Annotated in this window: 52 protein-coding genes and 3 tRNA genes (2 of these 55 only partly in view); 23 read left to right on the forward strand and 32 right to left on the reverse strand. The window is 65.1% G+C overall.

Going from position 1 to position 56,025, the window contains the following annotated elements; genetic code table 11:
* The 3 genes in view from rapZ to ACTIEY_RS15060 are tightly spaced (at most 10 nt apart) and all read right to left on the reverse strand, a layout consistent with a single transcriptional unit that may run on beyond the window.
* Nucleotides 1-129: the start of an RNase adapter RapZ gene (gene rapZ / locus ACTIEY_RS15050; protein WP_439519941.1), read on the reverse strand. Its footprint begins 783 nt before the window's first position; the window shows 129 of its 912 coding nt (coding positions 1-129); its start codon is at nt 127-129; its stop codon lies off the left edge, out of view.
* 10 nt (nt 130-139) lie between these two features.
* Nucleotides 140-1,783: a DNA repair protein RecN gene (gene recN / locus ACTIEY_RS15055; protein WP_439519942.1), complete on the reverse strand. Its 1,644-nt coding sequence runs from the start codon at nt 1,781-1,783 to the stop codon at nt 140-142.
* 2 nt (nt 1,784-1,785) lie between these two features.
* The gene (locus ACTIEY_RS15060; protein ID WP_439519943.1) at nt 1,786-2,703 is read right to left on the reverse strand and encodes an NAD kinase; all 918 of its coding nucleotides are present in this window, start codon (nt 2,701-2,703) and stop codon (nt 1,786-1,788) included.
* Nucleotides 2,704-2,798: 95 nt separating this feature from the next.
* Between ACTIEY_RS15060 and hrcA the strand changes: the two genes are divergently transcribed.
* The 4 genes from hrcA to greB all read left to right on the forward strand — a co-directional run bounded on the left by hrcA (nt 2,799) and on the right by greB (nt 4,657).
* Nucleotides 2,799-3,818: a heat-inducible transcriptional repressor HrcA gene (gene hrcA, locus ACTIEY_RS15065; RefSeq protein ID WP_439519944.1), complete on the forward strand. Its 1,020-nt coding sequence runs from the start codon at nt 2,799-2,801 to the stop codon at nt 3,816-3,818.
* 36 nt (nt 3,819-3,854) lie between these two features.
* Nucleotides 3,855-3,931 (forward strand) — tRNA-Ile (locus ACTIEY_RS15070).
* Nucleotides 3,932-3,958: 27 nt separating this feature from the next.
* A tRNA-Arg gene (locus ACTIEY_RS15075) sits at nt 3,959-4,035 on the forward strand.
* Between the two features lie 58 nt (nt 4,036-4,093).
* Nucleotides 4,094-4,657: a transcription elongation factor GreB gene (gene greB, locus ACTIEY_RS15080; RefSeq protein ID WP_439519945.1), complete on the forward strand. Its 564-nt coding sequence runs from the start codon at nt 4,094-4,096 to the stop codon at nt 4,655-4,657.
* 10 nt (nt 4,658-4,667) lie between these two features.
* On the opposite strand, the gene ACTIEY_RS15085 is transcribed toward greB, so the two are convergent.
* The 4 genes from ACTIEY_RS15085 to ACTIEY_RS15100 form a co-directional block, all read right to left on the reverse strand.
* Nucleotides 4,668-6,917, reverse strand: a complete 2,250-nt coding sequence (locus tag ACTIEY_RS15085) for a RelA/SpoT family protein (RefSeq protein ID WP_439519946.1) — start codon at nt 6,915-6,917, stop codon at nt 4,668-4,670.
* 104 nt (nt 6,918-7,021) lie between these two features.
* On the reverse strand, nt 7,022-7,225 hold the full coding sequence (rpoZ, locus tag ACTIEY_RS15090) for a DNA-directed RNA polymerase subunit omega (RefSeq protein ID WP_068171949.1): 204 nt from the start codon (nt 7,223-7,225) through the stop codon (nt 7,022-7,024).
* 28 nt (nt 7,226-7,253) lie between these two features.
* Nucleotides 7,254-7,874: a guanylate kinase gene (gene gmk, locus ACTIEY_RS15095; protein WP_439519947.1), complete on the reverse strand. Its 621-nt coding sequence runs from the start codon at nt 7,872-7,874 to the stop codon at nt 7,254-7,256.
* A 2-nt stretch (nt 7,875-7,876) separates the two neighbouring features.
* Nucleotides 7,877-8,809, reverse strand: coding sequence for a YicC/YloC family endoribonuclease (locus tag ACTIEY_RS15100; RefSeq protein WP_439519948.1), 933 nt, complete (start codon nt 8,807-8,809; stop codon nt 7,877-7,879).
* A gap of 61 nt (nt 8,810-8,870) precedes the next feature.
* Here ACTIEY_RS15100 and ACTIEY_RS15105 point away from each other — a divergent pair, with 61 nt between their 5' ends.
* The 5 genes from ACTIEY_RS15105 (at nt 8,871) to hemW (ending at nt 13,405) form a co-directional block, all read left to right on the forward strand.
* Nucleotides 8,871-9,878 (forward strand): serine/threonine protein kinase, encoded by a 1,008-nt coding sequence (locus tag ACTIEY_RS15105; protein ID WP_086124691.1) that lies wholly within the window; start codon nt 8,871-8,873, stop codon nt 9,876-9,878.
* The gene (locus tag ACTIEY_RS15110) at nt 9,875-10,774 is read left to right on the forward strand and encodes a PP2C family protein-serine/threonine phosphatase (RefSeq protein ID WP_439519949.1); all 900 of its coding nucleotides are present in this window, start codon (nt 9,875-9,877) and stop codon (nt 10,772-10,774) included. The genes ACTIEY_RS15105 and ACTIEY_RS15110 overlap by 4 nt, the downstream gene beginning before the upstream one ends.
* Nucleotides 10,775-10,848: 74 nt before the next feature.
* On the forward strand, nt 10,849-11,586 hold the full coding sequence (gene rph, locus ACTIEY_RS15115) for a ribonuclease PH (RefSeq protein WP_439519950.1): 738 nt from the start codon (nt 10,849-10,851) through the stop codon (nt 11,584-11,586).
* Nucleotides 11,583-12,200, forward strand: coding sequence for an RdgB/HAM1 family non-canonical purine NTP pyrophosphatase (rdgB, locus tag ACTIEY_RS15120; protein ID WP_439519951.1), 618 nt, complete (start codon nt 11,583-11,585; stop codon nt 12,198-12,200). The genes rph and rdgB overlap by 4 nt, the downstream gene beginning before the upstream one ends.
* Nucleotides 12,197-13,405, forward strand: a complete 1,209-nt coding sequence (gene hemW / locus ACTIEY_RS15125; protein ID WP_439519952.1) for a radical SAM family heme chaperone HemW — start codon at nt 12,197-12,199, stop codon at nt 13,403-13,405. Before rdgB ends, hemW begins: the two co-directional genes overlap by 4 nt.
* On the opposite strand, the gene ACTIEY_RS15130 is transcribed toward hemW, so the two are convergent.
* Both ACTIEY_RS15130 and ACTIEY_RS15135 read right to left on the reverse strand, forming a co-directional pair.
* The gene (locus tag ACTIEY_RS15130; RefSeq protein ID WP_439519953.1) at nt 13,402-14,781 is read right to left on the reverse strand and encodes a heavy metal sensor histidine kinase; all 1,380 of its coding nucleotides are present in this window, start codon (nt 14,779-14,781) and stop codon (nt 13,402-13,404) included. The genes hemW and ACTIEY_RS15130 overlap by 4 nt on opposite strands.
* On the reverse strand, nt 14,778-15,461 hold the full coding sequence (locus tag ACTIEY_RS15135) for a heavy metal response regulator transcription factor (RefSeq protein ID WP_439519954.1): 684 nt from the start codon (nt 15,459-15,461) through the stop codon (nt 14,778-14,780). Before ACTIEY_RS15135 ends, ACTIEY_RS15130 begins: the two co-directional genes overlap by 4 nt.
* Before the next feature lie 206 nt (nt 15,462-15,667).
* Here ACTIEY_RS15135 and ACTIEY_RS15140 point away from each other — a divergent pair, with 206 nt between their 5' ends.
* The 3 genes from ACTIEY_RS15140 (at nt 15,668) to ACTIEY_RS15150 (ending at nt 18,953) form a co-directional block, all read left to right on the forward strand.
* A complete protein-coding gene (locus ACTIEY_RS15140; protein WP_439519955.1) occupies nt 15,668-16,030 on the forward strand; it encodes a DUF4148 domain-containing protein in 363 nt (120 codons plus the stop codon).
* Nucleotides 16,031-16,324: 294 nt separating this feature from the next.
* Nucleotides 16,325-17,878: an MBOAT family O-acyltransferase gene (locus ACTIEY_RS15145; protein WP_439519956.1), complete on the forward strand. Its 1,554-nt coding sequence runs from the start codon at nt 16,325-16,327 to the stop codon at nt 17,876-17,878.
* The gene (locus tag ACTIEY_RS15150) at nt 17,853-18,953 is read left to right on the forward strand and encodes a hypothetical protein (protein WP_439519957.1); all 1,101 of its coding nucleotides are present in this window, start codon (nt 17,853-17,855) and stop codon (nt 18,951-18,953) included. Before ACTIEY_RS15145 ends, ACTIEY_RS15150 begins: the two co-directional genes overlap by 26 nt.
* A gap of 35 nt (nt 18,954-18,988) precedes the next feature.
* On the opposite strand, the gene ACTIEY_RS15155 is transcribed toward ACTIEY_RS15150, so the two are convergent.
* The 5 genes from ACTIEY_RS15155 to ureC all read right to left on the reverse strand — a co-directional run bounded on the left by ACTIEY_RS15155 (nt 18,989) and on the right by ureC (nt 22,788).
* A tRNA-Ser gene (locus tag ACTIEY_RS15155) sits at nt 18,989-19,076 on the reverse strand.
* Between the two features lie 39 nt (nt 19,077-19,115).
* Complete coding sequence (ureG, locus tag ACTIEY_RS15160; protein ID WP_439519958.1) at nt 19,116-19,787, reverse strand: urease accessory protein UreG; 672 nt, start codon at nt 19,785-19,787, stop codon at nt 19,116-19,118.
* Between the two features lie 19 nt (nt 19,788-19,806).
* Complete coding sequence (locus ACTIEY_RS15165; protein WP_439519959.1) at nt 19,807-20,523, reverse strand: urease accessory protein UreF; 717 nt, start codon at nt 20,521-20,523, stop codon at nt 19,807-19,809.
* The gene (gene ureE / locus ACTIEY_RS15170) at nt 20,510-21,061 is read right to left on the reverse strand and encodes an urease accessory protein UreE (protein ID WP_439519960.1); all 552 of its coding nucleotides are present in this window, start codon (nt 21,059-21,061) and stop codon (nt 20,510-20,512) included. The genes ACTIEY_RS15165 and ureE overlap by 14 nt, the downstream gene beginning before the upstream one ends.
* An 8-nt stretch (nt 21,062-21,069) precedes the next feature.
* A complete protein-coding gene (ureC, locus tag ACTIEY_RS15175; RefSeq protein WP_439519961.1) occupies nt 21,070-22,788 on the reverse strand; it encodes an urease subunit alpha in 1,719 nt (572 codons plus the stop codon).
* Between the two features lie 472 nt (nt 22,789-23,260).
* On the opposite strand from ureC, the gene ACTIEY_RS15180 reads away from it, so the two are divergent.
* Nucleotides 23,261-24,193, forward strand: coding sequence for a hypothetical protein (locus tag ACTIEY_RS15180; RefSeq protein ID WP_439519962.1), 933 nt, complete (start codon nt 23,261-23,263; stop codon nt 24,191-24,193).
* Nucleotides 24,194-24,211: 18 nt separating this feature from the next.
* Here the strand turns inward: ACTIEY_RS15180 and ACTIEY_RS15185 are convergent, their stop codons facing one another.
* The 3 genes from ACTIEY_RS15185 to ACTIEY_RS15195 are packed head-to-tail and all read right to left on the reverse strand — an operon-like array spanning nt 24,212 to nt 25,421.
* Nucleotides 24,212-24,520, reverse strand: a complete 309-nt coding sequence (locus tag ACTIEY_RS15185; protein ID WP_439519963.1) for an urease subunit beta — start codon at nt 24,518-24,520, stop codon at nt 24,212-24,214.
* 14 nt (nt 24,521-24,534) lie between these two features.
* On the reverse strand, nt 24,535-25,107 hold the full coding sequence (locus ACTIEY_RS15190) for a HupE/UreJ family protein (RefSeq protein WP_439519964.1): 573 nt from the start codon (nt 25,105-25,107) through the stop codon (nt 24,535-24,537).
* Between the two features lie 11 nt (nt 25,108-25,118).
* Complete coding sequence (locus ACTIEY_RS15195) at nt 25,119-25,421, reverse strand: urease subunit gamma (protein WP_439519965.1); 303 nt, start codon at nt 25,419-25,421, stop codon at nt 25,119-25,121.
* Between the two features lie 107 nt (nt 25,422-25,528).
* Here ACTIEY_RS15195 and ACTIEY_RS15200 point away from each other — a divergent pair, with 107 nt between their 5' ends.
* From ACTIEY_RS15200 to urtE, 7 genes are all read left to right on the forward strand, one after another.
* Nucleotides 25,529-29,011 carry a hybrid sensor histidine kinase/response regulator gene (locus tag ACTIEY_RS15200; protein WP_439519966.1) on the forward strand — a complete coding sequence of 1,161 codons (3,483 nt, stop codon included), beginning with the start codon at nt 25,529-25,531 and terminating at the stop codon, nt 29,009-29,011.
* Entirely contained in the window at nt 28,995-30,038 is a 1,044-nt protein-coding gene (locus tag ACTIEY_RS15205; protein WP_439519967.1) for a response regulator, read from the forward strand. Before ACTIEY_RS15200 ends, ACTIEY_RS15205 begins: the two co-directional genes overlap by 17 nt.
* A gap of 146 nt (nt 30,039-30,184) precedes the next feature.
* Complete coding sequence (gene urtA, locus ACTIEY_RS15210; protein ID WP_439519968.1) at nt 30,185-31,477, forward strand: urea ABC transporter substrate-binding protein; 1,293 nt, start codon at nt 30,185-30,187, stop codon at nt 31,475-31,477.
* 175 nt (nt 31,478-31,652) lie between these two features.
* Nucleotides 31,653-33,227: an urea ABC transporter permease subunit UrtB gene (urtB, locus tag ACTIEY_RS15215; RefSeq protein ID WP_439520303.1), complete on the forward strand. Its 1,575-nt coding sequence runs from the start codon at nt 31,653-31,655 to the stop codon at nt 33,225-33,227.
* A complete protein-coding gene (gene urtC / locus ACTIEY_RS15220; RefSeq protein WP_439519969.1) occupies nt 33,224-34,351 on the forward strand; it encodes an urea ABC transporter permease subunit UrtC in 1,128 nt (375 codons plus the stop codon). Before urtB ends, urtC begins: the two co-directional genes overlap by 4 nt.
* Nucleotides 34,348-35,223, forward strand: coding sequence for an urea ABC transporter ATP-binding protein UrtD (gene urtD, locus ACTIEY_RS15225; protein ID WP_439519970.1), 876 nt, complete (start codon nt 34,348-34,350; stop codon nt 35,221-35,223). Before urtC ends, urtD begins: the two co-directional genes overlap by 4 nt.
* 90 nt (nt 35,224-35,313) lie before the next feature.
* Nucleotides 35,314-36,006 (forward strand): urea ABC transporter ATP-binding subunit UrtE, encoded by a 693-nt coding sequence (gene urtE / locus ACTIEY_RS15230; protein WP_439519971.1) that lies wholly within the window; start codon nt 35,314-35,316, stop codon nt 36,004-36,006.
* Between the two features lie 18 nt (nt 36,007-36,024).
* Here urtE and ACTIEY_RS15235 read toward each other — a convergent pair whose 3' ends face one another.
* The 4 genes from ACTIEY_RS15235 to ACTIEY_RS15250 all read right to left on the reverse strand — a co-directional run bounded on the left by ACTIEY_RS15235 (nt 36,025) and on the right by ACTIEY_RS15250 (nt 40,205).
* On the reverse strand, nt 36,025-37,710 hold the full coding sequence (locus tag ACTIEY_RS15235) for a response regulator (protein ID WP_439519972.1): 1,686 nt from the start codon (nt 37,708-37,710) through the stop codon (nt 36,025-36,027).
* Nucleotides 37,711-37,825: 115 nt separating this feature from the next.
* Complete coding sequence (locus ACTIEY_RS15240; protein ID WP_439519973.1) at nt 37,826-38,656, reverse strand: urease accessory protein UreD; 831 nt, start codon at nt 38,654-38,656, stop codon at nt 37,826-37,828.
* Nucleotides 38,657-38,682: 26 nt separating this feature from the next.
* A complete protein-coding gene (locus ACTIEY_RS15245; protein ID WP_439519974.1) occupies nt 38,683-39,177 on the reverse strand; it encodes a nucleoside deaminase in 495 nt (164 codons plus the stop codon).
* Complete coding sequence (locus tag ACTIEY_RS15250) at nt 39,174-40,205, reverse strand: ABC transporter substrate-binding protein (RefSeq protein ID WP_439519975.1); 1,032 nt, start codon at nt 40,203-40,205, stop codon at nt 39,174-39,176. The genes ACTIEY_RS15245 and ACTIEY_RS15250 overlap by 4 nt, the downstream gene beginning before the upstream one ends.
* A gap of 287 nt (nt 40,206-40,492) precedes the next feature.
* On the opposite strand from ACTIEY_RS15250, the gene ACTIEY_RS15255 reads away from it, so the two are divergent.
* Nucleotides 40,493-41,512, forward strand: coding sequence for an aromatic ring-hydroxylating dioxygenase subunit alpha (locus ACTIEY_RS15255; RefSeq protein WP_439519976.1), 1,020 nt, complete (start codon nt 40,493-40,495; stop codon nt 41,510-41,512).
* A gap of 293 nt (nt 41,513-41,805) precedes the next feature.
* Here the strand turns inward: ACTIEY_RS15255 and ACTIEY_RS15260 are convergent, their stop codons facing one another.
* From ACTIEY_RS15260 to ACTIEY_RS15305, 10 genes are all read right to left on the reverse strand, one after another.
* Nucleotides 41,806-42,282 carry a nucleoside deaminase gene (locus ACTIEY_RS15260; RefSeq protein WP_439519977.1) on the reverse strand — a complete coding sequence of 159 codons (477 nt, stop codon included), beginning with the start codon at nt 42,280-42,282 and terminating at the stop codon, nt 41,806-41,808.
* On the reverse strand, nt 42,279-43,046 hold the full coding sequence (locus ACTIEY_RS15265; RefSeq protein WP_439519978.1) for an ABC transporter permease: 768 nt from the start codon (nt 43,044-43,046) through the stop codon (nt 42,279-42,281). Before ACTIEY_RS15265 ends, ACTIEY_RS15260 begins: the two co-directional genes overlap by 4 nt.
* Nucleotides 43,047-43,059: 13 nt before the next feature.
* Nucleotides 43,060-43,881, reverse strand: coding sequence for an ABC transporter ATP-binding protein (locus ACTIEY_RS15270; RefSeq protein WP_439519979.1), 822 nt, complete (start codon nt 43,879-43,881; stop codon nt 43,060-43,062).
* Nucleotides 43,882-43,952: 71 nt separating this feature from the next.
* Nucleotides 43,953-44,984 carry an ABC transporter substrate-binding protein gene (locus tag ACTIEY_RS15275; RefSeq protein WP_439519980.1) on the reverse strand — a complete coding sequence of 344 codons (1,032 nt, stop codon included), beginning with the start codon at nt 44,982-44,984 and terminating at the stop codon, nt 43,953-43,955.
* Between the two features lie 259 nt (nt 44,985-45,243).
* Nucleotides 45,244-46,725 (reverse strand): nucleobase:cation symporter-2 family protein, encoded by a 1,482-nt coding sequence (locus ACTIEY_RS15280; RefSeq protein ID WP_439519981.1) that lies wholly within the window; start codon nt 46,723-46,725, stop codon nt 45,244-45,246.
* A 271-nt stretch (nt 46,726-46,996) separates the two neighbouring features.
* A complete protein-coding gene (locus tag ACTIEY_RS15285) occupies nt 46,997-49,285 on the reverse strand; it encodes an NADP-dependent malic enzyme (protein ID WP_439519982.1) in 2,289 nt (762 codons plus the stop codon).
* Between the two features lie 37 nt (nt 49,286-49,322).
* Nucleotides 49,323-50,573: a M20 family metallopeptidase gene (locus tag ACTIEY_RS15290; protein WP_439519983.1), complete on the reverse strand. Its 1,251-nt coding sequence runs from the start codon at nt 50,571-50,573 to the stop codon at nt 49,323-49,325.
* On the reverse strand, nt 50,570-52,366 hold the full coding sequence (gene uraD / locus ACTIEY_RS15295) for a 2-oxo-4-hydroxy-4-carboxy-5-ureidoimidazoline decarboxylase (RefSeq protein WP_439519984.1): 1,797 nt from the start codon (nt 52,364-52,366) through the stop codon (nt 50,570-50,572). Before uraD ends, ACTIEY_RS15290 begins: the two co-directional genes overlap by 4 nt.
* Before the next feature lie 10 nt (nt 52,367-52,376).
* Nucleotides 52,377-53,330 (reverse strand): allantoinase PuuE, encoded by a 954-nt coding sequence (gene puuE, locus ACTIEY_RS15300; protein ID WP_439519985.1) that lies wholly within the window; start codon nt 53,328-53,330, stop codon nt 52,377-52,379.
* 119 nt (nt 53,331-53,449) lie between these two features.
* On the reverse strand, nt 53,450-54,115 hold the full coding sequence (locus ACTIEY_RS15305) for a GntR family transcriptional regulator (protein ID WP_439519986.1): 666 nt from the start codon (nt 54,113-54,115) through the stop codon (nt 53,450-53,452).
* A gap of 72 nt (nt 54,116-54,187) precedes the next feature.
* Here ACTIEY_RS15305 and uraH point away from each other — a divergent pair, with 72 nt between their 5' ends.
* Nucleotides 54,188-54,541 carry a hydroxyisourate hydrolase gene (uraH, locus tag ACTIEY_RS15310; RefSeq protein ID WP_439519987.1) on the forward strand — a complete coding sequence of 118 codons (354 nt, stop codon included), beginning with the start codon at nt 54,188-54,190 and terminating at the stop codon, nt 54,539-54,541.
* Between the two features lie 55 nt (nt 54,542-54,596).
* Here the strand turns inward: uraH and ACTIEY_RS15315 are convergent, their stop codons facing one another.
* Nucleotides 54,597-55,160 carry an energy transducer TonB gene (locus ACTIEY_RS15315; RefSeq protein WP_439519988.1) on the reverse strand — a complete coding sequence of 188 codons (564 nt, stop codon included), beginning with the start codon at nt 55,158-55,160 and terminating at the stop codon, nt 54,597-54,599.
* Nucleotides 55,161-55,336: 176 nt separating this feature from the next.
* Here ACTIEY_RS15315 and xdhC point away from each other — a divergent pair, with 176 nt between their 5' ends.
* Nucleotides 55,337-56,025 carry the 5' portion of a xanthine dehydrogenase accessory protein XdhC gene (gene xdhC, locus ACTIEY_RS15320; protein WP_439519989.1) on the forward strand. 151 nt of this gene lie beyond the right edge of the window, so only the first 689 of its 840 coding nucleotides appear in the window; the start codon lies at nt 55,337-55,339; its stop codon lies off the right edge, out of view.

The raw sequence follows: 56,025 nt of genomic DNA on the forward strand, positions 1-56,025 counted from the left end.
CGGCAGGTTGTCCACGCAATAGAAGCCCACGTCTTCCAGCGCAGTGAGTGCCACCGACTTCCCGGAGCCAGACATGCCCGTGATCAGGACCAGCTCGGTCGGTGACTCGGGTGGGAGTGGCGCATTCATCGGGCAGGTCTCAGGTGGTCAGCATCTCGCGCGCATGCGCCAACGAGATTTCCGACTGTTCGCCGCCGCCCAGCATGCGGGCGAGCTCCCGAACCCGGGCTTCGTGTTCGATCGGCGCCACCGTGCTCTGGGTCTGGCGTCCCACCGCCTGTTTGCTGACCAGCAGGTGGTGGTCGGCGCATGCGGCCACCTGCGGCAGGTGGGTCACCGCCAGCACCTGGCGATCCCTGCCGAGCTGGCGCAACAACTGGCCCACCGTGTGGGCCACAGCGCCACCAATGCCCGAATCGACCTCGTCGAAAATCAGGGTGGGCGCCTGGCCCAGGCGGCTGGTGACGACCGAGATGGCGAGCGCGATGCGCGAGAGCTCGCCGCCGGAGGCGACCTTGCCGACCGGCTTGGGCGTGGCCCCTGCATGACCCGCCACTCGAAACTCCACCTGCTCGGCGCCATGGGCCTGGGGTTCGTCCAGCGGCAGCAAGGCCACTTCGAACACCCCGCCCTGCATGCCCAGCGTCTGCATCGTCTGCGTGACCGCCTTGGACAGCCTGGGCGCCGCTTTCTGCCGATCTCGGGAGACCGATTGCAGTGCAGAGGAAAACGCCTTCCAGGCGCCTCGCTCGGCTTTCTTCAGGGCTTCGACGTCCAGTGCCTGGTCCACCTTCGCGAGTTCGTCCTTCCATTGCGCGTGAACCTCGGCCAGTTCTTCCGGCGCACGCCGGTAGCGTCGCGCCAGCGAAACCCAGAGCGACAGGCGCTCGTCCAGGGCCTCAAGGTGCGCCGGATCCTGATCGGTGTGGCGCACGTACTGGTGCAGCCCATGGACGGTGTCCTGCACCTGGGCAAGGGCACCTTCGAGCGCCTCCACGGCGCTGCCGAACTGCGGCTCGATGTGGACCTGGGCCTGCAATGCCGCCAGCGCACGATGGATCAGGCTGGCGGCGTTGGTGTCGTCGTCGTCCAGCGCGTTGAGGGTGGCCTGGGCGGCGTCCATCAAGGCTTGCGAATTCGCCAGGCGGCCGTGCTGCGCGTTGAGTTCGTTCCATTCGCCGATCTGCGGTGCGAGCTTGTCCAGTTCCGCGATCTGCCACGAAAGGCGTTCGCTTTCCTGTTGCAGCGTGGCTTGCTTCTCGATGGCGGCATCCAGCGTATTGCGGCTCTGGCGCCAGAGAGCCCAGGCGCGGGCGGCAGGTCCGGTGTCGATGCCCGCGTAGGCATCGAGCAGATCGCGCACCGAGTCGGCCCGGGTCAGGCTCTGCCACGCATGTTGGCCGTGAATGTCGACCAGTGTGTCGGCCAGCGTCTTGAGTTGCAACACGGTGGCCGCGCTGCCGTTGATCCAGGCGCGGCTGCGGCCATCGGTATCGACTGTGCGGCGCAGCAGCAAACTGTCTTCCAGGGGAAAGCCTTGCTCTTCAAGCCAGGCAGCCAGCACGGCCGGCGTATCGAATTCGGCAGCGATGTCGCACCGTGCCGCCCCTTCTCTGACCACCCCGCTCTCGGCGCGCGCGCCCAGCGCAAGCTGCAACGCGTCGATCAGGATGGACTTGCCGGCGCCGGTTTCGCCGGTCAGAACGCCGAAGCCGCCGGCCAGTTCCAGATCGAGCGATTGCACGATGACGAAGTCCCGCAGGACGATGCGTCGAAGGCTCATCGTCAGGCTCCCTCGTTCCAGTGCAGCTTCTTGCGCAAGGTGTCGAAATAGCTCCACCCCACCGGGTGCAGCAGCCGCAGCGCATGCTCGGACCTGCGCACGACGATCCGGTCGCCGTGCAGAAGGCTGGTGAGCGACTGCATGTCGAAATTGGCGCTGGCGTCTCGCCCCGAGACGATCTCGACCGCGATCTCGCAATCGGAAGGAAGCACGACCGGCCGGTTGGACAGGGTGTGGGGCGCAATCGGCACCATGACCCAGCCACCCAGGGATGGGTGCAGCATGGGACCGCCGGCCGAGAGCGCATACGCGGTGGAACCCGTGGGCGACGCAATGATCAGGCCGTCGGCGCGCTGGTTCGCCACGAAGTGCCCGTCGACCTCCACGCGCAGCTCGATCATGCTCGCCACGCCGCCTCGGTTCACCACCACGTCGTTGAGCGCGGTCGCCTCGAACACGCAGCGACCGTCGCGCCAGACCGTGGCTGCCATGAGCGCACGCGGGTCTTCCTCGAAATGGCCATGCAGGATCGGGCGCAGTTTCTCGCGGTAGCTGTCGAAAGGAATGTCGGTGATGAAGCCCAGCCGACCCTGGTTGATGCCCACGAGCGGAACACCGTAGCGCGCCAGCCGCCGCCCGATGCCCAGCATGGTGCCGTCGCCGCCGACGACCAGGGCGAGGTCGCAGTGTTCGCCCATTGCCGGCACGTCCAGTGCCGGGTACTGCAGCAAGCCCGTGTTGAGCGCGGTTTCCTGCTCCAGCGAGACGTCGCACCCCGATTCCAGCAGGAAGTTGGCGATCTCCTCGACCGCGTGGCGAGCGCCCGGCGCGTGGTATTTGCCGATCACGACAACGTGCGCAAACCGCAGGGGGCTGTCCTTGCGGGTGGGCGCGGACCGGGTCTCGGGGGGCAGGCTCATGCGGCAAATTACAACATAGCTTGTTTGTGGGAGATTGCCCGAAAACCCTCGTCTCTCGCCGGTCGCGCAGGGCAGTCCTTCCTTAAAATGAAACGATGTTGGATGACCGCGCCAAGTTGCTCCTCAAGGCCCTCGTCGAGCGATACATCGCCGACGGTCAGCCCGTGGGCTCGCGCACGCTGGCCAAGGCCGCCGGCATGGAGCTCTCCCCCGCCACCATCCGCAACGTGATGAGTGACCTGGAAGAGATGGGGCTGATTGCCAGCCCGCACACCTCGGCCGGGCGCATTCCCACTGCCAGGGGCTACCGGCTGTTCGTGGACACCATGCTGACCGTGCGGCGCGACTCGCTCGCACCTGTGAGCGAAATGACCGCGCCAGGGCTGGAGGCGGGTCAGCCGCACCGCGTCATCAGCCAGGCCGCGCAGATGCTGTCCAGTCTGTCCCAGTTCGTCGGCGTCGTCATGGCACCTCGCCGCACTTCGGTGTTTCGCCACATCGAATTCCTCAGCCTGTCGGACCGGCGGGTGCTGGTCATCCTGGTGTCGCCCGATGGTGAGGTTCAGAACCGCATCATCCACACACAGGTGAGCTTTACCCAGCCCCAGTTGCTGGAGGCGTCGAACTTTCTCAACACCCACTACGCCGGCCTCACCATGGAAGCGGTGCGCGAACGCCTGCGCACGGAGGTCGACGCCTTGCGCGGCGAGATCGCAGAGTTGATGAAGACAGCGGTGGAGATCGGGACCGAGGGGAACCAGGCGCAGGACGAGGTGGTGGTTTCAGGCGAGCGCAACCTGCTCTCGGTCAGCGAATTCTCCAGCGACATGGGCAACCTGCGCCGCATGTTCGACCTGTTCGAGCAGAAGACCCAGCTCATCCGGCTGCTCGATGTGTCGGCCCAGGCCGATGGGGTTCGGATCTACATCGGTGGCGAGAGCCAGGTGGTGCCCTATGAGGACCTCTCGGTCGTGACCGCGCCGTACGAAGTCGACGGCCAGGTGGTTGGAACGCTGGGGGTGATCGGGCCGCAGCGCATGTCCTACGAACGCATGATCCAGATCGTGGACGTGACCGCCAAGCTGGTGGGCAACGCGCTCAGCCATCACAAGTGAATCGGTCGAAGACCGCCGCCTACAATCGCCGGTCTCGGGCCGTTAGCTCAGTTGGTTAGAGCAGAGGACTCATAATCCTTTGGTCGTTGGTTCAAGTCCAACACGGCCTACCAGAAAAGCCTGCTACAATGCGAGGCTTCGCGGCTGTAGCTCAGCTGGATAGAGTACTTGGCTACGAACCAAGGGGTCGTGGGTTCGATTCCTGCCAGCCGCACCAAATAAAAACCCGCAGCCAAAAGCTGCGGGTTTTTTCTTTTCTGCGGAGATGCATCACCATGAGCAAGGCATTCACCCGCGAGTCCGATGCCGGTGACGACGAGGACGAACTTCCAGAGGCGCCGGCACCGGGCGGCAAGAACTACCTCACCCGGGTCGGGTACGACCGGCTGCGCGCCGAGTTGTTCACGCTGATCGACGAGGAGCGCCCCCGCATCGTGGACGTGGTCCACTGGGCGGCCGGCAACGGCGACCGTTCCGAGAACGGTGACTACCTGTACGGCAAGAAGCGCCTGCGCGAGATCGATCGGCGAATCCGGTTTCTCACCCGCCGCCTTGAGATCGCCGAGGTCGTGGACAGCTCACTTCACCACGGCAGCGACCAGGTGTTCTTTGGCGCCACGGTGACCTACGCGGACACTGAGGGCGCGCAGACAACGGTCACCATCCTCGGCGTGGATGAGGCTGACAGCTCCCTGGGCCAGATCAGCTGGGTGTCGCCGGTGGCCCGGGCGTTGCTCAAGGCCCGCGTGGGCGACGTGGTGCGGCTCGTGGTGCCCGGTGGGGAGCAGGAGCTCGAGATCCTCTCGGTGGAATACCCGGCTCCCGCGCTGCAGTCCTGAGCCAGGGTGGTCAGGGCTTGAAGCGCTGCGCCTTGATGACGGAAGTGGTGCGCTTGAGGCTGCGGAGCACGTCGGCCAGGTGCTGTCGGTCTCGCACGGCCACCGTGAAGCGGATGTCTGTGGCGGTCTGGGCTGGTTCTTCGCCCATGTCCACATGGGTGATGTCCGCCTCCGCCGCAGCAATCGCCGAGGCCACCCGCGCCAGAACACCCTTTCCGTTGGCCACCGTGACCACCAGCGCGGTCTCGAAGGAGCGAACCGGCTCATCGGCCCATTCCACCTCCAGGAACCGCTCGCTGTCGCGCAACAGCAGGCGTTTGCCGGTGGGACAGTCTTCGGCGTGGACCACCAGTCCTTCACCCCGGCCCAGGTAGCCCACGATGCGGTCGCCGGGAATGGGTTTGCAGCACGGCGCGTACTGCACGGACATGCCCTCGCTGCCATCGAGCGTCACGACACCTTGCGACACCGATTCGTCACGTCCGCTGGCATAGCGCTCGGTGCTGATGAGCAGCGCATCTGGTTTGAGGCCTGTTTCCGCGAGGAGGACGGCCAGCTTCTTGGCCACCATGCTAGCAATGCGCTTGCCCATGCCGATGTCGGAGAGCAGTTCGCTGCGCGATTTGCTTCCCGTGAAGCGCAACAGCTTGTCCCAGGTGGCACTGTGCGGGCCGTCCTCAGCCGGCAGGCTGGCGAGTCCCTCGGAGCGGAGTGCCTGACTGAGCATTCGCTCGCCCAGATCGTGCGACTTGTCCTGCGCGATGGTCTTGAGGTAGTGCCGGATCTTCGAACGCGCCCGCCCGGTCTTGACGAAAGACAGCCACGACGGATTGGGCTCGGCGTTGTCGGCGGTGATGATCTCCACCACATCACCGTTCGTGAGTTCGGTGCGAAGAGGACGCTGCTCGCCATTGATGCGGGCCGACACCGTGTGGTCGCCCACATCGCTGTGAATCGCATAGGCAAAGTCCATCACGGTGGCACCGCGCGGCAACGCCATGATCTTGCTCTTGGGGGTGAAGACGTAGACCGCGTCCGGGAAGAGGTCGATCTTGATGTGGTCCCAGAACTCCGAGGCGTCGCGCGTTTCCTGCTGGATGTCCAGCAGCGATTGCAGCCACTGCGTACCCAGCCGCTGGGACATGTCGCTGCCCGGTTCGCTGGCCTTGTAGAGCCAATGGGCCGCCACGCCCGATTCGGCCACCACATCCATGGCGTGCGTGCGCAGCTGGAACTCGATGTTCGTACCGAAAGGTCCGATCAATGTCGTGTGCAGCGACTGGTAGCCGTTCACCTTCGGAATGGCCACGTAGTCGCGGAACTTGCCCGGCAGGGGCTTGTACAACTGGTGCAGGACGCCGAGGCCGGTGTAGCAGTCCGTCAATTCCGGCACCACGATGCGGAAACCGTAGATGTCCGTCACCTGCGAAAACGACAGGTGCTTGGTGTCCATCTTGCGGTAGACGGAGTAGAGCGTCTTTTCCCGGCCCAGAATTCGCACCGTCATGCCGTGCTGTCCGAACTCGGTTTCCACCTCGCGCTGAACGCGCGCAATCAGGTCGCGCCGACGGTTGCGCGACTTGTTCAAGGCCTTGGATAGCACTTCGTAGCGCCACGGGTGCAGGAAGCGGAAGGCGAGGTCCTGGAGCTCGCGGTAGGTGAAGTTCAGCCCCAGGCGGTGGGCGATCGGCGCGTAGATCTCCAGCGTCTCGCTGCTGATGCGTTGCCACTTCGAGCGCGGCATGTCGCCCATGGTGCGCATGTTGTGGGTGCGGTCGGCGAGCTTGATCAGGATGACCCGCACGTCCTTGGCCATGGCCAGCAACATCTTGCGAAACGACTCTGCCTGGTTCTGCTCGCGGGTGTCGAACTCCAGTTTTTCCAGCTTGGTGAGGCCGTCCACCAGCTCAGCCACTGGCGCGCCGAAGCGCTGCACCAGCTCTTCCTTGGTCACGCCACAGTCTTCAATCGCGTCGTGCATCAGCGCCGCCATGAGCGCCTGCGCATCGAGCTTCCACTCGGCACACTGCGCTGCGACGGCGATGGGGTGCGTGATGTAAGGGTCGCCGTTCTTGCGCAGTTGGCCGAGATGGGCTTCGTCGGCAAAACGGTAGGCCTGCCGGATGCTCTCGATCTCGGCCGGCCCCAGGTAATCCAGCTTGCCCAGCAGCGCGGCAAAGCTCGCCGCGGCCGCGCTGGCGGCCGGATGCGCCTGATCAACAGGAGGAGAAAGGGTGCCGCTGTCGGCCGTGGAGATCATCCCGGTACTTTAGCGCGAGACGCCACCCCGCGCCGCAGAGGGATTCCGGGCGAAAAAAAACACCGCGAGGCGGTGTTTTTCGGGGCCGAAGGGCGCGGGACGCTTCAGAGCGGGACCTTCTTGAGCATCTCCAGACCGATCTTGCCGTCTGCAATCTCACGCAGGGCGGTCACGCCCGGCTTGTTCTTGCTTTCGATCTTGGGGGCATGGCCCTGGCTGAGCATGCGGGCCCGGTAGGTCGCGGCCAGCACGAGCTGAAAGCGGTTGGGGATCTTTTCCAGACAATCTTCGACGGTGATGCGGGCCATGGACGTGCTCCGGGAAATGGGCGGGAAATCAGAGGATGTTGAGCGCTTTGAAGGTATCGCCGCGGGCGATACGCTGGGCGGAAAACTTGAGCCGCTGGGCATGGACGATGGCCTTGAGATCAAACAAAGCCCGCTCGAACAACTCGTTGATTATAACGAAGTCGAATTCCCTGGCGTGTGCCATCTCGGTGGCGGCGTTGACAAGCCGGAGTTCGATCACGTCGGCGCTGTCCTCTGCCCGGCGTTCCAGGCGGGAGCGCAATTCTTCGAGACTGGGCGGGAGGATGAAGATCAGAACAGCGTTGGGAAAGATGCGCTTGACCTGAATGGCGCCCTGGAAATCGATCTCCAGCACCACGTCCGCGCCCTGGTTCATGCGCTGCTCGATGGCCTGCTTGGATGTGCCGTAGCGGTTCCCATGCACCATGGCCCATTCGAGGAAGGCGCCCTGGATGACCATCTGGTCGAAGGTTTCCTTGCTGACAAAGTAGTACTCGCGCCCATGCAGTTCCTGCCCGCGGGGTGGGCGTGTGGTGTGCGAAACCGAGGGCACGACCCGGGAATCGAGTTCCATGAGGGCCTTGACGAGGCTGGATTTGCCGGCCCCGCTGGGGGCCGCGACGACGAACAGGTTTCCGGGGTATTCCATGCTTACTCAATGTTCTGGACTTGCTCGCGCATCTGTTCGATCAGCACCTTCATGTCCACCGAAATGCGGGTGAGTTCCAGATTGGACGACTTCGAACCCATGGTGTTGGCCTCGCGGTGCAGTTCCTGGATGAGGAAGTCCAGCCGCTTGCCCACTTCAGCGCCCTTCTTGAGCAGCCGCTCGATCTCGACCAGATGCGAGTCGAGCCGCGTGAGTTCTTCCGCCACGTCGATCCGGATGGCGAACGCGGTGGCTTCGGTCAGTGCACGATCCTGCGCCATGTCGGAGGTGATGGCATTGCCCAGCGCGGCCGTCGCGCCAGCACCCAGGGCTTCGTTCCATCGGTCGATGAAACGCTGGCGCTGCTGCGCCACCAGTTGGGGAATCAGCGGCTGGGCGTCCCTGGCGAGCTTGCGCAACTGGCCCAGACGGTCGAGCAGCATGGCTGCCAGCCGCTTGCCCTCTCGCTCCCGCGCTTCCATGAGGCCGTCGAGTGCGGTCTGCGCCAGCCCGACCAGGCCATCGTTGAGCTCGCCGGGATTGCCCTGCTGGCGCGCGGTGAGCTGCAGCACCTCTGCCACCGAGAGCGGGGCGGCGGTGGGAAGCCAGGTGCGAATGGCGTCTTGCAAGCCCACCAGCTTCTGCAGGTCCGGCGCCCCGGGTGTGCGGGGCAACGCGTCGGCGCGGCCTTCGATCCAGGCACGCACCTCGACCTTGCCCCGTTTCAGTCGAGCCGACAGCAGGTCTCGCAAGGCGGGTTCGGTGGCGCGCAGGTCGTCGGGCAGCTTGAAAACGAGGTCCAGGAAACGGCTGTTGACCGACCGGATTTCCATGCCTAGACCGGGTCTGGAATCGCGTGCCGACTCGGCGGACCCAGGGGTCTGAGCCCCTCCGAGATGGGCCGTGGCGTAGCCGGTCATGCTGTAAACTGCCATGGAACTGTGCCCCATCGGGTTGAGTGGTCCAAAACGAGGCGTTCCGGAAACCATCCGAATTATGTCAAAGGTCAAACCCGCACCGCTGCCACCTGACACCGTCATCGGTGGCTACCGCATCGTCCGCAAGCTCGCAGCGGGTGGTTTTGGGGTGGTGTACCTGGCGGTGGACACCGAAGGGCAGCAGGTGGCGGTCAAGGAATACCTCCCATCTTCGCTCGCCTCGCGCGGTCCCGGTGAATTGCTGCCGCAGGTGCAGCCCGAAAAACTGTCGCTCTACCGCCTTGGCCTCAAGAGCTTCTTCGAAGAGGGCCGCGCGCTCGCCCAGATCTCCCACCAGTCGGTGGTGAGCGTTCTGAACTTCTTTCGCGAGAACGAAACCGTCTACATGGTCATGAACTTCCTGGAGGGCGCGTCCCTGCAGGAATTCATCATCACGGCGCGCGAACTCAAGAAACAGAAGGTGTTCCGCGAGTCGACCATTCGCTCGCTGTACGACGAAGTGCTGCGTGGCCTGCGCATCGTCCACCAGCACAAGATGCTGCACCTGGACATCAAGCCGGCCAACATCTTCGTGACGGACGACAACCGGTCGGTGCTGATCGACTTTGGGGCGGCGCGCGAAGTCCTGAGCAAGGAAGGCAACTTCATCCGCCCGATGTACACACCGGGCTTTGCCGCGCCCGAGATGTACCGCCGCGACTCTTCCATGGGTCCCTGGACGGACATCTACGCCATCGGCGCCTGCATCTACGCCAGCATGCAGGGCTACCCGCCCAACGACGCACCGCAGCGGCTGGAGAAAGACCGACTTTCCCTGGCGCTTTCCCGCCTGCGCGGCGTGTACTCCGACAACCTCATCGAAGTGGTGGAGTGGTGCATGTCGCTCGACCCCTTGTCGCGCCCGCAATCGGTGTTTGCCTTGCAGAAGGAACTCAGCCGCGAAACGGAACGCAGCTACACCAAGCTGACCGTGGCCGAAAAGATGCGCCTGCAGTTCGACAACATCGTTTCCGACAACAAGAAGGCGATGCGAAAGTCCACCGCCGCGGGTACCAAGTTTCGATGAAGTTCTCGGTCTACCAGATCAGCCGCCAGGGGGGCCGGGAGCGCAACGAAGACCGCATGGGCTATGCCTACACCCGCGAGTCCGGGTTGTTCGTGCTGGCCGATGGCATGGGTGGGCATCCCGAAGGTGCCATGGCGGCTCAATTGGCGCTACAGACCTTTTCTGCCTACTTCCAGAAGGCGGCCAACCCCACCGTCAAGGAAGTGCCGGAGTTTCTCTCCAGCGCACTCATGGCCGCGCACCACCAGATCATCCGGTACGCCGCCGAAAAAGGCATGCTCGACACACCTCGCACCACGCTGGTGGCGGGTGTGATGGAGCGCGGGCACGTGCACTGGGTGCACTGCGGTGACTCGCGCCTGTATGTGGTGCGCCATGGGCAGATGCTCACCCGCACGCGCGACCATTCCTACATGGAGCAACAGGCCCATCTCGGTCGCACCACCGACCACATCAACCGCAACATCCTGTTCACCTGCCTGGGTTCGCCCGCGAAGCCGGTGTTCGATCTCTCCGGCCCCGTGCTGCTCCAGCAGGGAGACCGCGTGCTGCTGTGTTCGGACGGGCTTTGGGGGACGGTGAGCGACGAGGAAATCACTTCCGAACTGTCCAAGCGACCGCTGGAGCAGGCGGTGCCGGAACTGGTGGAAATGGCGCTCAAGCGCGGCGGGCCGCGTTGCGACAACGTGACCGTGCTGGCCATGGAATGGGAGACGGCGGACGAGTTTCAGGCCACGCGCGTGTCCACCGAAGACATCGAGGACGGCGTTTTTGCCTCCACCATCCAGTCGGGCGTGGCCGATCCGTCCATCGAGGACATGGACGACGCGGCGATCGAACAATCGATTGCCGAGATCAATGCCGCGATCCGCCGCACGGCTGAGCGCAACACCTGAGGTTTCCCCATCAGCGCTGCGCCGGGCCGCCTCAAGCGAGCTCGCACCGCAGCGCGCTGCACGAAGGTTCAAGAATGAGCGAATTGATTCGACCCGGCCAACGGGCCGCTGATGCCTTGCGCCCTGTGCGCATCACACGCCAGTACACGATGCATGCCGAAGGGTCGGTGCTGATCGAGTTCGGCCACACGCGCGTGCTGTGCACCGCCTCGGTGGAGGAGCGCGTGCCGCCGCACAAGCGCGGCAGCGGCGAAGGCTGGGTCACGGCCGAATACGGCATGCTGCCGCGCGCCACGCACACGCGCAGCGACCGCGAGGCGGCCAAAGGCAAGCAAAGCGGACGCACGCAGGAAATCCAGCGGCTCATTGGCCGTTCCATGCGCGCGGTGTTTGATCTGAAGGCATTGGGTGAGCGCACCATTTCGCTGGACTGCGATGTGATCCAGGCTGATGGTGGCACCCGCACCGCCAGCATCACCGGCGCCTTCGTGGCCGCACACGATGCGATATCCACCTTGATGGCCAGCGGCAAGATCGCCACCTCTCCCATCAAGGACCACGTGGCGGCGATCTCCGTCGGCATCCTGCAGGGCACGCCCTTGCTCGACCTGGAGTACGTGGAAGACTCCACCTGCGATACCGACATGAACGTGGTGATGACCGGAGCCGGCCATTTTGTCGAGGTGCAGGGCACCGCCGAGGGTGTGGCTTTCACCCGCAAGGAAATGGACGCGCTGCTGGCGCTGGCGGAGAAGGGCATTGGGGAGTTGGTGCAACTGCAGCGCGACAGCCTGGGCTTGAAGGCGGCATGAAACTGGTTCTGGCGTCGAAGAACGCGGGCAAGCTCGCGGAGCTGCAGGCGCTGTTTTCTGCCTTGGGTGTGCAACTGGTGCGTCAGGCGGATCTGGACATTCCAGAGGCACCGGAGCCGCACCGCACCTTTGTGGAAAATGCGCTCGCCAAGGCCCGGCATGCTTCGCGCCTGAGCGGGCTGCCCGCGCTCGCAGACGACGCGGGTCTGTGCGTGGAAGCGTTCGGCGGCCTGCCGGGTGTGGACACGGCCTACTACGCAACGCAGTTCGGCTACCCCAAGGGCGATGATCACAACGTGCGTGCCTTGCTGGAGCAGATGTCCGACGTGTCTGATCGCCGTGCAGCCCTGGTGAGTACGCTGGTCGCGCTTCGCAGCGCGGACGACCCCGAGCCGCTGGTGGCCACGGGCCGCGCGCCGGGGCTCATCACTCGGGAACCGGTGGGCGATGGCGGTTTTGGCTTCGATCCGGTGATGTTCATCCCTGCCTTCGGCAAGACCTTCGCCCAGTTGCCCACCGAGGTGAAGAACGCCCACAGCCACCGGGGGCGCGCGGCACAACGCATGCTGGAACTGATGCGCGAACAATGGTTTGCGCCGGTCGCCAAGCCATGAACCAAGTGAACGATGTTCGCCACTGGATGCGCCCAGGCACGCTGCAACTGCAGAGCCTGCCACCGCTCTCGCTCTACATCCACTTGCCCTGGTGCCTGAAGAAGTGCCCGTATTGCGACTTCAACTCGCACGAGTGGAGCGCCACCGCCGCAGAAGGCGAGGGCATGCCGGAGCAGCGTTACCTCGACGCCTTGCGCGCCGATCTGGAAGCCTCGCTGCCGTTGATCTGGGGCCGCACGGTGCACAGCGTGTTCATTGGTGGCGGCACTCCCAGCCTGTTTTCCCCCGAGGCGATCGATCGCCTGCTGGCCGATGTGCGAGCCCGATTGCGGCTGGGCGTCGACGCGGAGATCACGCTGGAAGCCAATCCCGGCACGTTCGAGAGAGACCGTTTCCGCGCATTCCGCCAGGCCGGTGTCACGCGCCTGTCGATCGGCGTGCAGAGCTTCAACGATGCGCACCTGAAGGCACTGGGCCGTGTGCACGACCGCGCGCAGGCGTTGGCGGCGGTGGAGGAGGCGTCTTGCGCGTTCGACACCTTCAACCTCGACCTGATGTACGCGCTGCCGGGCCAGACGCTCGCCGACCTGGAGACGGACGTGCGCACCGCGCTGGCGTTTTCACCGCCACACCTCTCGGTCTACCACCTCACGCTGGAACCGAATACCTACTTTGCCAAGTACCCGCCGGCGCTGCCACCGGAGGACGAAGCCTGGGCCATGCTGGACCGCATCACCGAACTCACCGCGGAGTCCGGCCTGCAGCGCTACGAGGTGTCGGCCTACGCGCGCGAAGGACACCAGTGCGCGCACAACCTGAACTACTGGCAGTTCGGCGACTACCTGGGCATTGGCGCAGGTGCCCACGGCAAACTCAGTTTCGCCCATCGCGTGGCCCGGCCCGTGCGCGTGCGCGAGCCGCGCCTGTACATGGAGCGCGCACTGGCGGGCGATGCGGTGGCCAGTGCCGAAGAGGTCAAGCGCTCGGAGCTGCCGTTCGAGTTCATGCTCAATGCGCTGCGGCTGCGGGAAGGCTTCGAGCTGCAGCGTTTCATGGAGCGCACGGGGTTGCCGCTCTCCAGCATCGAACCCGCACTCAAGCAGGCGCTGGACAAAGGCCTGATCGAGCGCAGTGCCGGCCGCGTGAGGCCGACGGAGCGTGGCTTCGACTTCCTCAGCGACCTGCAGGCGCTGTTCCTGCCCTAGCGGGTCTGGACGCTGAAGCCCACCCGGGTAGTGCCGCCGCTCGACTCGGCGGCGGGGAATCCATCGTGCATGCGCGCGATGGCCGCGACGATGGACAGGCCCAGCCCGTGGTGTGGTTTCTCCAGTTCGCAGCGCGACGTGTCGGCGCGGAAGAAGCGGTCGAACAGGCGGGGCAGGTGCTCGGGCTCGATGGCCGGTCCCACGTTCTCCACCCACAGTCGCACTGAATCACCCGATTCCCTCACGATGAGCACGCCCAGCTTCGTGCCGTTGTCCGCGTAACGAATGGCGTTGCCCAGCAAGTTGGAGAGCGCACGCTTGACCAATGGCTCATCCAGTGAAACCTCGGCATCGCCCTGGACCGCCACGCTCAGCTGTTTTTCCTCCAGCGGGGCCTCGTGGAATTCCACCACTTGTTCCACCAGTTGCGCCAGGCTCACCGGTTTGCCCCGCCGCGCCTTGATGCCGCGGTCGGCCTGCGCGAGGAACAGCATGTCGTTCACGATGGCGGCCATGCGGTGCAGTTCTTCCAGGTTGGAATGAAGCGTTTCCTCCAGGTCGGCCGCACTGCGTTCGCGGCTGAGCGCCACTTCGGTCTGGCCGATCAGGTTGGCCAGCGGTGTGCGCAACTCGTGCGCCACGTCCGCGTTGAAGCCTTCAAGCTGCACATAGGTGCGCTCCACGCGGGTCATGAGTCCGTTGAACTGGTCGATCAGGGGCTGCAACTCTTCCACCGGCTCGGCCAGGGAAAGGCGCTGGCCCAGGCGACGCGCGTCGATGGCTTTGGTCTGCCCGGCCAGATCGAGCAAGGGCCGCAGGCTGCAGCGAACCCGCCAGAAAGTGCCCCATCCGACCAGGGCCGCGCCGGCGAGCACCGAGCCGATCAGCAGCAAGGCCATGCGCCGCGCCGTCTTGGCGTCCTGTGAGCAATCCAGCACCACCTTGCCCACCAGCGCGGTTCCGCCTGTCACCGGCACGGTGAAGTCCATGGGTCTGGAGGCCGGCGCGGTCACATCGAAGGTGGGTGCGGCGTCGCGATAGAGCTCGCTGCCATCGGCACGGTGCATCTGCACGAACGTGCCCGGCCGCCGCTCGGCCAGCCAGGCCAGCTTGGCCTTGACCTCCGCTTCACCGCCCTGCGCCTCGGCATCGCGCACCACGTCGACCAGCACGGCCGTGTAGCTGCGCAGCTCTTCCTCGTGCTTGGCCACGAACAGCATCGTGGTGGCGCCGTAGATGATGGCCAGCAACACACCCAGCCCGATCACGGTCTGAATGGCCAGCAACAGCGAAAGGCGCCGGCCGATGGAATAGGCGCACGGCGTCGGTTCGGTTGGTGTTGCGGGCACCGTGTCCAGCGTTTCCACTGCGCTCATGCCCGTTCCTCCAGCACGTAGCCCATGCCACGCACGTTGTGAAGCAGCTTGGGTTTGAAGGGGTCGTCCATCTTCGATCGCAGCCGGCGCACGGCCACCTCCACCACGTTGGTGTCGGAGTCGAAATTCATGTCCCACACCTGCTCGGCAATGGTGGTGCGCGAAAGGATCTGTCCCTTGCGACGCGCGAGCAGCGCCAGCAGCGCGAATTCCTTGGCGGTGAGATCCAGCCGCTGGCCCGAGCGCCAGGCCTTTCGGCTGAGCAGGTCCATCTCCAGATCGCTCACCGCCATCCTGGTGTTGGCGGCTGCCTCCGTGGAAGAAGGGCCCCGACGCAACAGCGCAGCGACGCGCGCGAGCAGTTCAGAGAACGCAAAAGGTTTGACGAGGTAATCGTCGGCACCCGCCTGCAGGCCCTGCACGCGGTCCTCCACCCGGTCGCGCGCTGTGAGCATCAACACCGGCGTGTTGCGCTTTTCACGCAGCGCAGCCAGGACACCGAAGCCGTCAATGCCGGGCAGCATGATGTCGAGCACCAGCAGCTGGTAATCGCCCTCCAGCGCGAGGTAGCGGCCCTCAATGCCGTCGCGCGCCACGTCCACGGTGTAGCCGGCCTCGGACAGACCGCGCTTGACGTAGTCCGCCAGCTTGGATTCGTCTTCGATGACCAGCACGCGCATGTTCGGGCCTCTGGGGAGTGGATGGATCGGTACCCGCGAGGGCGCCGCACGAGCCTGAATTGTCGGGGATGGCCCGGTTTTTCTGGATTACGAATTGGTAATTCTCCCGTTCGGAAAACGACAGACCCGGTTTCTACAGTCTCTCCTGTGCCGAACACAAAGCGGCACGAAACCCCGATCCAACCACCCTCTCACAAGGAACCATCATGAAACTCTCTACCCGCATCCTTCTCCCCATCGCCCTGACCGTTGCCGCCGGCGCTTCCTTTGCCGAAGGCCCCATCCAGGGCAACGAAGTGTTCTCCTTCACCTCGCAAGCCAGCCACGCCGACGTCCGCGGCCAGGCCATTGCCGCCCGCAACGCTGGCCTGATCGCCAACGGCGAGATCACCCCGGTGCAGAAGACCGAAGCCATGGGCAAGACCCGCGCACAGGTGTCCGCCGAGACCGCCGAAGCCCGCCGTCTGGGCCTGCTGTCGATCGGTGAAGAAATGAAGTTTGCGACGCCGGCACAGGCCGAGCAGATCCGCACGGCAGGCCTGCAGGCCAACCAGGTTGCGTCGAAGTGAGTCGGCCCGGCATGGTCGGGTGCGTGTGCGGTGTTCGCACACAGTACCTGGCTTTCGCCGGCGCAAGTTCTCGGCCAGGAGGCCGTCCAGTGGCTTGATGTATGCAGTTCTTTCGATCCATGAATGACGGGCTCTAGGGGCCCGTTTTTCATGTGCGAGGATCGGCTCAGCGCAGCGCTTTTTTGGAATCGCTCGGCGAAACGTTTCGGATAGACTGCCACGGGCCTGCGAAAGAAGGCTCGCTGACGCCGTCAAAGCCTCGCCGATACCGTGCTCTTCAACTCATACGCCTTCTTGCTGGTCTACCTGCCCATTGTGCTGTGCGGGTATTTTGTGGCCGGCCGTCTCAACAAGCTGGCCGCCGCCGCCTGGTTGTTCGGGAGCTCGGTGGTGTTCTATGGCATGTGGGACGCCCGATACGTTGCGCTGCTGCTGACCTCCATCACGTTCAACTATGTGATCGGCACGAGTCTGGCGACGTCGGTGTCGCAGGGGGCCAGGCGTCGGGCTTCGACGCTGATCCGGGTGGGCGTGATCGGCAATCTCTGCGCGTTGGGCTATTTCAAGTACGCCAACTTTTTTCTCGACAGCGCAGCCCTCGTTGCCGGTGCGGATTGGCAGATCGAGAAGATCGCGCTTCCAATCGGCATTTCCTTTTACACGTTCACGCAGATCGCCTTTCTGGTCGATGCCTACCGAGGCCAGGTTCGTGAGGTCAATCCCGTTCACTACGGCTTGTTCGTCACCTATTTCCCTCATCTGATCGCCGGCCCCATCCTGCATCACAGGGAGATGATGCCGCAGTTCGCCGATGCCAAAGCTTATGAACCGAGGTGGCGATGTTTCGCCCAAGGCATCGCGATATTCGCCATAGGTCTGTTCAAGAAGGTGGTGATCGCCGACGGTATCGCTCCCTATGCGAGCCCAGCGTTTGCAGCTGCGGCGGCAGGTCAGAGCCTGAATTTCTTTGAAGCATGGGGAGGTGCCTTCGCGTACACCTTTCAACTCTATTTCGATTTTTCCGCGTACTCCGACATGGCCATCGGACTGTCCCGGATGTTCGGCATCCGGTTGCCCATCAACTTCAATTCACCTTACAAAGCAACCAGCATCATCGACTTCTGGAGACGGTGGCACATGACGTTGTCGCGCTTCTTGCGCGACTACCTCTACATCTATCTGGGCGGCAACAGGCACGGAAAGACAAGGCGCTATGTGAATCTCTTTCTCACGATGGTCATTGGGGGCCTTTGGCACGGAGCAGGATGGACTTTCGTGGTGTGGGGTGCCTTGCATGGCTTCTACCTGATGGTGAATCATGCGTGGCGCGGCTTCTGGCGGCGAGCGGGACACGATGCATCCGCACCGCGATGGCACTGGAAGCTGTTCAGTACCGTCCTGACCTTTCTGGCCGTCGTCGTTGGGTGGGTATTTTTCAGGGCGGACAATCTGGGCGCCGCAGTGTCTATGACACAGTCAATGGTCGGGTTGCATGGCTTCGCCCCGGCAAATGCTCAGTGGGGCACGCTACCTGTTTACAGCCAGCTGGAGCCAGGCATCCTGCCGACGGTGCTGGCCCTTTTCGGAGCCCTGCCCGCTTACACCCATGCCGAGTTGGTCTCCCTGTCCATGCTTTTTTCGCTGCTTGCATGTGCATGGCTGATCTGGAGTTTCCCCAATTCTCAGCAGATCATGGTGGATCACGAGCCTGCCCTGGGAGAGGTCGCGTCCGATGGTCGTTTGCGCTGGAAACCGACTTGGGTGTGGTCGATCGCCACTTCCATCACCTTGATCGTCGCCTTGACCCAGATGGATAAAGTCAGTGAGTTTCTCTATTTCCAGTTCTGAGTCGGACCGCGGCTACGTCCTCGGGACCTTGATCCTGACGGGCTTGGCCGTGTTGTTTTTCTTCGCGATCGGGGTCAGGATGCAGCCTCTGGAGGGCGATCTGACCCGCATCGGATCGTACGCGGAGAAGGATTTCGGATGGAATGGCGAGCAGGCCCTGTTTGTGCGACCTCTCTACACGCAGGGCACTTACGAGCATCCGCACGATGTGGTGGTGGTTGGCGATTCCTTCTCGCTCTCGCGTCCGCTGGCTCAGTGGCAGAACCATTTGGTGGCTTCAACTGGCATGTCCCTGGTGACGCTGGACGTCGGAAAGAATCCCCTGCGGGATGTCCTGGCAAAGCAGGTGTTCCAGCAGCATCCCCCCAGATACCTCATCGTGAGCTTTGTCGAAAGGAACTTTCCCAACCAGATGCGTGGCGCCGCTGATTGCCTGCCCGAACTTGCCGCGACGTCCGTGGCGCGGCCGCAGTTGGAAAAGGCAGGCGAAGTGCAGAAGACGGCCGCTGGTTCCGCATCTCAACTCGCGAAGCGTCCGACCGATTGGCCGGACCTGCGAGATGTGAAGCCGTCGCTAGGTGCCACCCATCTGTATCTGGGCGCCATGCGTTCCCATTGGAATATTGAAAGAACGAACGCGCTGACTGTGAAGCTGGCTCGTCCGGATCTTTTCACGAATGCGCTCTCCGATACCACTCTGATTTACAAGGGAGATTTGCAGAAGATCGCCCAGTGGGATCCCGTTTCGCAGAACGATCTGCGTTGCAGGATCGACACCCTCTGGCGACAGATCGAGGGGCCGGGTCGCACGAAACTGATTCTTTTGATTGCTCCAGACAAATTGACCGCCTACAGTCCCTGGATTGCCGATAGAAGAATCAACGGCCTGAGTTCGTTAGCGACCATCGCGGAGAGTTATCCGGACCTGTTTCCTCGGCTGGACGATTCGCTGAAAAGAGTGATTGAGGCAGGTGTGCAGGATGTGTACCTGCCCAACGACACGCATTGGGGTTCTTCGGGTCACACAACGGTGGCCCACACGCTTGCGGCGTTCATCCGCGATTACGAACGATAGACCCGATGCGCTCGGGAAAAAGATCGGTCTGAGAGTGGCGGAGACGGTGAGATTCGAACTCACGGACGGTTGCCCGTCGGCAGTTTTCAAGACTGCTGGTTTAAACCACTCACCCACGTCTCCGGGTGCGAAAGCAATGGCCGCGATTCTAGCCTGCGCGATTCAGGCGAGTGCGGGTTCGGCCTCGCGAAGCATGCCGCGCGTCTCGATGAATTTCACCACTTCCTCCACGCCCGAGCGCGTCTTGAGGTTGGTCATCACCCAGGGGCGTCGCGCGCTGTCCGGGCGCATGCGGGCGGTGTCGGCCTTCATCACGTCCAGGTCGGCGCCGACGTGCGGCGCCAGGTCGGTCTTGTTGATGACGAAGAGATCGCTTTTGGTGATCCCCGGTCCGCCCTTGCGTGGAATCTTCTCGCCCGCCGCGACGTCGATTACATAGATGGTGAGGTCGGAGAGTTCGGGGCTGAAGGTGGCGGCCAGGTTGTCGCCGCCGGATTCGATGAACACCACGTCGGCGTCGGGGAACTGTTCAAGCATGCGGTCGATGGCTTCGAGGTTGATCGAGGCGTCTTCGCGAATGGCGGTGTGCGGGCAGCCGCCGGTTTCCACGCCCATGATGCGCTCGGCCGGCAACGCGCCGCTCACCGTCAGCAGGCGCTGGTCTTCCTTGGTGTAGATGTCGTTGGTGATGGCGACCAGGTCGTAACGCTCGCGCATCGCCTTGCACAGCATTTCCAGCAGCGTGGTCTTGCCCGAGCCGACCGGGCCCCCGATGCCCACGCGCAGCGGCGGCAGACTTTTGGTGCGGTGGGGAATGTGGTGCAGGGCGTTCATGGATGTCTCCTTGTCGTTGTCACGAGCGGAACAGTCGAGAGTACTGCGTTTCGTGTCGCGCGGAAAGAATGGCCAGCAGGGGTGTGAAGGCCTGGCGGCGGTCGTCGGTCAGGGCCATGGCATGGTCCACCGCATCGGGAATCTGCCGGGCCAGGCGCGCCAGCATGCGCTGGCCGGCGCTCTGGCCCAGTGGAACGGATTTGATGGCGGCCTGCACCATGTTTTCTGTCCAGCCGAAGGCGTAGCCAAGCAGGCTGTCGCGCACGCTCGCGTCGGTGCGCGCCGCAGCGCAGGCGCATGTCACGGGGTAGGTGGGCGGGTCCAGGCGAGCCGCCTGCAGCTGTTCGAACACGCCCTCGCCCAGATCGCCGAGCTGTCGCGCCCACTCCAGCAGGGAGCGCCCCATCTGCTCGCTTTGCAGGCGGAACTCCAGCGTTTCACGGGTGTGCAGCACCCAGCGGTTGAGCGTGCCGATGCGCTCAAGGTCGCCGCCACGCCAGGCCGCAATCGCCTGCGCCACGACCGCCAGATCGGCGCGCGCAAGACCCAGGTGCAATTGATCGGTGAGCCAGTTCGCGGCGCTCGCTTCGTCTGACACGAGTCCGGCGTCCACCGCGGCTTCGAGCCCTTCCGAATACGAGAATCCACCCACCGGCAACGCGGGCGAAGCCAGCCACAGGATCTGCAGCAGACCCGCAGCCGAGCGAACCGGGGCCTGCGCTTCAGGCGTGGTCATGCCCGTGCTTGTGGTGGGCGTGACCGTGGTCGTGCGCGTGACCGAGGGTGTGCCCGGTGCCATGCGCGGAGCCCTGTGCGCCGTACGCGCCAGCCTCGGGCTCGAACGGCTCGCGCACCTCGACCACATCGAGGTGCATGGCCCGCAGCATGTCGGCCAGCACGTGGTCGGGCTCGATCTTGAGATGGTCCGGCCGCAGTTCGATCGGCACATGCCGGTTGCCCAGGTGGTACGCAGCACGCATCAGGTCGAAGGCCTGGTCCTGGGCAGGATGGTCCGGGCACGCGGTGATGCGCAGCACGGGCTGCGGCGCGGCCACCACGCGCAGCAACGAACCGTCCTGGGTGAGCAGCACGTCGCCGCCGCGCACCACGGTGCCACGGGGCAGAAACACGCCGACATGGCGCTCGTCGGATGCGGTGGCGTCAAAGCGGCTCTTCTGGCGCACGTCCCAGTCGAGCACGAGCTGGGCGGCGCGCTGCACCAGGCTGGGCGCCAGGCCCTTGCCTTGGGGAATCAATTTGGAGACTTGCAACATCGATGGATTCAGAACAGGAAATACCGCTGCGCCATGGGCAGGACGCTGGCGGGTTCGCAGGTGAGCAACTGGCCATCGGCGCGCACCGCATAGGTCTGCGGGTCGATCTCCATCCGCGGCAGCAGGCTGTTGTGGACCATGTGAGCCTTGGTCACCCCGCGGCAATGCTGCACAGCCACCAGCGGCTTGTGCAGACCGAAGCGCTCGCCCACACCCGCGGCCAGGCCTGCCTGCGAGACAAAGGTGAGGCTGCTTCTGGCCATGGCACCACCGTAGCTGCCGAACATGGGCCGGTAGTGCACGGGCTGCGGTGTGGGAATGGACGCGTTCGGGTCGCCCATGGCCGCCAGCGCGATGCTGCCGCCCTTGAGAACGATCGTGGGCTTGACGCCGAAGAAGGCGGGTTTCCACACCACCAGGTCGGCCCACTTGCCCACTTCGAGCGAGCCGACCACATGCGAGATGCCGTGGGCGATGGCCGGATTGATGGTGTATTTGGCGATGTAACGCTTGACTCGGAAGTTGTCGTTGCGTGAACTGTCTTCGCTCAGCGTGCCGCGCTGGCTCTTCATCTTGTCGGCCGCCTGCCAGGTGCGGATGATCACCTCGCCGACCCGCCCCATGGCCTGGCTGTCGCTGCTCATCATGCTGATGGCGCCCATGTCGTGCAGGATGTCCTCGGCCGCAATCGTCTCGCGGCGGATGCGGCTTTCGGCGAATGCCAGGTCCTCGGCAATGCCCGCATCCAGGTGGTGGCACACCATCAGCATGTCCACGTGCTCGTCCAGCGTGTTCACCGTGTAAGGCATGGTGGGGTTGGTGGAGGAGGGCAGGAAGTTCGCCTCGCCCACCACCCGGAGGATGTCCGGCGCGTGGCCGCCGCCGGCGCCTTCGGTGTGGAAGGCGCACAGGCTGCGGCCCTTGGTGGCAGCGATGGTGTTTTCCACAAAACCCGATTCATTGAGCGTGTCGCTGTGGATGGCGACCTGCACATCCGCCGCCTCGGCCACGCTCAGGCAGTTGTCGATGGCCGCCGGCGTGGTGCCCCAGTCTTCGTGCAGCTTCAGCCCGATCACACCCGCGTTGATCTGTTCGTGGAGCGCGGCCGGCAGGCTGGCGTTGCCCTTGCCGAGAAAGCCGAGGTTCATCGGCAGGCCGTCGGCGGCCTGCAACATGCGTTCGATGTGCCAGGGGCCCGGTGTGCAGGTGGTGGCGAAGGTGCCGGTGGCGGGGCCGGTGCCGCCGCCGAGCATGGTGGTGATGCCCGACGTCAGCGCTTCGTCCACCTGCTGTGGGCAGATGAAGTGGATGTGGCTGTCGATGCCGCCGGCCGTGACGATGTGACCTTCGCAACTGATGACCTCGGTGCCCGGACCGATGACGATGTCCACGCCGGGCATGGTGTCGGGGTTGCCGGCCTTGCCGATGGCCACGATGCGCCCGCCCTTCAGACCGATGTCGGCCTTGACGATGCCCCAGTGGTCGATGATCACTGCGTTGGTCATCACCGTGTCCACGGTGCCTTCGGCGCGGGTTCGCTGCGATTGCGCCATGCCATCGCGGATGGTCTTGCCACCGCCGAACTTGACCTCTTCGCCGTAGCCCCCTGCCGCGAGCGTGTAGTCCTTCTCGATCTCGATCATCAGCCCGGTGTCGGCCAGCCGGAGGCGGTCACCGACGGTGGGGCCGAACATGTCGGCATAGGCGTTGCGGGAAATGGTGCTCATGAATCTTTGCCCTGCGAGGTGGTCGGCATGCGTTGCGGCGTGGTTCGGCGTGTAAATGGCATACACACAAGGTTGCACGTTGCATCAATGCCTAACGGTTGTCGGCGCTGACTTGGCCTACAGTCGATCGATCAGATTCAGCACAGATCGTGCCAGCCCCTTCGTCCATCGACAGCCCGATGCGACGCCTGAACCATCCCTTCACACCCCGACCGAACCCATGCGTGATTCCGCCATTTCCTTGCCTGTTTCCCTGCGCACCAGCGCCCTTGTTCTTGCACTCGCGGCCCTGGCGGCATGTGGTGGTGGTGGTGGAGACACCGCGGGCGGCACGGGGGGCTCGGGAGGAGGCGGAGGTGGTGGCAGCGGCGGGGGTGGAGGCGGAGGCGGGGGAACGGTTGTAACACCCGGTGCCCCTGGAACGCCTGGCACATCGGGCGGCCAGGTCGCCGTCCCCGCAGCCGGGCAGCCTGTGGACACCAGCCAGCCCGACCAGGTGGTGGGCACCGGCACGCCAGCCAGTTGCACCGGGCAGGCGGTCATCAGTGCGGTGGCGCAGGGCGGCAAGATCCGTTTCAACTGCGGCCCCGATCCGGTGACCATCACCCTGGGTGCCACGGCCAAGGTGTTCAACAACCGCCCGGATGTGACCCTGGACGGCCAGGGTCTGGTCACGCTCAGTGGGGGTGGCTCGCGTCGCATCCTCTACCAGAACACCTGTGACCCGGCCCAGGTCTGGACCACGCCGAACTGCAACGACCAGGAGACGCCTCGCCTCACGGTGCAGAACATGCGCTTTGCCAACGGCAACTCCACCGGTGAAACGGCCGAAGGCGGAGGTGGCGGCGCCATCTTCGTGCGCGGCGGCCAGTTCAAGATCGTCAACAGCGTCTTCACCAACAACCGATGCGATCCCACCGGGCCTGACGTGAGCGGCGGCGCCGTTCGCGTGCTCGACATGTACCAGGACCGGCCCGTCTATGTCGTGCAGAGCACCTTCGGCGGCAGTGCGGGACTGGGCAACAGTTGCTCCAACGGCGGTGGGCTCGGCAGCATCGGGGTGTCGTACAGCATCTACAACAGCCTGTTCACCCACAACACGGCCGTGGGCAACGGCGCCAACCCTGCGCAGCCGGGTACGCCGGGTGGGGGCAGCGGCGGTGCCATCTACAACGATGGCGGCACCTACACCCTGTCCATCAATGGCAGCGTGGTCAGCGACAACACGGCCATCGAGGGGGGCAGCGCGGTGTTCTTCGTGGGGCTGTCCGGCTTCATGAACCTGACGGACTCGGTCTTCGTGCGCAACCCCGCCTCGCGCTTCGGCACCAGTGGGCTCCCGGGCTTCTTCGTGTTGGCTTCGCCGGGTCAGCCAGTGGTGACCCGCACCACGATCTCCTACTGATCGGACGGGCGATGCCCGTCAGCCCAGCGCGCCCTGCGTGAGGCCGCGAAAGCCGAACACGGTGCGCGAGCCGGCGTAGTCCACCAGTTCCACGGTGCGTTGCTGGCCGGGCTCGAAGCGCACGGCGGTGCCGCTGGCGATGTTCAGGCGCATGCCGCGCGCTGCGTCGCGGTCGAATTCCAGCGCACCGTTGGTCTCGGCAAAGTGGTAGTGCGAGCCGACCTGGATGGGCCGGTCGGCCGTGTTCTTCACCACCAGGGTGAGCGTGCGACGGCCGGGATTGAGCGTGTGTTCGCCCGCGTCGGTGAAGAGTTCGCCGGGGATCATGCGGTGTCCTTGCATCAGCTGGTCAGCAGGCCCCAGGCCATGTTCAGCCCCATCAGGGCCACGATGGCACCCACCACGCGCGGCAGCCACTGGCTGGCGCGCTTCATGCCCAGACCCAGCCCGATGCCAACGGCATGCAACAAGGCGGTGCCCAGCACCATGCCGGCCAGCGCAGCACCATCCGCCAGCTCCTGTCCATGCGCCGCGCCGTGGAACAGCGCGAAAGCGCCCACCAGCACCGCGCCGGCCGCCTCGGGCAGCTTTACCTGAGCCGCCAGAAGCAGTCCCACCACCAGCATGGAGGCGGCGATCATGGGTTCGATGGCCGGGAAAGCGACGCCGGCCTGCGCCATGAGCGCTCCCGCGAGCAGGAGTGACGCGAACGACACGGGCGCGACCCACAGGCGGCGCGTGGTCATGGCGCTCCACACGCCCACGGCCAGCATGGCGGCCAGGTGGTCCAGCCCGGTGATGGGGTGCAGGAAGCCCATGAGCAGGCCGCCGTGGTCGTGGGCGTCGCCCACGTGGGCGGCAGCCGAAAACGACAGGGCGGCGAGGGTGATGGCGATGAGGTGTCGGTGTGTCATGGCGGGCTGCTTCATGGAATCGGTTGGTGCACGGTCACGAGTTTCGTGCCGTCGGGAAAGGTCGCTTCCACCTGGATGTCGGGAATCATTTCGGCGATGCCTTCCATCACGTCGGCGCGGGTCAGCACGTTGCGCCCTTCGCTCATGAGCTGGGCGACGTTCTTGCCATCGCGTGCGCCTTCCATCACCGCCGCGGTGATGAGGGCGATGGCTTCGGGGTGGTTGAGCTTGAGTCCGCGCGCCTTGCGCCTTTCGGCGAGCAGGGCGGCGGTGAAGATCAACAGCTTGTCTTTTTCCCGGGGCGTGAGTTCCATGGTGGTGCGCTTGCTCTGCGGTCCTGTTTGAAAGGCTGATCAGCAATTCCCATGCCCTGGCCCGGCGCGTGGCATGAAAGCTGCACAAACCCGGTGTGAACAACGCCTTGCCCGACTCCCTTGCGACCGACCCGGCCGAGCCAGCCGCGCCGCAACGCATCATCAAGGTGCGTCGCGACTACAACAGCTGGGTCGGCAGCGAGACCATGGAGGACTACGCGCTGCGTTACACGCCGCAGCGCTTTCGCAAGTGGTCGGAATGGCGGGTGGCCAACACCGCGTTCGGGGCGGCGTCGTTCCTGATTCTCGAAGCCGTGGGAGCCACCTTGCTCGTTCAGTACGGCTTTGTCAACGCGGCACTGGCCATCCTGTGCACCGGCCTCATCATCTTCCTGGCCGGCCTGCCCATCAGCATCTACGCCGCGCGCCATGGCATCGACATGGACCTGCTCACCCGGGGCGCAGGCTTCGGCTACATCGGCTCGACGATCACCTCGCTCATCTACGCGTCGTTCACCTTCATCTTCTTCGCGCTCGAGGCGGCCGTCATGGCCTACGCGCTCGAGCTCGCGCTCGACATTCCGCCGGCCTGGGGCTACCTCATCTGCGCGCTGGTGGTGATTCCGCTGGTGACCCACGGTGTCTCCGTCATCAGCCGTTTCCAGGTCTGGACCCAGCCGCTGTGGCTGGTGATGATGGTGGTGCCCTTCGTCGCTGTGGCCGTCATGGCCCCCGAAGCATTCACCAATGTGGTGCGCTATGGCGGCGAATCTGGTGCGGGTGCGGTGTTCGACTGGCACCTGTTTGGTGCAGCCCTCACGGTGGGCATTGCGCTCATCACGCAGATGGGTGAGCAGGCCGATTACCTTCGCTTCATGCCCGCCAAGGAGCCCGGCAAGTCCCTGCGCTGGTGGCTCGGGGTGCTGGCCGGGGGGCCCGGCTGGGTGGTGCTCGGTGTCATCAAGATGCTGGGAGGCGCCTTGCTCGCCTACCTGGCCATCAGCCACATGGTGCCGCCCGAACGCGCGGTGGATCCCAACCAGATGTACCTGGCGGCCTACGAATTCGTGTTCTCCGACTACGGCTGGGCGGTGGCGGCCACGGCGCTGTTCGTGGTGGTCTCGCAACTGAAGATCAACGTGACCAACGCCTACGCGGGCTCGCTGGCCTGGAGCAACTTCTTCTCACGCATCACCCACAGCCATCCGGGGCGCGTGGTGTGGGTGGTGTTCAACACGCTGATTGCCTTCATGCTCATGGAGATGAACGTGTTCCAGGCGCTCGGGGAAGTGCTGGGGCTGTACTCCAACATCGCCATCGCCTGGATCATGGCGGTGGTGGCCGACCTGGTCATCAACAAGCCGCTGGGCTGGTCGCCCAAGGGCATCGAGTTCAAGCGGGCCTACCTCTACGACATCAACCCGGTGGGCGTGGGTGCGATGGGCCTGGCCTCGGCCCTGTCCATCGTGGCACACATGGGTCTGCTGGGTCCGGGGGCAGAGGCGTTCTCTGCGGTGATCGCGATGGCCACGGCGCTGATCGCGGCACCAGCGATTGCGTGGCTGACCAAAGGCCGGTACTACATCGCTCGAGCCGCCGCGAAAGGGTGCGGAAGTTGTGCGGAGGGATCACTGCCACGGTACACCGTGCAGCGGTGCGTCATCTGTGAACGGGAATACGAAGCGCCCGACATGGCGCATTGCCCTGCGTATCAAGGCCACATCTGCTCGCTGTGCTGCACGCTGGATGCGCGCTGCGGTGATCTTTGCAAGCCGCACGCGCGCCTGTCGGAGCAATGGATCGGTGCGCTGCGGCACGTGATGCCGCGCAGCGTCTGGCCGTACCTGGAGGCGGGCCTGGCGCACTACCTGCTGCTCATGATGGTGATCGCGCCGGTGCTCGCGGCGGTGCTGGGCCTGCTCTACCGGCAGGAGGTGGAGGGACTGAGCCAGGGGCTGGGCGTGGCGGCCAATGTGTCGCTGCTCGACGCGGCCTTGCGTTCGGGCTTCGTGCGCGTGTACGCGGTGCTGCTGCTGATCGCGGCGACGGTGGCCTGGTGGCTGGTGCTGGCGCACAAGAGCCGCGAGGTGGCGCAGGAAGAGTCGAACCGGCAGACGCGCCTGCTGATGCAGGAAATCGAATCGCACCAGCGCACCGACGAGGCCCTGCAGCAGGCGCGTCACGCGGCCGAGCAGGCCAACCAGGCCAAGACGCGATACATCTCCACCATCAGCCATGAGTTGCGCACGCCGCTCAACAGCATCCTGGGCTACGCGCAGCTGCTGCAGGAAGACACCGGCATGGCGCCGCACCGCGCGCAGGCCATCCGCGTCATCCACCGGGGTGGCGAGCATCTGCTCTCGCTCATCGAAGGCACGCTGGACATCGCGCGCATCGAGTCCGGCAAGCTTGCACTGGACGTGCGGCCCATGGCATTTGCCGGCGTCATGCAGGAAGTCGCCAGCATGTTCGAACTGCAGGCCGCTGCCAAGGGCTTGCGCTTCGTGTTTGAAGCAGGCGCTCGCCTGCCCGACGCGGTGCGCGCCGATGAAAAGCGCCTGCGCCAGATCCTCATCAACCTGCTGGGCAACGCGGTGAAGTTCACCCGCGCAGGGCAGGTGCGCCTGCGCGTGACGCACGCGCGCGAGATGGCGCAGTTCGAGGTGCACGACACCGGGCCGGGCATGAGCGCGCAAGACCTGGAGCGCGTCTTCGAACCTTTTGCGCGTGGTCAGGGTGATGCCGTGGGCTCGGTCACCGGGAGCCCCGGCACCGGCCTTGGCCTGACCATCGCGAAGATGCTGACTGACCTCATGGGCGGCGAGATGACGGTGCGCAGCACACCCGGGCAGGGCACGGTGTTCACGGTGCGCCTGTTCCTGCCCGAGCTGCACGGCGTGGTGCTGCCCGGCCCGCAGGCGGTGGCGCAATTTGCCGGCTACAGCGGCGATCGGCGGCGCGTGCTGGTGGTCGACAACGAAGAGGCCGACCGCGAGCTGCTCTCGCGTTGGCTGGCACCCTTGGGCTTTGACGTGATGCTCGCCACCAGCGGGCTCGATGCGCTGGCGCTGCTCGACGGCCTTGAACCCGGCGCGCCCGGTGCGCCGCACGCCATCTTCATGGACCTGGCCATGCCGGGCATCGACGGCTGGGAAACCCTGCGCAGGCTGCGCGCGCGTGGCTGGGGCGAGGTGCCGCTGGCCATCGTGTCGGCCAACGCGTTCGACAAGGGGCTCGACAACGACCTCGGACACAAGCCACAGGACTTCTTCGTCAAACCGGTGCGGCGCGACGATCTGCTGCACTGGCTGGGCCAGCGGTTGTCGCTGGCGTGGATCTCGGAGGCCTTGCCGGATTCACCTGTGGAAACCCAGCTGGTTGCCGCGCCCGCCAGCCGCGCCGAGCTCGAACCCCTGCTCGAACTGGTTCGCCTGGGCTACTACAAAGGCATCGTGCAGTGGCTCGATGAATGGGTGCTGCGACGCCCCGAGCAGGCGGCGTTCGCGCAAAGCCTGCGCACGCTGGCGCGCGAGTTCCGTTTCGAAACCATCGAACAGCAATTGCTTCAGCACTATGCCGCACCCGGTTGAACCCCACGCCACGTCCGCGGGTTTCGCGCCCGCGCCGCTGCAGCTCACCGATTCGCTGGTGGTGCTGATCGTGGACGACGTGCCCGACAACGTGGCGCCGCTGCACGACGCGCTGGACGAGGCCGGTTACACGGTGCTGGTGGCACTCGACGGCGAAAGTGCCATCCGTCGCGCCACGCAAGCGCTGCCCGACGTGGTGCTGCTCGACGCGGTGATGCCCGGACTGGATGGCTTCGAAGTGGCGCGCCAGCTGAAAGCGCAGCCGGCCACGGCGCACATTCCCATCATCTTCATGACCGGTCTCACCGACACCGAACACCTGGTCGCCGCGCTGGACGCCGGGGGTGCCGACTACGTCACCAAGCCCATCAAGCCGCGCGAGGTGATGGCCCGCATGGGCGTGCACCTGCGCACCGCGCGCCACGTGCGCCAGGGCGCGGTGGAACGCAGCCAGGCGCGCAACGCGCTCGATGCCTTTGGTTACGCCACCATCACCGTGCGCGAACGCGACGGCCGCCTGATGTGGCAGACGCCACTGGCACGCGACCTGCTGCGCAACTACTGTGGCACCGAGGCGCCCACCACACCGCCGGCCGTACTGCAATGGCTTCGCCGCCACCTGGGCGAGGCGCTCGACCAGCGCGAGCCACCGCGCCTCACGCTGGAGAACGGCCCCAGGCGCCTCACCTTCCGCCTGCACCAGCGCGTGGGCGACCAGGACGGGGGCGAGGAGGGCGCGGAAGCCGGCGGCGACTGGCTCATCGTGATGCAGGAGACATCGGACGCCAGCGTGCTCTCCAGCCTGGCGGGTTCCTTCGGCCTGACCGCGCGCGAGGCCGAGGTGCTGTACTGGGTGGTCAAGGGCAAGATCAACCGCGACATCGGCGACATCCTGGGCGCCAGCCCCGCCACCGTGAAGAAGCACCTGGAGCGCATCTACGCCAAGCTAGGTGTGGAGACGCGCACCGCCGCTGCCGCCATGGCCATCAACCGCGTGCCTCTGTTGCAGCCGCAGCACGGAGGCTGAGCACACGGCGTACGCCACCCGGCGTACATACACCAACAGGGCCTCTCCCTAGCATCCAGTTGTCCGCTGTGCCACGTCCGAAGAGGGCAGCCGGCGGCGCCAACACCCACCCCCTTCACGGGACCACAGGAACACTGGAGAAGCGCATGTCGAACACCCCCCGAAACACCCGCCGTTTCACCCTCAAGACCCTCTCGGCCGCTGCCATGGTGGCCACGCTGGGCGGCCTGTCCGCCCTGCCGGCCCACGCACAGAGCACCATCAAGGTAGGCGTGCTGCACAGCCTCTCGGGCACCATGGCCATTTCGGAGACCGTGCTCAAGGACGTGGCCCTGATGGCCATCGACGAGATCAACGCCAAGGGTGGCCTGCTGGGCAAGAAGCTCGAGCCGGTGGTGGTGGACCCTGCCTCCAACTGGCCGCTGTTCGCCGAGAAGACCAAGCAGCTGCTGACGCAGGACAAGGTGGCGGTGGTCTTCGGCTGCTGGACGTCGGTGTCGCGCAAGTCGGTGCTGCCGGTGGTGGAAGAGGCCAACGGCCTGCTGTTCTATCCGGTGCAGTACGAAGGCGAAGAGCTGAGCAAGAACGTGTTCTACACCGGTGCCGCGCCCAACCAGCAGGCCATTCCCGCCGTGGAATACCTGATGAGCAAGGACGGCGGCTCGGCCAAGCGCTGGGTGCTCCTGGGTACCGACTACGTGTACCCGCGCACCACCAACAAGATCCTGCGCGCCTTCCTGAAGAGCAAGGGTGTGGCCGATGCCGACATCATGGAGGAGTACACCCCCTTTGGTCACTCCGATTACCAGACCATCATCGCCAACATCAAGAAGTTCGCGTCCGCCGGCAAGAAGACGGCCGTGGTCTCCACCATCAACGGCGACTCCAACGTGCCGTTCTACAAAGAGCTGGGCAATGCCGGCCTGTCTGCCAAGGATGTGCCTGTGGTGGCCTTCTCCGTGGGTGAGGAAGAGCTGCGCGGCGTGGACACCAAGCCGCTGGTGGGTCACCTCGCCGCCTGGAACTACTTCATGAGCATTAAGAGCCCGGCCAACACCGAGTTCGTCAAGAAGTGGAGCGACTACGCCAAGGCCAAGAACATCGCCGGCCACAAGGACAAGCCCCTGACCAACGACCCGATGGAAGCCACCTACATCGGCATCAACATGTGGGCGCAGGCCGTGACCAAGGCCAAGTCGACCGACACCGACAAGGTGATTGCCGCCATGGCCGGCCAGACCTTCAAGGCACCGGGTGGCTTCACCAGCACCATGGACAAGGAAAACCACCACCTGCACAAGCCGGTGTTCATCGGCGAGATCAAGGCCGACGGCCAGTTCAACGTGGTGTGGAAGACGCCGGGCCCGGTGGTCGCCGATCCGTGGAGCGATTACATCGCCGAGAACAAAGGCAAGAAGAACGTCCCGGAGAAGAAGTAACTCCCCCCTGCGCCGCTGACGCGGCTTCCCCCCTCTCTGGCGCGCCTTCGGCGCTGGGAGGGGGGACGGCAGCTTGGGCCGGCGGAGCCGGACCCTCATTGCCCCTGGATGTGGCGTGTTGGCGCGCCTCCGAGTCTGGTTTTTAGGGAACGTTATGAAGATTCATGGGCTCCGGATGTTGGGGCTGGGGCTGGCCGTGTGGATGTCGCTGGGCGCGGCCCAAGCGCTCACCCCAGCCGACGCGCTGGCGGTGGTCGATGGCGACACCGACACCCGCATCGATACGCTGAATCGTCTCGCCGCCGATCCGGACGAGAAGGCTGCCGCCCTGATCAAGGCCATGGCGGCCGAAGCCGTGCGCGTGCAGGGCGAGCGCGTGCTGCTGGTGGAAGGTGACGGCGCCGTGGATGCCGTGACCGGTGAGAAGCTCGCCACGCTGCCGGAAGACGCCAGCGACATCATGATCAACAACCGCCTGCGCAGCGCGATGGAAACCGCGCTGGCCGGCATGGAACTGGTGGGCGCGCCGCCCGAGCGGCAGCGCGAAGCCGCGCGGACGCTGCAGCGCACGGCCTTTGAGGAACCCGATTCGAGCCAGCTGCCGCTGATCGAGAAGGCCCTGGCGGGTCAACTGGACGAGCGTGCGCGCCAGAGCCTGGAGCTGGCGCAGGCGGCCGTGTTGCTCGCCAGCGAGGACCCGGCGCAGCGCCTGGCGGCCGCGCAGAAACTCGGCGAAGCCCGCCAACCCATCGTTCGGCCGCTGTTGCTGCAGCAGCTGGAAAAGGAAACCAGCGCCGAAGTGAAGGCCGCGCTGGATGCTTCTCTCAAAGGCATCGACCGCACGCTGGCGATCGGCAGCGCGCTCGCCCAAGCCTTCACCGGCATCAGCCTGGGCTCCATCCTGCTGCTGGCCGCGCTGGGCCTGGCCATCACCTACGGCCTCATGGGCGTCATCAACATGGCGCATGGCGAGCTGATCATGATCGGCGCCTACGCCACCTGGCTGGTGCAGACCTTCTTTCGCCAGTCGCTGCCCGAGTATTTCGACTGGTACCTGCTGGTGGCCATGCCGGTGGCGTTTCTGGCTTCTGGCCTCGTGGGCGCGGCCATGGAGCGATCGGTGATCCGTTTCCTCTACGGGCGGCCGCTGGAGACACTGCTCGCTACGTGGGGCATCAGCCTGGTGCTGATGCAGGCCGTGCGCAGCCTGTTCGGCGCGCAGAACGTGGGCGTGGAGAACCCGTCGTGGATGAGCGGGGGCATCACGCTGCTGGGCAACCTCAACCTGCCCTGGAACCGCATCATCATCATCGGCTTCGCGCTCGCGGTGCTGCTGGGCGTGGCGCTGCTGATCGGCAAGACGCGCCTGGGGCTGTTCGTTCGCGGCGTCACGCAGAACCGGCCCATTGCGTCCTGCATGGGGGTGAACACCGCGCGCATCGACACCTACGCGTTCGCACTGGGCTCGGGCATCGCAGGGCTGGCAGGTTGCGCCCTGAGCCAGATCGGCAACGTGGGCCCCGACCTGGGCCAGAACTACATCGTCGACTCCTTCATGGTGGTGGTGCTGGGCGGTGTGGGGCAGCTCGCGGGCACGGTGTACGCCGCGCTGGGCCTGGGCATGCTCAACAAGTTCATCGAAGGCTGGGCCGGTGCGGTGCTGGCCAAGATCGCGGTGCTGGTCTTCATCATCGTGTTCATCCAGAAGCGGCCGCAGGGGATCTTTGCGATGAAAGGAAGGGAGGCATGAGCTCGACCCCCGTCAATCCTGTGGTGCTGCCTTCATCTGGCCCGCTGCTCACCCGCGCCGGCTGGAGCGCCTTCGTCGTCGCCTTGCTGGTGGTGTGCGCACTCGCGCCGCTGCTCAACCTGTTCGTGCCCGCCGGCAGCGCCTTCCACCTGAGCGACTACATGCTTGGCCTGCTGGGCAAGATCATGTGCTACGCCATCTGCGCGCTCGCCATGGATTTGATCTGGGGCTACACGGGCATCCTGAGCCTGGGGCATGGCCTGTTCTTCGCGCTCGGTGGCTACGTGATGGGCATGTACCTCATGCGCCAGATCGGCACCGACGGCAACTACAAGAGCGAGCTGCCCGACTTCATGGTGTTCCTGGACTGGAAGGAACTGCCCTGGCACTGGGCGCTCTCCGACAGCTTCATTGCCACGCTGCTGTTGATCGTGCTGGTGCCGGGCCTGGTGGCGTTCGTCTTCGGCTACTTCGCCTTCCGTTCGCGCATCAAGGGCGTGTATTTCTCCATCATCACGCAGGCGCTCACGTTCGCCGCGTTGCTGCTGTTCTTCCGCAACGAGACCGGCTTTGGCGGCAACAACGGTTTCACCGACTTCAAGCGAATCCTCGGCCTGCCACTGGCCACGCCGGGCATGCGCATGACGCTGTTCGTGCTGACCGGCCTCACGCTGCTGGGCTTCTTCCTGTTTGCGCGCTGGCTGGTCAACAGCAAGTTCGGTCGTGTGCTGCAGGCGGTGCGCGACGCCGAGAGCCGGGTCATGTTCTGCGGCTACAACCCGCTGCCCTACAAGCTCACCATCTGGACCATTTCGGCCGTGATGTGCGGCGTGGCCGGTGCGCTGTATGTGCCTCAGGTGGGCATCATCAACCCCGGCGAGATGAGCACGGCCAACAGCATCGAGATCGCCATCTGGGCGGCGGTGGGCGGGCGCGCCACGCTGGTGGGCCCGATCATCGGCGCCTTCATCGTCAACGGCGCCAAGAGCTGGCTGACGGTGAGCTTCCCCGAGTACTGGCTGTATTTCCTGGGGGCGCTTTTCATCGTGGTGACGCTCTTCATGCCGCAAGGCGTGGTGGGGCTCGTGAAGAAACTCCGTGGCGGCAAGGGAGAGCGTGCATGACGCCCGATCTGATGGAAGAGGGCGCGCAGCGCCTGGAGAAACTGGGCGCGACCGGACCCGGCGGCCACACGGAATCGGGCGGCCGTGCCGCAGGCTTCTCGCGCCTGGTGACGCCGGGTGAAGTGGACACGACGCACGGCCGCATCCTGTACCTGGAGGGCGTGAACGTCAGTTTCGATGGCTTCAAGGCCATCAACAACCTCTCGCTGGACATCGCGCCCGGTGAACTGCGCTGCATCATCGGTCCCAACGGGGCGGGCAAGACCACGATGATGGACATCATCACCGGCAAGACCCGACCTGATTCGGGTCACGTTTTCTTCGGCAGCACCATCGACCTGCTGCGCTACCGCGAAGCGGAGATCGCTGCCATGGGCATTGGCCGCAAGTTCCAGAAGCCGACCGTGTTCGAGCACCTCAGCGTGTTCGAGAACCTTGAACTCGCGCTGGCCACCGACAAGCGCGTGCGGCGCTCCATGGTGTTCAGCCTCACCGGCGAAGAGAAAGACCGCCTGGGCGAAGTGCTGCAGACCATCCACCTGGCCGACAGCGCCGCGCGACTGGCCGGCAACCTCAGCCATGGGCAGAAGCAATGGCTGGAGATCGGCATGCTGCTCATGCAGGACCCCAAGCTCCTGCTGCTCGACGAACCCGTGGCGGGCATGACCGATGAAGAAACCGAGCGCACGGCGCAACTGTTCCTCACGCTCAAGGGCAAACATTCGCTGATGGTGGTGGAGCACGACATGAGCTTCATCCGCACGATTTCGGAGAAGGTGACGGTGCTTTGTGATGGCGCTGTGCTGGCCGAGGGCACGCTGGACCAGGTGCAGGCGGATGAGCGCGTGATCGAGGTGTACCTTGGACGCTAGCAGCTCACCGTTCGCCCTGAGCTTGTCGAAGGGCCCCCCACAACCTGGGCACGAGGGCTTCGACAAGCTCAGCCCGAATGGAGTTTTGTGATGCTCGAAGTCAAGGACATCAACCAGTACTACGGCGGCAGCCACATCCTGCGCAACGTCAGCCTCACCGCCGAGCTCGGCCAGGTCACCGTGGTGCTGGGTCGCAACGGCGTGGGCAAGACCACGCTGCTCAAGTCGCTCATGGGCCTGGTGCCGATCAAGAGCGGCAGCATCACGCTCGATGGCGAATCGATCGCGACGGCCACCCCCTATGAGCGGGCGCGCAAGGGCGTGGGTTTCGTGCCGCAGGGGCGGGAGATCTTTGGCCGCCTCACCGTGCACGAGAACCTGCAGATGGGCCTGGCCACCAAGAAGGGCGGCACGCCGATTCCGGCCGAGTTGTACGAATTGTTCCCGGTGCTCAAGCAGATGCTCGGACGGCGCGGTGGCGATCTTTCTGGTGGTCAGCAGCAACAGCTTGCCATCGCGCGTGCCCTCGCGGCCGGGCCGAAACTGCTGATCCTGGACGAACCCACCGAGGGCATCCAGCCCAACATCATCAAGGACATCGGCAAGGTCATCCGGATGCTGGCCGACCGCGGCAACATGGCCATCGTGCTGGTGGAGCAGTACTACGATTTTGCCGAGGCGCTGGCGGATCGCTACCTGGTGATGGAGCGCGGGGAAGTCATTGCGTCCGGGCCGGGCAGCGAGATGGCCGAGAAAGGTGTGCGGCAGCTGGTGGCCATCTGAACGGACGGCGGGGCTTTCTCACACGGGCTGAGCGGCGTCCAGAAGCCCTTGGCGACTGACCGGTTTGTACCCTGCCGGCAGCGACACCGCGCCGGGTTCTGCCGCACCCGCGGTCTGCTCGCCCAGGCGGGCCATGCGGGCATCGGTGTGGAAGCGCTGGCGCAAGGCGTCAGCGCGTTCCTGCAGCGAGGGGAATCCACTCATGCGTTCGCTGTAGCGCTGCAGAACCTGGTGCGCGGATTCGATGAGCTTGGCATTGCCACTGCGGTCACCGGCGTCGAGCAGTTGCTCCACCGTGCCTTGCGGATCGCCCTTCAGGCTGAGCTTCATGGCTTCCTGGGTGATGCGCAGGACCTCGCCATGCCCCGCGCGGACGCGCTCTGCATGGTCGCCGTTGCCAGCGGCCGCGCAGGCGAGCAGCTCGGTCATGGCGCGGTTGGTGCAGAAGCGCAGCGCCATCGCGTCCACGGCAGCTTCGGCCTCGTACAGCGGCAGTCCCCGCGAAACCAGTCGGCTCATGAGCGCCAGCAGGTTGCAGGCCGATTCGAAATCGAAGGCGGGGAGCAGCACGTCGTTGGCCAGGCGGCGCACGTCGTCCTGCGCGCGTGCCGTCTGCTGCTGCAGCAGCGCCAGCAGGCTCTCGGCCATGTTCAACAGCCGGTGTGGCCGCGCCGGCTCGGGGCTGCGGTCTCGCAGGCGGGTGAGTTGTTCCACGGTGCGCTGCAGGCCGCGCTGGTCGTTGTTGTCCAGCCGGGCGAACGCGAGCAGCAGCAGGGCCTGCGGGTCGAACATCTTGGAGTCCAGGCCCAGCCGTGTGGCGCGATCGAGCATTTCGATGCCCTCGCTTTTTTCCCCGGAGTAGTAAGCCAGCATGCCGTGCTTGAGCAGCCGGCTGATGGAACCGGGCGTGAGGCGCGTGGCCATCTGGTAGGTGGACAGCGCGTTCTGGAAATTGCCCAGCTCGAACTGCGCGCGGCCCATCACGTCGTACGCATCGGCGTAGGCGTCGTCGTCGCGGATCAGGCTCTCCAGCGTGGTGGCGGCCTTGGCGGGCTGGCCACTCTCCAGTTGGGCGCGCGCCACGCCCAGGCGGGCCCAGGGCAAGGTCTTGGCCTCGATCACCGTTTCGAAAAGCGTCTGCGCTTCGCCCATCCGGCCCAGTCGCAGCAACAACTCGGCACCGATGCGTGCCGCGTAGAGCCAGTAGGTGTCGCGCGATTCAAAGCGTTGCTGGCACAGCGCCGCCGCTTTTTCGAAGTCCTGTGCATCGATGGCCGAGAAGATGGAGCGCAGGGCCTGCTTGCGCTCGCGCGCCTGGAAGATGCGGTCGGCCAGTCGCGCGGCGGTGTGGGGTTTGAGCAAGTAGGCGTCCAGCGCCGATTCGGCCGCTTCGGCCACCTTGCTGTAGGTGGCCTCGGCCGTGATCATGACGAACACGGTGTGGAACGGCAGCAGCTGGTTGCGCCGCAGGTCGTCCAGCAGATCCTGGCCCGATCCCGACTCGCGTTCGAAATGCTGTTCGCAGATCACGACGTCGAAACTGGTGGCTTCGAGCTTGCGTCGGGCGTCCAGCAGGCGCGAGCATTGGGCCACGTTGCCCACGCCCAGTTCTCGCAGCTGGGCGATCAGGATGGAGCGTGACTGCAGGTTGCCTTCGATGACGAGGGCGCTGGCGTCGTGAAGGCTGCTGGGAGCGGCGGGCATGGCGGGAAGCAGGTGAAAACAGACGCAGAGAGGCCTTCTGCACCGATTGTGGGCGTCGCACCTTTCCCGCCATGGGTCGATGAACCGGGCAAAAGCCGTCCAGTTCTGCCTTGCGTCACACCTTCCAGATGCGGGGCGGCACGCTGGCCAGGCCCCAGGCTTCGGCGCGAAGGGTGGCCCAGGTGCGCTGGAACAGCGCCATCAGGGGTTCCACCAGCGGCGCCACGGCGCGCAGCACCAGCATCTGCGGGTTCGGGCAGGTGGCACCGGCGTCAACGCCGTCCGGTTCCGCTTCCAGCACGCCGCGCACGGTCTCCAGCAGGTGCTCGCGCCGCTCGCGCGTGAAGGCCGAGCCGCTGGCCAGCCACAGCGTGCCCAGGCAGCGCTGACCACCGAGGCCGAGCGGGGAAGCCAGCAAGCGCGTGTCGGCCGCATCCAGGCGGACGTGCTCGAGCCACAGGCCGGGAATCTCCAGCCGCTGCGTCAGGCTCCCACGCTCGAAGGGCTGGTTGGCCGTTGGGAGGCCGAGTGCGCACACGTCCCAGCCCAGCCACTCGGCGCTCGGTGCCAGGGTGGCGGTCAGGGTGTTGTGCGCGTTGCAGCCGGAATACGCGATGGTCTCCAGCGGCAACCACTCCAGCCGCGAGCCTTCTTCCAGCGACACGGCCACCTGCTGGGTGGCGGTGGGGCCATCGGACCGGTAGAAGCGCGTGGCGCCCGGCGTGGAGATCAGCGCATGCGTGCCGGCGCCGGCATGCACTTGCACATCCAGTGTGTCGCCGCCGACCAGCCCGCCAGGCGGGTGGATGACCACGTTGTGGCAGATGTGCTCGCCCTCGGGGTACAGGCTCTTCAAGATGCGCAGGGGTCCGGTGTGCTCATGCCGCAGCACCGTGCTGGCACCTTCGCGGCGGTAGTTCAGGTCGAGTCGGGCGTGCCAGGGCATGCAGGGAGTTTACGGGGGCGAGGCCTTCAGGTTTTCCAGAAAGCTCGGTGCGGTTCGCTCGCTTCGTCGATGAGCACCGGGCCGATGCATTCGATGGCATGGGGCGAACTGGCAAACACATCGCGGCAGGACAACTCGGCATCGCGCTGCTCGGCGCGCTCGCCACGGAACACGCGCAGACTCACGGCGTCAATGCCGAACACCACGCGCCCGATGTTGCTCCAGAAGATGGCACCCGCGCACATGACGCAGGGCTCGGCCGATGAATACAACGTCGCGCGCGCGAGGGTGTCGCGGTCGACCACCGGGCTGAGCTGGCGCACCGCGTTGGTCTCGGCATGGCCCGTGCAGTCGCCGGTTTCGCTGGTGTTGCACCAGGCTTCGGCCAGCACGCGGTCATCGTCTGAAACCACCACGGCGCCAAAGGGCCGGTTGCCCCGGTCGCGCGCCACCTGCGACCACGCAATCGCCTGGCGCAGGTAGCGGCCGTCGCGCTCGCTCAGGTCGGGAAGTTTGCTCATGCTGTGTACATGCGTTCGCTCATCGGCGGCAGCATGGCGCGGTTGAAGATGCCCTCCACGCCCGGGCGCGTCTTGAGGCCGAAGACGTCCACCACCTCGTCCACCTGCTGTTCCAGCGTGCGCTTGAGCACATCGCCCACGCCGTGGCTGCGGGTGTCGGCCGCAGCGATGTACTGGCGCGTGATGCGCCAGCGCTCCAGCTCCACCGCTTCATTGAGGATGGGTTCGCGCAGCTTGGTGGCGGCAATGGCCGCAGCCGGATCGGCCATGCTCTCGCGAATGGCGCGGTTGCTGGCGCGCAGAAAGCCGGCCACGGCGGCGGGGTTCTGCGTCACCATGGCGTTGCTCGCCAGGATCGCGTTGCCATACAGGTTCACACCGGCCTGCGTGTACTGCAGGACGGAGAGGTCGTCGAGCTTCATGCGCGCGAAGAGCGACACGGCCGAGTCGTGGAAATAGGTGGCGCCGTCCACATCCCCACGCACCACGACGTTGTCGCGCGAGGCGAAATCGGTGGTGGACCACTGGAAGTAGTCGTCCTTCACGCGCAGCTTGCGCGCCACCATGGGCCACGCGCGGCGCGTGGACTCCACCGCAGCGGCGGCGATCTTCTTGCCTTCCAGGCTGCGAAAGTCGCTGGTGATGCCGCGGTCCTTGCGGCCGATGATCGCGAACGGTGCGCGGTTGTAGTACTGGTAGACCGCCTGCACCAGCGGCGTGCCGCTCTGGCTGGCCTGGAATTCCACCAGCGAGCTGATGTCGCCCAGGCCCATCTGGTAGACGCCGCTGGCGATGCGGGTGATGGAAGCCACAGAACCGGAACCCACGTCGATGCTCACGTCCAGGCCTTCGTCCTTGTAGTAGCCCCGCTGCTGTGCGAGGAAGAAGGGCGAGGTCTGGCCGGTGATGCGGAAGTCCAGCGTGAACTTGATCGGGGTGAGCCTGGGCGCGGACTGGCTCCAGACGGCGGGCGCGGCGAGCGCCGACACGGCGGCGGCGGAGGTGGAGAGAAAGAGGCGGCGTTGCATGGCGTGCTCCGGAATGGACTTGTTTCAACCCCGGCGAACCGCATGGCCGCAGGGGACGTACAAGAGCAATTTCCGGGCGGGTGGCGTGGCACCTGCTGAACGCTTCTACTCTGCGAGCGTCCCTCATGCACAAGGCGTGCCAGCAAAAAGTCACCACGCTGGTGCGCCACGATGGCCTGTCTTTTGCTAGCATCCACCCCCAGAGTAGAAGCGTTCAACTTCGCGCCATGCGAAGCGGGAAATTGCTCTTGAGATTCCTCAAGCCATTTCTTTTCAGGAGCGCTTCCATGCTGGTCACACAACAGCCCGTCTTCCGCCGTCACTGGCACGCCGTCATGCCGCTGACGATGCTGGCCGAAGGTCCCCAACCCTTCACCCTGCTCGGCGAGAACATCGTTCTTTTCCTGGACGAGCGCGGCGAGCCGGCCGCCTTGAAGGACCGTTGCTGCCACCGCACGGCGCGCCTGAGCAAGGGCTGGTGCAAGAACGGCAACATCCAGTGCGGTTACCACGGCTGGGTCTACAACCGCAGCGGTCGGGTGATCGAGATTCCCCAGTACCCGGCGGAGCGCGAGATCCCGAAGGACTACGGCACCACGGCCTACCACTGCGTGTCGCGCTACGGCTACGCCTGGGTGGCGCTGGAAGACCCGGTGGCGGATATCCCGGAGATGCCGGAGTTCGGCGCCGACGGCTGGCGCACCATCTTCCAGTTCTACGAGACCTGGAACACGAGCCCGGTGCGCGCACTGGAAAACTCCTTCGACAACTCGCACTTCAGCTTCGTGCACCGGGCCACGTTCGGTGTGGCTGCATCGCCTGCGCCGAGCAAGTACGAGCTGGTCGAGAACGATGCGGGCTTTTATGCCGAAACGGTGATCGACGCGGTGAACCCGGAAAAATTCCAGCGCATCAGTGGTGTGAAAGACGCCATCACGCAGCGTCACATGCGCAACGCTTACTTCCAGCCTTTCTCGCGTCGGTTGGACATCGAGTACCCGAGCGGCATCCGCCACATCATCATCAACGCGTTCACGCCCATCGACGATGGGCGCATGCAGTTGTGCCAGTGGCTGTTCCGAAACGACACGGAGGCCGATTGCCCGGCGCAGATGCTGATCGATTTCGATGACGAGATCACGCGGGAGGACAAGGACATCCTGGAGTCGACAGACCCGGATGCGGTGGTGGATCTGCGGCGACGTGGGGTTGAGTATTCGATGGATTCGGATCGGCCAGGGATTTTGATTCGTCGGAAGTTGATGGGGTTGTTGTCTAGTGCCGGGGAAGTGGAAGTGCATCGGTGATGCTTCTTGCCTGCACCTCGCTGGCTGGTGAGTGAACGGCGCTCTGCTCCGCGAATGTCCTCCGGCGGCGGGAGTCCGCCTCCCCCTTTATTTCGCTGCGCAGAGCGCCATTCACTCACCTGCTGAAGTGACGTGTGCGTGCGTTGGATGACCGAGTGCCCACGAGGTCTGCGGTGGCCATGGGGTACGGCGCAGCGAAATAAAGGGGGAGAGGCGGCGAAGCCGACTCGGAGGACATTCGCGGAGCCGTGCCCCATGGCCACCGCAGACCGGAGCAACCGGCGAGAGAAAACTCAGCGAGAAGACCAGAAACCCCGATGAAGCTCCAGCATCTCGGCTTCAAGCGAGGGCACCGGACCGATCACCTCAATAGCCTTCTGCCCCCGCGCCAGCACCTCTCGGCAAGGCAACGACAGCGTCTGGTTTTCTTCGTGGCTGCCCGTGAGCGCCAGCAAGGCCTCTTCGCTCGCCCCATACACCACACGCCCGATGTTCGCCCAGTAAAGCGTGCCCGTGCACATGGCACACGGCTCGAACGTGGTCACCAGCGTGCAGCGTGCCAGGTACTCGCCCGGCCAGTTGTCTGCAGCCGTTCGAGCGAGCGTGGATTCGGCGTGGTTCACCGTGTCGATGTTCCCCTGCTCGGCCAGCACCGTTTCATGGTCGGGTGCCACCAGCAAAGCGCCAAAGGGATGACGCCCCATGCTGGCCGCACGCTGCGCTACCTGGTTTGCACGGTGCAGGTGCCGTGTCACCTGATCGTCGGTCACGTGTTCTGCGAACCCCGGTGCGCCCAGCCCGTCGTGTGCTTCTCGATGAAGCTGAAGAGCTCGTACATCACCATCGCCATGATGCCCACCACCAGCAGGCCGCTGAATGCCAGGCCCATCTGCATCGACGACCCTGCCGAGATCAGCAGGTAGCCAATGCCCTCGTTCGATGCCGTCATCTCCGACACCGTGGTGCCCACGAAGGCCAGCGTGATCGCCACCTTCAGCGAACCGAAGAAATACGGCATGGAGCGCGGCAGACCCACCTTGGTCAGCACGTCCCAGCGCTTGGCGCCCAGCACGCGCAGCACGTCCTCCAGTTCCGGCTCCAGCGTGGCCAGGCCGGTGGCAATGTTCACCATGATGGGGAAGAAGCTGATGAGAAAGGCGGTGAGGATGGCCGGGCCGACGCCAATGCCGAACCACACCACCAGGATCGGCACGAAGGCCGCCTTGGGCAGCGCATTGAACGCGGTCATGAGCGGGTAGACGGCGGCGTACGCCAGGCGCGAACTGCCGATCAGAAAACCCAGCAGCACGCCCACCACGATGGCGATGCCGAAGCCCGCCATGGTCACCCAGTAGGTGCGCCAGGCGTGCCCCAGGATGGTGGTCTTGTGTTCAAGCGTCTGTTCCCAGATGCGCGACGGGCTGGGGAAGATGAATTCCGATACGCCAAAGCCACTGGTGATCACTTCCCAGACCACGATGATCGCCAGCAGCAGCAGGAAGGGCGACCAGCGTTCGATGTGTTTCTTGTTCATGCTGTGTTTCCGTTCACTGGTTCACCGGCGTGCGCATGGCGCCGATGTGGCCGCGCAGTTCCAGGACGATGTCGGAGAACTCCTTGGTGTAGGTCACCTCCAGGTCGCGCGTGCGCGGGATCGGAATCTCGCGCTGCACCACGAAGCGGCCCGGGCTCTTGCTCATGCAGTACACCGTGTCTGCCAGGAACACGGACTCGCGCAGGTCGTGCGTGACGAGGATGACGTTGAAGCGCTGAGCCTCCCAGAGATCGCGCAGCGTGCACCAGAGTTCTTCGCGCGTGAACGCATCGAGCGCACCAAAGGGCTCGTCGAGCAGCAGCATCTTCGGTTCGTGGATCAGGGCACGGCAGATGCTGGCGCGCTGCTGCATGCCGCCCGAGAGCTCCCAGGGAAACTTCTTCTCCATGCCGCCCAGGCCCACGCTGGTCAACAGCCGGCTCGCGCGCTCCACGAACTCCTTCTTGCGATCCTTGAATTCGCTGCGAAACGGTTCCACGATCTCCAGCGGCAGCAACACGTTATCGAGCGTCGTTCGCCAGGGCAGCAGCGAGGGCGCCTGGAACGCCATGCCGGAGATCTTCAGCGGTCCCGTGACGGGTTCACCGTCGATGCGGATCTTGCCCATGCTGGGCATGCGCAGGCCCGTGGTGAGCTTCATGAACGTGGACTTGCCGCAGCCCGAAGGACCGACGATGGCGATGAACTCGCCGCGCTTGACCTTGAGGTTGATGTCCTCCACCGCGAAGATGTTCTTCGCCAGCAGGTCTTCGTTGTAGGCCAGCCAGACCTGGTCGAAATCGACAAACGGTTTGTCGCTGGAGGCTTCTTGCATGGGGTCTTCCTGAAAAAAAGGCCAGCCGCCGCAGGGTGGCTGGCCTGGGCCAGATTCGCGTCCGACCCTGCTTACTTTTTGGCGGGCGGCAGCACGTTCAGTTCGGCGGCCGTCGGCAGCATGGAACCGTTCCACACCGCAGCGGGGTCGATCCGGGTCTTGGTGCTGTAGGCGTCCGAGACCTGCGACGCCATCAGGGCGAGGCGACCCGGGTTGACCTGGCCGAAACCTTCCTTGCGCGCATCCGGGCTGGCCACCACCGAGTCGATGGCCATGGCCAGGCGACGGGTTTCCAGCGGCACATTGATGATGCCGTCGCGTGCCTTCACGGTCTCGATGCTGGCGGCGGGGTTGGCCATGACTTCCTTGGCGCCCTTGGCGAACGCGGTCAGGAAAGCTTTCACGGCGGCCGGGTTCTCCTTGATCATTTTCGGGCTGGCGATGATCACGTTGCCGTACAGCTTCACCCCGTAGTCGCCGTACGGCATGATCACCACGTCCTCGGGCTTCACGCCGCGCGCTTCCAGGTTGAGCAGCGAGGTGAACGAGAAACCGGTGATGGCGTCGATGTCACCGCGCACCAGCATGGTTTCACGCAGCGGCGGGTCCATCGAGGTCCAGTTCACGCTGCTGATGTTGTTGGCCTTCTGGAAGATCGGGTAGGCCTTGCGGCCCGCGTCGAACACCGGTGCGCCGAGTTTCTTGCCATTGAGGTCGGCGGGTTTGGCGATGCCGCTCTTCTTGAGCGCGAGCACCGCAGCGGGCGTGTTGTTGTAGACCATCATCACGGCCACGGGCTTGTTGGGCGCGTCCGGGTTGTTGGCGTGGAACTCCATCAGCGCGGCCAGGTCGGCAAAGCCCATGTCGTAGGAACCCGAAGCCACGCGGGTGACCGTGCCGCCCGAGCCGTTGCCCGAGTCGATCGTCACGTCCAGGCCGGCGGCCTTGAAGTAGCCCTTGGCGGCGGGTTGCAGGAAGAGGGCGGCGGGGCCCTCGAAGCGCCAGTCGAGTTGGAACTTCACGGGCGTCTGCGCGTGCGCGCCACCGAAGGCGGCGGCCAGGGCCAGGGCGGCGGTGGTCTTGACGAAGTGGCGTTTGTTCATGTTTTCTCCAGGGTGGTTCGGTTTGCGGTTCCCGGCACTGCCATCGCCCGCGCATGCCGATTCATCAGCAATAAAGGTGCCAGCGGCACACCTGCGTGGAAATGGCCGACCAGGGGCCGTTTGAGCACAGAATGTGTATACAGATTCTTGTGCTGCATGCCGGGCGCGTCATCGGGGCCAACCCTGAATGGTGCGCCCCAAGTCGGTGCTTGCACCGGCTTGGGGATGATGCCTCAAAAAAACGGGTCGATGAGCGCAGTCAGTGGGCCTCGGCCTGCCTGGCGGCATGGACCGCGGCGGCGGTATCTCCGCGACTGCCGTTGAAGAACAGGTTGAGTGCCACCGCACTGATCGACGCGAGCAGGATGCCGGACTCGATGAGCGGATGGATGGCGTGCGGCATCCACTGCTTGAAGTTGGGTGCCACCAGGGGAATCATGCCGAAGCCGATGGACACCGCCACGATGAAAAGGTTGTTGCGGTTGCCCTTGTAGTCCACGCTGGCCAGGATGCGGATGCCGGTGGCTGCCACCATGCCGAACATGACCAGCCCGGCGCCGCCCAGCACGAACGTGGGAAGCGACTCCACCAGCGCGGCCATCTTGGGCAGCAGGCCGAGCACGATCAGGATCACGCCGCCGGCCACACAAACGAAACGGCTCTTGACGCCGGTGACGCCGACGAGGCCCACGTTCTGCGAGAAGCTGGTGTAGGGAAAGGTGTTGAAGATGCCGCCAATGAGCGTGCCCAGGCCATCGGTGCGCAGGCCGGCGGTCAGCGCCTTCTGGTCGATCTTGCGGTCGGTCATGTCCCCCAGCGCGAGGAACATGCCGGTCGATTCGATCATCACCACGATCATGACCAGGCTCATCGTGAGGATGAGGATGGGGTCGAAAATGGGCGCGGCGATTTCGAACGGCAGCACGAGGTCGAACCAGTGGGCCTTTCCGACCTTTTCAAAGCTCATGAGGCCGGCGGCGGTGGCGATGGCGCCGCCGATGACGATGCCCAGCAGCACCGAGATGTTGGCGATGAAGCCTCGCGCGTACTTCGCAATCAACAGGATGGCGGTCAGGACCACCGCGGCAATGGCGATGTGCGGCATCTGGGCGTAGGACGGGTTGGGTGTGCTGCCGACAATGGCGATCCCGGGTGGCACGGCGGGTACGGCGCCGGTGGCCGCGGCCTGCTTCACCGAGTCAAGCCATTGCACGTGTTCGGGGCTGGGCACGCTGGGCGCAGTGGGGCCGAAGGGATTCCCGAAGATCCAGTTGATGCCGATGCGCATGAGGCTGATGCCGATGACCGCGATGATGGTGCCGGTGACCACGGGCGGGAAAAATCGCAGCATGCGGCTGACGATGGGCGCGATGAGGATGGAGACCACGCCGGCGCCGATGATGGAGCCGAAGATCAGGCCGGCGCCCTGCACACCGGGATTGCTGTTGGCCATGGCCACCATCGGCGCTACGGATGCGAACGTCACGCCCATCATGACGGGCAGCTTGATGCCGAACCACTGTGTGGCGCCGAGCGACTGGATGAGCGTGACCAGGCCGCAGCAGAAGAGGTCGGCGGAGATGAGTATGGCGACCTGTTCGGGGCTGAGCTTGAGTGCGCGACCCACGATCAGAGGCACCGCGACCGCACCGGCGTACATCACCAGCACGTGCTGCAGCCCGAGGGCGGTGAGCTTGCCGGTGGGGAGGACTTCGTCAACCGGGTGGACTGTCGTGGACATGGCTTGCTCCTGTGGTGCGTGCAAAATGTGTATACAGTTTATGTGTACGAAGTGTTGAGGGTCAGCTAGGGGAAACCCGGGTTCTGACCGGTGGTTTTGTGGGTCCGGTGATCGGCGACCGGGGCGCCCGGCTCCGCGAATGTCCCCCAGCGTCCTTCGGCCGCCGCGGGACATTCGCGGAGCAGAGCGCCAACCCCTCACAAGCCCGCGAGGCAGAAGCCAGAAAGAAAAAGGGACGCCTAAGCGTCCCTTCAAGCAGAGCGAAGGAATCTCAGTTCCGCACAGCCCCACTCGCCGCAGCCAGAGCCGTCATGTTCAACACCCGCCGCACCGTGGCAGCCGGCGTGAGGATGTGCACCGTCTTTGCAGACCCCATCAGGATCGGCCCGACCGTCACACCGCCGCTGGTGGTGGTCTTCATCACGTTGTAAAGGATGTTCGCCGCGTCGAGGTTCGGGCAGATCAGCAGGTTCGCCGAACCCGTGAGGGTGGTCTCCGCGAGGTAGGCGCTGCGGATCTCAGGCTGCAGCGCTGCGTCGCCATGCAGTTCACCATCGCACTCGATGTCCGGATGCGCGGCCACAAAGAGGTCGCGCGCGTGCGCCATCTTGCGCGCCGATGCGCGCTTGCTGGAGCCATAGCTGGAGTGAGAGAGGAACGCCACCTTCGGCGGCAGTCCGAAGCGTTGCACTTCCTGTGCCGCCATCCAGGCGATCTCGGCCAGTTCTTCGGCGCTCGGCAACTCGTTGACATAGGTGTCGGCGATGAACACCGGTCCCCGGTCCGTCATCAGCGCGTTCACCGAGGCGTACAGCCCCGCGCCTTCGCGCCGCCCCAGCACATGGTCGATGCGCTCCAGGTGTGTCATGAAACCGCCCACCAGACCGCAGATGAGCGCATCCGCATCGCCCAGCGCCAGCATCAGCGAGCCGATGATGGTGTTGGACCGGCGCACAGCGGCTTTCGCCACTTCGGGCGTCGCCCCCTGCCGGCCCATGATCTGGTGGTAGTGCTCCCAGTACTGGCGAAAGCGCGGATCGTCCTCCGGATTCACGTTCTGCACGTCCTGGCCCAGTTTCATGCGCAGGCCGGCCTTGGCGATGCGCGCCTCGATGACCGCGGGGCGACCGATCAGGATCGGCACGGCGAGCTGGTCGTCGATGGCGAGCTGCGCCGCGCGCAACGCGCGCTCATCCTCGCCGTCGGCATAGGCCACGCGCTGCTTTTCCGCCATGCCCTTGGCCGCGTTGAAGATCGGCTGCATGAGGATGCCAGTCTGGTACACGAAGCGCCCGAGCTGCTGGCGGTAGGCGTCCATGTCGGTGATGGGCCGCGTGGCCACACCCGAATCCGCCGCGGCCTGGGCCACGGCCGGCGCAATTCGCAGGATCAGGCGCGAGTCGAAGGGCTTGGGGATGATGTAGTCCGGCCCGAAGCTCAGGTCCTGCCCGGCGTACGCGTTCGCCACTTCCTCGCTGGTCTCGCTCTTCACCAGATCGGCGATCTGGCGCACGCAGGCCAGCTTCATTTCTTCGGTGATACGCGTGGCACCGCAGTCCAGTGCGCCCCGGAAGATATAGGGAAAGCACAGGACGTTGTTGACCTGGTTGGGGTAGTCGCTGCGGCCGGTGGCGATGATGCAGTCGGGCCTCACGGCCTTGGCCAGTTCGGGCCGGATCTCGGGTTCAGGGTTGGCCAGTGCGAGCACGATGGGCTGGGTGCCCATCGTCTTCATCATCTCGGCCGTGAGCACGCCAGCGGCGGAGCAGCCCAGGAACACGTCGGCGCCATCCACCGCGTCGGCCAGGGTGCGTTTGTCGGTCTTCTGGGCGTAACGGGCTTTGGATTCGTCGTAGCCACCCGCGCGGCCTTCATGCACCACCCCCTTGGAGTCGCACACGTAGATGTTCTCGCGCTTGACGCCCAGGCCCACCATCACGTCCAGGCAGGCAATGGCCGCAGCGCCGGCACCGCTCACCGCGAGCTTGACCGAGCCGATCTCCTTGCCCACCAGCTCCAGTCCATTGAGCAAGGCAGCCGCCGAGATGATGGCCGTGCCGTGCTGGTCGTCGTGGAACACCGGAATGCCCATGCGCTCGCGCAGCTTCTTTTCGATGTAGAAGCACTCGGGCGCCTTGATGTCTTCGAGGTTGATGCCGCCGAGCGTGGGTTCGAGCGCCGCAATGATGTCGACCAGCTTGTCCGGGTCTTTCTCGTCGAGCTCGATGTCGAACACGTCGATGCCGGCGAACTTCTTGAACAGGCAACCCTTGCCCTCCATCACTGGCTTGGCTGCCAGCGGTCCGATATCGCCCAGGCCGAGCACCGCGGTGCCATTGGTGATGACGCCCACCAGGTTGCCGCGCGAGGTGTAGTCGGCTGCCTTCGCCGGGTCGGCCTCGATCGCGAGGCACGGATACGCCACGCCGGGGGAGTAGGCGAGCGAGAGGTCTCGCTGGTTCGACAGGGGTTTGGTGGGGGTGACGGCGATCTTGCCGCGCGAGGGCGTGCGGTGGTACTCGAACGCGGCTTCGCGCAGGGCTTCTTCAGCGGGGGTCATGTTGTCTCCTGGGTCCGGGGTCTGCCAAACCATTGTGTCACGCAGGGCGTGACAGCAGGTCGTGCAGCGTGCGCGCGATCACCTTGGTGGCGCGGCGCAGATCTTCCAGCACCAGGCGCTCGTCGGCGCGCTTGGCGTTCGATTCGCGAACCGTGCGCGGGCCGGCGCCGTAAATGACTCCGGGAATGCCACGCTCCACATAAAGGCGCACGTCGGTGTAGAGCGGTGTGCCCACAGCGGGGATGTTCTCGCCGAATACGGCCAGGCCGTGCTTCTGGATCGCTTGCACGAGCGGCTGGTTGCCAGGCAGCGGTTTCATGGCGCGCGCCAGCAGGATGCGGCGCACGTCGACCTTCAGTTCCCGCCCGCCGCGAGGAGGCTCGAAGCTGGCGGCCGCGCGTTCGATGGTGCGGCGCAGGGAGGCTTCCACCTCGGTGGGGTCTTCTTCCGGGATCATGCGGCGGTCGATGCGAAGCACCACCTTGCCCGGGATCACATTGGTGTTGGTGCCCCCGTTGATCTGGCCCACATTGAGGTAAGGGTGGGTGATGCCTTCCACGCTGGAGGACACCTGAAGGTAGTCGGCGTTGAGCGCGTAGAGTGCGTTGAGGATGTGCGTGGCGCCCTGCAGCGCATCGGTCCCGCTGTCGGGAATGGCGGCATGCGCCATGTCGCCATGCACCGTCACTTCCAGCTGCAGGCAGCCGTTGTGCGCCACCACCACCTGGTAGCTGAAGCCGGCGGCAATCATCAGGTCGGGTTTCGTCAAGCCCTTCCTCAGCAGCCAGTCGGGCCCGACCTCCCCGCCGTACTCCTCGTCGTAGGTCACATGCAGTTCCACGCCACCCTGCAAGCTGGCGTTCAGGGATTCAAGAGCCCGGATGGCGAACGTGAAGCTGGCGATGTCGCACTTGCTCACCGCGGTGGCGCGCCCATACATCCGGCCTTCTGCGATCTCGCCGCCGTAGGGGTCGTGCGTCCAGCCTTCGCCCGGGGGCACCACGTCGCCGTGCGCGTTCAGCGCGATGGTCTTACCGGGGCCGTAGGGGCGCCGCACGATGAGGTTGGTGATGCTTTGCAGTCCGGCGGCCTGCACCTCGTCGGCCGGCACCGCGTGCTTCTCGGCGTTCAGACCCATGGCCGCAAGCAGCTCCGCCGTGCGTTCGGCGTGCGGGGCATTGTTGCCTGGCGGCGTGTCGGTGGGCACGCGCACCAGTTCCTGGAGGAAGCGCACTTCCTCGTCGAAGTGGGCATCGATCCAGGCATCCAGTTGTTGTTCGGTCGTCATGGGTGTTGCTGTGGAGCGTGTTCGTTGGCGAGCTGTTCGAGCAGGTGCGAGAAGGCGTTCACGCTCAGTTCGATGTCGTCGCAGGTGCTGGATTCCAGCGGGTTGTGGCTGATGCCGCTGTTGAGGCCGCGCACGAACAGCATGGCCTGCGGCATGATTTCGTGCAGCTTCATGGCGTCGTGGCCGGCGCCGCTGGGCATGCGGTGCAGTGGCACGCCCAGTGCGTGCACAGCGCACTCCCAGCGTTCCTGCCATTCGGGGTTGCTCGGCGCGGCGGCGGCGCGCATCGTCTCTTCCACCTTCAGCCCGATGCCACGTCGCTCGCAGATGGAGCGCAGCTGCGCCAGCACGTCGCGTTCGAGCGCGTCGCGCTGCGCGTCGTTGGGTGCGCGCATGTCCAGCGAAAACAGGCAGCGGCCAGGCACCACGTTGATCGAGCCACCGGGCACCTGCAACATGCCGATGGTGGCCACGGAGTCGCCATCCACCTGCGCGCGTTGTTCCATGTAGAGCGCGAGTTCGGCCACGGCACTCGCGGCATCGCGTCGACGGTCCATGGGCGTGGTGCCGGCGTGGCTGGCCATGCCGATGGCTTCGCACTGGTAGCGCACGCCCGCGTTGATGGAGGTGACCACGCCCAGCGGGAGGTCCATTTCATTGAGCACGGGGCCTTGCTCGATGTGCACCTCAACGAAGCCCAGGTACTTTGAAGCGTCGCGCTTCAAGGCGTTGATCGCCTCCAGCGTGGCGGGCAGGCCGGCGTGACGCATGGCAGCGCGCAGCGTGATGCCATCGGCATCCTGCTGATCGAGCCAGGCCGGGTTGAAATCGCCGGTGAGCGCGCCGGAGCCCAGGAAGGTCGCCTTGTAGCGCTGGCCTTCTTCTTCGGAGAAGGCAACCACCTCGAAGGCAAACGGCAGGCGCCGACCCGCGGCATGGAGCTGCTGCACGCAGGCCATCGGCACGAAGATGCCGAGGCGGCCGTCGTACTTGCCGCCGTTGCGCACGGTGTCGTAGTGGCTTCCCGTCAGGAGGGTGGGGGCATCCGGACGGCTGCCCTGGTAGCGGCCCACCACATTCCCCACCGCATCGATACCCACTTCATCGAACCCGCACTCGCGCATGCGCGCAGCGATGTCGGCCGCGCAGGCGCGGTGGGCATCGGTCAGGTAGGTCACGGTGAGCTGGCCCTGCTCCTTGAAGCCCGGGTCACTGTGGCGCGAGAGGTCTTCGTGCCAGTCCCACACGCGCTGGCCCACCACAGGTTCGAAGCCGAACTTGTCGTTGAGCCTGATCTCGGCGATGCGGTGGATGTGGCGGATGCACTCGGCCCGCTCGAAATCCACAGGGTGGTTCAGGCGCCGCTCGAAGGTGGCGATGATCTCGCGCTTGGCCAGACCCGTGCCACGTGGCCCGCGCACCGCCAGGATGAAGGGGAAGCCGAACCTGGCGTTGTATTGCGCGTTGAGGTGCTGGATGTGCGCGAGTTCCTCGGGCGTGCAGTTCGTGAGGCCAGCCCGGGTCTGTTCGTTGGTGGATTCGGCGGTGAGCGACTGGCTCACCATCGCCTTGCCTGCGAGCTCAGGGTGCGCGCGGATGAGCGCCAGTTCCGCCTGGACGCCCGCGTTGGCGAGCACGGTGACCATGGCGTGTTTCAGCGCCGCCAGCGAAGCGAATGGGCGTTGCGCGAGGGCCTGCTCCGCGATCCACGGCGAGTGTTCGTAGAGGCCATCGAGCATCTGCGTGGCTTCGGCCAGTGGCGCTCGGTTGAGTTGTTCCAGGGTGATGGGCATGGCTGCGGCCTCAAGCGGCGGAAAGGGGGTGAGTGGTTGTCCAGTGGCGTGCGATGTCCAGACGCCGCGCCACCCAGACCTTGTCGTGCGCCTGGACGTGATCCAGGAAACGCTGCAGCGCCGTGATGCGGCCTGGGCGGCCGAGCAGGCGGCAGTGAATGCCGATGCTCATCATCTTCGGCTGGTCCAGACCCTCGGGATCGCCTTCGGCATAGAGTGCGTCGAAGGTGTCCCTCATGTACAGGAAGAACGGGTCTGCGTGCGAGTAGCCCTGGGGCAGGGCGAAGCGCATGTCGTTGCAGTCCAAGGTGTAGGGCACGATGAGCTGGTGCGCGTCGTTGCCATCGGTCTTCCGAACCTTCATCCAGAAGGGCAGATCGTCGCCGTAGTAGTCGCTGTCGTATTCGAAGCCACCGAAGTCGGCCACCAGTCTGCGCGTGTGGGGGCTGTCGCGCCCGGTGTACCAGCCCAGGGGCCGGCTGCCCGTGAGCTTCTCGATGAGCTGCATGGCCTGTGCCATGTGCGCACGCTCGGTGGCCTCGTCGACGTTCTGGTAATGGATCCACTTCAACCCATGGCAGGCGATGTCGTGGCCGAGTTCCTGGAACGCCGCGGTCACCTCCGGGCTGCGTTGCAGCGCCGTGGCCACGCCGAACACGGTGAGCGGCAGGCCCCGGCGCTCGAACTCGCGCAGGATGCGCCAGACACCGGCGCGTGAACCGTATTCGTAGATGCCCTCCATGCTGATGTGCCGCGCCGGGTACGCCGCCGGGTTGAACATCTCGGAAAGAAACTGCTCGGAGGCGTCGTCCCCATGCAGCACGCTGTTCTCGCCGCCTTCTTCGTAGTTCAGCACGAATTGCACCGCGATGCGCGCACCGTTGGGCCAGCGGGCATGCGGGACGTCGGGGCCGTACCCGGCAAGATCGCGAGGATAGGAGGATGTGGTGTCGTAGAGAGCCATGGGAGTTCGCGAGCGGAGGTCTTAGTCAGGAATGCCGCGGAACCGGCTTCGCCGGGCCGCAGGCATTGCCCCCTGAGGGGGGATGCGGCTACACGCAGTGAGCAAGCAAAGGGGGGGAGTCATGAAAGCGCCATGGAGATGTCGTTCGTCGGGACCTTGCGGTCGAAGGTCAGGTTTTCTTCGACGTGGCGAAGGTGCTCGTCCATCAGCCGCACAGCCAGCTCCTCGTCGCGTGCGGCCAGGGCCTTGACGATGTCGGCATGCTCGTCGTTCGAGTGTTCTGCGGCCTGGTTGCTCTGGTACATGAGCGTGATCAAGGCGCAGCGCGAGATGAGATCGCGCAGCAATTCGGCCAGCACCTGGTTGCCCATGAGCTCGGCCATCCGCACGTGGAAGTCGCCCAGCAGTTCGGTGCGCCCTGCCACGTCTTCGTTGTTGACGGCCAGCTTCTCCTGCGCCACGTGTTCGCGCAGGGCCTTGATCTTGGCGTTGGTCACGTTCTTCACGAAGGCGCGCGTCATCTCCACTTCCAGCATGCGGCGCACGGCAAACACCTGCTGCGCTTCCTCGACCGAAGGCGCCGCCACGAAGGCACCGCGAGCGGGTTCGAGCCGGATCAGGCGGTTCTGCGAAAGCTGGAACAAGGCCTGGCGGACCAGCGTGCGGGAAACACCGAAATGGTCCGCCAGTTTCTGCTCGGCCAGCTTGGTGCCCGGGTGCAACCGGTGCTCCACAATGGCCCGCGTGAGCGACTCGACGATGTGAAGGGTGCTGGAGGTTTCCATTCGGTCATCATATCCAGAAAAACAAAAAGTGTATACACTTTCAGTCGACCATATTCAATCGAAGGACGCACCATGGGAATGAGCACGCACGTTCTGGACACCATGCACGGCTGCCCCGCAGCGGGCATGACGGTGGAGCTTTACACCACCGACGGAGACCAGGCCACGCTGGTCAAGCGCTTCCAGCTCAACCAGGACGGTCGCAATCCCGATGGCCCCCTCTACGACAACAGCAGCCTCAAGGCAGGCACGTACCGTCTGGTGTTCGATGTGAAGGGGTACTTTGCGGCGCGCGGTGTCGCCTTGCCCGAGCCGAACTTCCTGCACCGCGTGTCGCTCGATTTTGGCGTGGCGCACACCGACCAGCACTACCACGTGCCGCTGCTGGTGAGCCCCTGGAGCTACGCCACATACCGAGGCAGCTGAGCATCGAAGCGGTAAGAAAAAACCCGCCTGAGGCGGGTTTCTTGTCGCGGCGAATCTATTTGCTTCTCTGACCTTCGGTCAGCGTGTCCAGCTGGAAGTTGCCGCTCTTGTCCCACAACCAGATGTCGGTGTAGGTCACGCGGCCCATGCGAACCGGCGCGGGGAACGGCGACGCAGCACGGACCGTGCGTTCGATCTCGCGCATCACATCCGGCACATGGCTGGGGGCGCGCATCCAGCTCACGTTGCGCACATGCCCCTGGTCGTCCACCTCCACCTGCAGCACGCCCACCGCGTGCATGAGCGGCGGCAGCTGGCCCTTGTAGATGCGGTGGCTGTTGCGCTCGTAGATGTGGCGCGCACCGTCCTTGCGGTAGTCGTGGGGCGACGCGGCATGCGACACGTGTTGCGGCGTGGGCCGCACGCTCACGGGCGGCGGTGGAGCAGGCACCGGAGCGGGTGGCGGTGGGGGAGGCGGCGGAGGCGGTGGTGGCAGAGGTGCGGCGCAGGCGGCCAGCAGGGCGGCGGTACCGATGCCGAGCCAGCGCCAGGCAAGGCGGGGCTGCCGATGCTGGTCTGCGGTTGCGGCGGGTCGGGGTGCGGGATCGATGTCTCTCATGTTCACGGACCTGTAAGTCGGATCGGGTGCCTCGCGCTGGACTTCGGCTGGACCATATCGCCGGGCGGATGAAGTGTATGGGTGTTTTCAACAGGGCTTGCGTACAGTACGGCGGATACTGGGCAGCCTTGATTGCCATTACGTATCCATACATCTTTTTTGACGCCGAAGCCACAATGTCCGCGGAGCTTGAAGCCTTTCTACTGCGTCTTCAACGCGAACCAGCCGTGCTGGTGACAGTGGGCAAGACACGCGGTTCAGTGCCTCGCGAAGCCGGTGCATGGATGGCGGTTTTTTCAGGCGCGACAGGCGGTGCGATCGGCACGATCGGCGGTGGTCACCTGGAGTGGGACGCGATGCGGCAGGCGCGCGAATCGCTAGCGCGGCCGGGGCCTGCAGCGCAGGTGTGGGAGCAGGCCGTCGTGCTCGGGCCCAGCCTCGGGCAGTGCTGCGGGGGGGCGCTGGTGGTGCAGTTCGAGCAGGTGCAGGCTGCCCACATCCCGGCATTGCGAGAGCGGCTGCGCGAGGGTCATCAAGCCCTTGCTTTGTTCGGTGGCGGGCACGTGGGGCGCGCCATCGTTCATGCCCTTTCGCCGCTGCCATTCGATGTGACGTGGATCGACAGCCGTGACGAGGTGTTTCCCGCCGACCTGCCCGCCCATGTGCATGTCGAGCATTCCGATCCCGTGCATCGAGCAGTGCACGATCTGGTGCCCCGGAGCGCCGTGCTGATCATGAGCTTCTCGCACGCGGAAGACCTCGACATCGTGGCCGCCTGCCTGCAGCGGCTGCGCGAACGGCGCGACCTCGGCTTCATCGGCCTGATCGGCAGCCGCACGAAGTGGGCGACGTTTCGCCATCGGCT

Origin of the sequence: Hydrogenophaga sp., assembly GCF_051858985.1 — a bacterium.
In the GTDB taxonomy this organism is placed as follows: domain Bacteria; phylum Pseudomonadota; class Gammaproteobacteria; order Burkholderiales; family Burkholderiaceae_C; genus Hydrogenophaga.

Coding starts and splice junctions, on each gene's coding strand:
- ACTIEY_RS15195 (WP_439519965.1), bottom strand. CDS start 25,421: ATGGAACTCACGCCCCGGGAAAAAGACAAGCTGTTGATCTTCACCGCC.
- rph (WP_439519950.1), top strand. CDS start 10,849: ATGAGCGAATTGATTCGACCCGGCCAACGGGCCGCTGATGCCTTGCGC.
- ACTIEY_RS15140 (WP_439519955.1), top strand. CDS start 15,668: ATGAAACTCTCTACCCGCATCCTTCTCCCCATCGCCCTGACCGTTGCC.
- ACTIEY_RS15245 (WP_439519974.1), bottom strand. CDS start 39,177: ATGAGCAAACTTCCCGACCTGAGCGAGCGCGACGGCCGCTACCTGCGC.
- ACTIEY_RS15060 (WP_439519943.1), bottom strand. CDS start 2,703: ATGAGCCTGCCCCCCGAGACCCGGTCCGCGCCCACCCGCAAGGACAGC.
- rdgB (WP_439519951.1), top strand. CDS start 11,583: ATGAAACTGGTTCTGGCGTCGAAGAACGCGGGCAAGCTCGCGGAGCTG.
- urtA (WP_439519968.1), top strand. CDS start 30,185: ATGTCGAACACCCCCCGAAACACCCGCCGTTTCACCCTCAAGACCCTC.
- urtD (WP_439519970.1), top strand. CDS start 34,348: ATGACGCCCGATCTGATGGAAGAGGGCGCGCAGCGCCTGGAGAAACTG.
- hemW (WP_439519952.1), top strand. CDS start 12,197: ATGAACCAAGTGAACGATGTTCGCCACTGGATGCGCCCAGGCACGCTG.
- ACTIEY_RS15235 (WP_439519972.1), bottom strand. CDS start 37,710: ATGCCCGCCGCTCCCAGCAGCCTTCACGACGCCAGCGCCCTCGTCATC.
- ureC (WP_439519961.1), bottom strand. CDS start 22,788: ATGAGCACCATTTCCCGCAACGCCTATGCCGACATGTTCGGCCCCACC.
- ACTIEY_RS15255 (WP_439519976.1), top strand. CDS start 40,493: ATGCTGGTCACACAACAGCCCGTCTTCCGCCGTCACTGGCACGCCGTC.
- puuE (WP_439519985.1), bottom strand. CDS start 53,330: ATGGCTCTCTACGACACCACATCCTCCTATCCTCGCGATCTTGCCGGG.
- ACTIEY_RS15135 (WP_439519954.1), bottom strand. CDS start 15,461: ATGCGCGTGCTGGTCATCGAAGACGAATCCAAGCTGGCGGACTACGTC.
- ACTIEY_RS15285 (WP_439519982.1), bottom strand. CDS start 49,285: ATGACCCCCGCTGAAGAAGCCCTGCGCGAAGCCGCGTTCGAGTACCAC.
- ACTIEY_RS15315 (WP_439519988.1), bottom strand. CDS start 55,160: ATGAGAGACATCGATCCCGCACCCCGACCCGCCGCAACCGCAGACCAG.
- ACTIEY_RS15100 (WP_439519948.1), bottom strand. CDS start 8,809: ATGGCAGTTTACAGCATGACCGGCTACGCCACGGCCCATCTCGGAGGG.
- urtE (WP_439519971.1), top strand. CDS start 35,314: ATGCTCGAAGTCAAGGACATCAACCAGTACTACGGCGGCAGCCACATC.
- ACTIEY_RS15205 (WP_439519967.1), top strand. CDS start 28,995: ATGCCGCACCCGGTTGAACCCCACGCCACGTCCGCGGGTTTCGCGCCC.
- ACTIEY_RS15130 (WP_439519953.1), bottom strand. CDS start 14,781: ATGAGCGCAGTGGAAACGCTGGACACGGTGCCCGCAACACCAACCGAA.
- rpoZ (WP_068171949.1), bottom strand. CDS start 7,225: ATGGCCCGCATCACCGTCGAAGATTGTCTGGAAAAGATCCCCAACCGC.
- ACTIEY_RS15280 (WP_439519981.1), bottom strand. CDS start 46,725: ATGTCCACGACAGTCCACCCGGTTGACGAAGTCCTCCCCACCGGCAAG.
- ACTIEY_RS15105 (WP_086124691.1), top strand. CDS start 8,871: ATGTCAAAGGTCAAACCCGCACCGCTGCCACCTGACACCGTCATCGGT.
- uraH (WP_439519987.1), top strand. CDS start 54,188: ATGGGAATGAGCACGCACGTTCTGGACACCATGCACGGCTGCCCCGCA.
- ACTIEY_RS15290 (WP_439519983.1), bottom strand. CDS start 50,573: ATGACGACCGAACAACAACTGGATGCCTGGATCGATGCCCACTTCGAC.
- ACTIEY_RS15250 (WP_439519975.1), bottom strand. CDS start 40,205: ATGCAACGCCGCCTCTTTCTCTCCACCTCCGCCGCCGCCGTGTCGGCG.
- ACTIEY_RS15185 (WP_439519963.1), bottom strand. CDS start 24,520: ATGATCCCCGGCGAACTCTTCACCGACGCGGGCGAACACACGCTCAAT.
- ACTIEY_RS15085 (WP_439519946.1), bottom strand. CDS start 6,917: ATGATCTCCACGGCCGACAGCGGCACCCTTTCTCCTCCTGTTGATCAG.
- urtB (WP_439520303.1), top strand. CDS start 31,653: ATGTTGGGGCTGGGGCTGGCCGTGTGGATGTCGCTGGGCGCGGCCCAA.
- ACTIEY_RS15270 (WP_439519979.1), bottom strand. CDS start 43,881: ATGCAAGAAGCCTCCAGCGACAAACCGTTTGTCGATTTCGACCAGGTC.
- ACTIEY_RS15275 (WP_439519980.1), bottom strand. CDS start 44,984: ATGAACAAACGCCACTTCGTCAAGACCACCGCCGCCCTGGCCCTGGCC.
- ACTIEY_RS15240 (WP_439519973.1), bottom strand. CDS start 38,656: ATGCCCTGGCACGCCCGACTCGACCTGAACTACCGCCGCGAAGGTGCC.
- hrcA (WP_439519944.1), top strand. CDS start 2,799: ATGTTGGATGACCGCGCCAAGTTGCTCCTCAAGGCCCTCGTCGAGCGA.
- ACTIEY_RS15110 (WP_439519949.1), top strand. CDS start 9,875: ATGAAGTTCTCGGTCTACCAGATCAGCCGCCAGGGGGGCCGGGAGCGC.
- ACTIEY_RS15165 (WP_439519959.1), bottom strand. CDS start 20,523: ATGACCACGCCTGAAGCGCAGGCCCCGGTTCGCTCGGCTGCGGGTCTG.
- gmk (WP_439519947.1), bottom strand. CDS start 7,874: ATGGAATACCCCGGAAACCTGTTCGTCGTCGCGGCCCCCAGCGGGGCC.
- ACTIEY_RS15265 (WP_439519978.1), bottom strand. CDS start 43,046: ATGAACAAGAAACACATCGAACGCTGGTCGCCCTTCCTGCTGCTGCTG.
- ACTIEY_RS15190 (WP_439519964.1), bottom strand. CDS start 25,107: ATGACACACCGACACCTCATCGCCATCACCCTCGCCGCCCTGTCGTTT.
- ureE (WP_439519960.1), bottom strand. CDS start 21,061: ATGTTGCAAGTCTCCAAATTGATTCCCCAAGGCAAGGGCCTGGCGCCC.
- uraD (WP_439519984.1), bottom strand. CDS start 52,366: ATGCCCATCACCCTGGAACAACTCAACCGAGCGCCACTGGCCGAAGCC.
- urtC (WP_439519969.1), top strand. CDS start 33,224: ATGAGCTCGACCCCCGTCAATCCTGTGGTGCTGCCTTCATCTGGCCCG.
- recN (WP_439519942.1), bottom strand. CDS start 1,783: ATGAGCCTTCGACGCATCGTCCTGCGGGACTTCGTCATCGTGCAATCG.
- ACTIEY_RS15305 (WP_439519986.1), bottom strand. CDS start 54,115: ATGGAAACCTCCAGCACCCTTCACATCGTCGAGTCGCTCACGCGGGCC.
- greB (WP_439519945.1), top strand. CDS start 4,094: ATGAGCAAGGCATTCACCCGCGAGTCCGATGCCGGTGACGACGAGGAC.
- ureG (WP_439519958.1), bottom strand. CDS start 19,787: ATGAACGCCCTGCACCACATTCCCCACCGCACCAAAAGTCTGCCGCCG.